Annotated in this window: 52 protein-coding genes and 1 pseudogene (1 of these 53 running past the window's edge); 16 read left to right on the top strand and 37 right to left on the bottom strand. The window is 46.6% G+C overall.

All coding sequences use genetic code 11. The annotated features are described in order from the left end of the window. Both DWY55_RS14595 and DWY55_RS14590 read left to right on the top strand, forming a co-directional pair. Positions 1-130, top strand: partial view of a glycosyltransferase family 2 protein gene (locus DWY55_RS14595; protein WP_117879075.1) — the end only. Its footprint begins 911 nt before the window's first position; only the last 130 of its 1,041 coding nucleotides appear in the window; the start codon falls outside the window, past its left edge; the stop codon is at positions 128-130. 281 nt (positions 131-411) lie between these two features. Next, complete coding sequence (locus DWY55_RS14590) at positions 412-1,314, top strand: glycosyltransferase (protein WP_229104753.1); 903 nt, start codon at positions 412-414, stop codon at positions 1,312-1,314. On the opposite strand, the gene DWY55_RS14585 is transcribed toward DWY55_RS14590, so the two are convergent. The 8 genes from DWY55_RS14585 to DWY55_RS14550 form a co-directional block, all read right to left on the bottom strand. Next, positions 1,308-2,843, bottom strand: a complete 1,536-nt coding sequence (locus DWY55_RS14585; RefSeq protein ID WP_117879094.1) for a lipopolysaccharide biosynthesis protein — start codon at positions 2,841-2,843, stop codon at positions 1,308-1,310. The genes DWY55_RS14590 and DWY55_RS14585 overlap by 7 nt on opposite strands. A 106-nt stretch (positions 2,844-2,949) precedes the next feature. Next, positions 2,950-4,491: an ATP-binding protein gene (locus DWY55_RS14580; RefSeq protein ID WP_117879095.1), complete on the bottom strand. Its 1,542-nt coding sequence runs from the start codon at positions 4,489-4,491 to the stop codon at positions 2,950-2,952. Positions 4,492-4,598: 107 nt separating this feature from the next. Beyond that, complete coding sequence (locus tag DWY55_RS14575) at positions 4,599-5,042, bottom strand: N-acetylmuramoyl-L-alanine amidase (RefSeq protein ID WP_005827473.1); 444 nt, start codon at positions 5,040-5,042, stop codon at positions 4,599-4,601. Positions 5,043-5,075: 33 nt separating this feature from the next. Next, positions 5,076-5,189: a smalltalk protein gene (locus DWY55_RS22010; protein WP_157132533.1), complete on the bottom strand. Its 114-nt coding sequence runs from the start codon at positions 5,187-5,189 to the stop codon at positions 5,076-5,078. A 95-nt stretch (positions 5,190-5,284) separates the two neighbouring features. Then, positions 5,285-5,800 carry an HU family DNA-binding protein gene (locus DWY55_RS14570; RefSeq protein ID WP_117879077.1) on the bottom strand — a complete coding sequence of 172 codons (516 nt, stop codon included), beginning with the start codon at positions 5,798-5,800 and terminating at the stop codon, positions 5,285-5,287. A 406-nt stretch (positions 5,801-6,206) separates the two neighbouring features. Next, entirely contained in the window at positions 6,207-6,455 is a 249-nt protein-coding gene (locus DWY55_RS14560; protein WP_005827481.1) for a DUF4248 domain-containing protein, read from the bottom strand. 131 nt (positions 6,456-6,586) lie between these two features. Continuing rightward, a complete protein-coding gene (locus DWY55_RS14555) occupies positions 6,587-8,401 on the bottom strand; it encodes a bifunctional DNA primase/helicase (protein WP_117879078.1) in 1,815 nt (604 codons plus the stop codon). A 219-nt stretch (positions 8,402-8,620) separates the two neighbouring features. Further along, a complete protein-coding gene (locus DWY55_RS14550; RefSeq protein ID WP_117879079.1) occupies positions 8,621-9,562 on the bottom strand; it encodes a DUF4373 domain-containing protein in 942 nt (313 codons plus the stop codon). A gap of 718 nt (positions 9,563-10,280) precedes the next feature. Here DWY55_RS14550 and DWY55_RS14540 point away from each other — a divergent pair. Beyond that, positions 10,281-11,294: an acyltransferase family protein gene (locus DWY55_RS14540; protein WP_117879080.1), complete on the top strand. Its 1,014-nt coding sequence runs from the start codon at positions 10,281-10,283 to the stop codon at positions 11,292-11,294. Here DWY55_RS14540 and DWY55_RS14535 read toward each other — a convergent pair. The 18 genes from DWY55_RS14535 to trpB form a co-directional block, all read right to left on the bottom strand. Next, positions 11,274-12,227, bottom strand: a complete 954-nt coding sequence (locus DWY55_RS14535) for a phosphoribosyltransferase (RefSeq protein WP_117879081.1) — start codon at positions 12,225-12,227, stop codon at positions 11,274-11,276. The two genes, DWY55_RS14540 and DWY55_RS14535, sit on opposite strands and share 21 nt — an antisense overlap. Beyond that, complete coding sequence (locus DWY55_RS14530) at positions 12,224-13,426, bottom strand: glycosyltransferase (RefSeq protein ID WP_117879082.1); 1,203 nt, start codon at positions 13,424-13,426, stop codon at positions 12,224-12,226. Before DWY55_RS14530 ends, DWY55_RS14535 begins: the two co-directional genes overlap by 4 nt. A 12-nt stretch (positions 13,427-13,438) precedes the next feature. After that, positions 13,439-14,560, bottom strand: coding sequence for a glycosyltransferase family 4 protein (locus DWY55_RS14525; protein WP_117879083.1), 1,122 nt, complete (start codon positions 14,558-14,560; stop codon positions 13,439-13,441). Continuing rightward, the gene (locus tag DWY55_RS14520) at positions 14,557-15,762 is read right to left on the bottom strand and encodes a glycosyltransferase family 2 protein (RefSeq protein ID WP_117879084.1); all 1,206 of its coding nucleotides are present in this window, start codon (positions 15,760-15,762) and stop codon (positions 14,557-14,559) included. The genes DWY55_RS14525 and DWY55_RS14520 overlap by 4 nt, the downstream gene beginning before the upstream one ends. A gap of 10 nt (positions 15,763-15,772) precedes the next feature. Continuing rightward, positions 15,773-16,843, bottom strand: coding sequence for an O-antigen ligase family protein (locus tag DWY55_RS14515; protein ID WP_227212641.1), 1,071 nt, complete (start codon positions 16,841-16,843; stop codon positions 15,773-15,775). Positions 16,844-17,245: 402 nt separating this feature from the next. After that, positions 17,246-19,405, bottom strand: coding sequence for a GumC family protein (locus DWY55_RS14510; protein WP_117879086.1), 2,160 nt, complete (start codon positions 19,403-19,405; stop codon positions 17,246-17,248). 10 nt (positions 19,406-19,415) lie between these two features. Then, positions 19,416-20,252, bottom strand: a complete 837-nt coding sequence (locus DWY55_RS14505; RefSeq protein WP_165853822.1) for a TolC family protein — start codon at positions 20,250-20,252, stop codon at positions 19,416-19,418. Between the two features lie 30 nt (positions 20,253-20,282). Then, positions 20,283-21,449 (bottom strand): sugar transferase, encoded by a 1,167-nt coding sequence (locus DWY55_RS22530; protein ID WP_117879096.1) that lies wholly within the window; start codon positions 21,447-21,449, stop codon positions 20,283-20,285. A gap of 18 nt (positions 21,450-21,467) precedes the next feature. Next, positions 21,468-21,827, bottom strand: coding sequence for a PleD family two-component system response regulator (locus tag DWY55_RS14495; RefSeq protein WP_005827508.1), 360 nt, complete (start codon positions 21,825-21,827; stop codon positions 21,468-21,470). A 25-nt stretch (positions 21,828-21,852) separates the two neighbouring features. Beyond that, positions 21,853-24,135, bottom strand: coding sequence for an LruC domain-containing protein (locus DWY55_RS14490; protein WP_117879088.1), 2,283 nt, complete (start codon positions 24,133-24,135; stop codon positions 21,853-21,855). Between the two features lie 180 nt (positions 24,136-24,315). Then, entirely contained in the window at positions 24,316-25,356 is a 1,041-nt protein-coding gene (gene ansA, locus DWY55_RS14485; protein WP_005827512.1) for an asparaginase, read from the bottom strand. Between the two features lie 141 nt (positions 25,357-25,497). Further along, on the bottom strand, positions 25,498-26,277 hold the full coding sequence (gene trpA / locus DWY55_RS14480; RefSeq protein WP_008664364.1) for a tryptophan synthase subunit alpha: 780 nt from the start codon (positions 26,275-26,277) through the stop codon (positions 25,498-25,500). 184 nt (positions 26,278-26,461) lie between these two features. Further along, complete coding sequence (locus DWY55_RS14475; protein ID WP_008664366.1) at positions 26,462-27,085, bottom strand: phosphoribosylanthranilate isomerase; 624 nt, start codon at positions 27,083-27,085, stop codon at positions 26,462-26,464. 96 nt (positions 27,086-27,181) lie between these two features. Further along, positions 27,182-28,009: an indole-3-glycerol phosphate synthase TrpC gene (gene trpC, locus DWY55_RS14470; RefSeq protein WP_117879089.1), complete on the bottom strand. Its 828-nt coding sequence runs from the start codon at positions 28,007-28,009 to the stop codon at positions 27,182-27,184. Positions 28,010-28,013: 4 nt separating this feature from the next. After that, on the bottom strand, positions 28,014-29,009 hold the full coding sequence (gene trpD, locus DWY55_RS14465; protein WP_005837316.1) for an anthranilate phosphoribosyltransferase: 996 nt from the start codon (positions 29,007-29,009) through the stop codon (positions 28,014-28,016). Between the two features lie 64 nt (positions 29,010-29,073). Beyond that, positions 29,074-29,721 (bottom strand): anthranilate synthase component II, encoded by a 648-nt coding sequence (locus DWY55_RS14460; protein WP_009038313.1) that lies wholly within the window; start codon positions 29,719-29,721, stop codon positions 29,074-29,076. Between the two features lie 146 nt (positions 29,722-29,867). Next, a complete protein-coding gene (locus DWY55_RS14455; protein WP_008664371.1) occupies positions 29,868-31,268 on the bottom strand; it encodes an anthranilate synthase component I family protein in 1,401 nt (466 codons plus the stop codon). Between the two features lie 59 nt (positions 31,269-31,327). Beyond that, the gene (trpB, locus tag DWY55_RS14450; protein WP_171029006.1) at positions 31,328-32,506 is read right to left on the bottom strand and encodes a tryptophan synthase subunit beta; all 1,179 of its coding nucleotides are present in this window, start codon (positions 32,504-32,506) and stop codon (positions 31,328-31,330) included. Between the two features lie 628 nt (positions 32,507-33,134). Here trpB and DWY55_RS14440 point away from each other — a divergent pair. Continuing rightward, positions 33,135-33,710, top strand: coding sequence for an HdeD family acid-resistance protein (locus tag DWY55_RS14440; RefSeq protein ID WP_005827537.1), 576 nt, complete (start codon positions 33,135-33,137; stop codon positions 33,708-33,710). 85 nt (positions 33,711-33,795) lie between these two features. Here DWY55_RS14440 and DWY55_RS14435 read toward each other — a convergent pair whose 3' ends face one another. From DWY55_RS14435 to DWY55_RS14385, 11 genes are all read right to left on the bottom strand, one after another. Next, positions 33,796-35,094, bottom strand: coding sequence for a S28 family serine protease (locus tag DWY55_RS14435; protein WP_035448683.1), 1,299 nt, complete (start codon positions 35,092-35,094; stop codon positions 33,796-33,798). A gap of 180 nt (positions 35,095-35,274) precedes the next feature. Beyond that, the gene (locus DWY55_RS14430; RefSeq protein ID WP_035448681.1) at positions 35,275-37,464 is read right to left on the bottom strand and encodes a glutamine synthetase III; all 2,190 of its coding nucleotides are present in this window, start codon (positions 37,462-37,464) and stop codon (positions 35,275-35,277) included. A 45-nt stretch (positions 37,465-37,509) separates the two neighbouring features. After that, complete coding sequence (locus tag DWY55_RS14425; protein ID WP_005827546.1) at positions 37,510-38,778, bottom strand: ammonium transporter; 1,269 nt, start codon at positions 38,776-38,778, stop codon at positions 37,510-37,512. 58 nt (positions 38,779-38,836) lie between these two features. After that, a complete protein-coding gene (locus DWY55_RS14420; RefSeq protein WP_005827548.1) occupies positions 38,837-39,193 on the bottom strand; it encodes a P-II family nitrogen regulator in 357 nt (118 codons plus the stop codon). A 78-nt stretch (positions 39,194-39,271) separates the two neighbouring features. Beyond that, on the bottom strand, positions 39,272-39,997 hold the full coding sequence (locus DWY55_RS14415) for a TorF family putative porin (RefSeq protein ID WP_008664380.1): 726 nt from the start codon (positions 39,995-39,997) through the stop codon (positions 39,272-39,274). Between the two features lie 86 nt (positions 39,998-40,083). After that, on the bottom strand, positions 40,084-41,316 hold the full coding sequence (locus DWY55_RS14410) for an LL-diaminopimelate aminotransferase (protein WP_008664381.1): 1,233 nt from the start codon (positions 41,314-41,316) through the stop codon (positions 40,084-40,086). A gap of 27 nt (positions 41,317-41,343) precedes the next feature. Continuing rightward, positions 41,344-42,192: a diaminopimelate epimerase gene (gene dapF / locus DWY55_RS14405; protein ID WP_005827555.1), complete on the bottom strand. Its 849-nt coding sequence runs from the start codon at positions 42,190-42,192 to the stop codon at positions 41,344-41,346. A gap of 340 nt (positions 42,193-42,532) precedes the next feature. Beyond that, entirely contained in the window at positions 42,533-43,297 is a 765-nt protein-coding gene (locus DWY55_RS14400) for a glycerophosphodiester phosphodiesterase family protein (RefSeq protein WP_005837303.1), read from the bottom strand. A gap of 59 nt (positions 43,298-43,356) precedes the next feature. Beyond that, the gene (locus tag DWY55_RS14395) at positions 43,357-44,058 is read right to left on the bottom strand and encodes a Lin1244/Lin1753 domain-containing protein (RefSeq protein WP_005827562.1); all 702 of its coding nucleotides are present in this window, start codon (positions 44,056-44,058) and stop codon (positions 43,357-43,359) included. A 25-nt stretch (positions 44,059-44,083) separates the two neighbouring features. Further along, complete coding sequence (locus tag DWY55_RS14390; protein WP_035448671.1) at positions 44,084-44,449, bottom strand: SH3 beta-barrel fold-containing protein; 366 nt, start codon at positions 44,447-44,449, stop codon at positions 44,084-44,086. A 180-nt stretch (positions 44,450-44,629) separates the two neighbouring features. Beyond that, the gene (locus tag DWY55_RS14385) at positions 44,630-44,989 is read right to left on the bottom strand and encodes a hypothetical protein (protein WP_117588873.1); all 360 of its coding nucleotides are present in this window, start codon (positions 44,987-44,989) and stop codon (positions 44,630-44,632) included. A 615-nt stretch (positions 44,990-45,604) separates the two neighbouring features. On the opposite strand from DWY55_RS14385, the gene DWY55_RS14380 reads away from it, so the two are divergent. The 12 genes and pseudogenes from DWY55_RS14380 to DWY55_RS14325 form a co-directional block, all read left to right on the top strand. Beyond that, the gene (locus DWY55_RS14380) at positions 45,605-46,141 is read left to right on the top strand and encodes a UpxY family transcription antiterminator (RefSeq protein ID WP_057254150.1); all 537 of its coding nucleotides are present in this window, start codon (positions 45,605-45,607) and stop codon (positions 46,139-46,141) included. A gap of 34 nt (positions 46,142-46,175) precedes the next feature. Continuing rightward, positions 46,176-46,661, top strand: coding sequence for a UpxZ family transcription anti-terminator antagonist (locus tag DWY55_RS14375; RefSeq protein ID WP_057254148.1), 486 nt, complete (start codon positions 46,176-46,178; stop codon positions 46,659-46,661). 73 nt (positions 46,662-46,734) lie between these two features. After that, positions 46,735-48,291, top strand: a complete 1,557-nt coding sequence (locus DWY55_RS14370; protein ID WP_120178116.1) for an ATP-binding protein — start codon at positions 46,735-46,737, stop codon at positions 48,289-48,291. 131 nt (positions 48,292-48,422) lie between these two features. Next, positions 48,423-49,163: pseudogene (locus DWY55_RS14365) on the top strand (IS66 family transposase); the annotation flags it as partial. Between the two features lie 129 nt (positions 49,164-49,292). Beyond that, positions 49,293-50,714: a flippase gene (locus DWY55_RS14360; RefSeq protein WP_120178115.1), complete on the top strand. Its 1,422-nt coding sequence runs from the start codon at positions 49,293-49,295 to the stop codon at positions 50,712-50,714. An 8-nt stretch (positions 50,715-50,722) separates the two neighbouring features. Further along, positions 50,723-51,850, top strand: coding sequence for a UDP-galactopyranose mutase (gene glf, locus DWY55_RS14355; RefSeq protein ID WP_117881031.1), 1,128 nt, complete (start codon positions 50,723-50,725; stop codon positions 51,848-51,850). Between the two features lie 4 nt (positions 51,851-51,854). Next, a complete protein-coding gene (locus tag DWY55_RS14350) occupies positions 51,855-53,069 on the top strand; it encodes a glycosyltransferase family 4 protein (protein WP_117881028.1) in 1,215 nt (404 codons plus the stop codon). A 21-nt stretch (positions 53,070-53,090) separates the two neighbouring features. Beyond that, a complete protein-coding gene (locus DWY55_RS14345; RefSeq protein ID WP_117881025.1) occupies positions 53,091-54,365 on the top strand; it encodes a hypothetical protein in 1,275 nt (424 codons plus the stop codon). A 20-nt stretch (positions 54,366-54,385) separates the two neighbouring features. After that, positions 54,386-55,552: a glycosyltransferase gene (locus tag DWY55_RS14340; protein WP_120178114.1), complete on the top strand. Its 1,167-nt coding sequence runs from the start codon at positions 54,386-54,388 to the stop codon at positions 55,550-55,552. A 241-nt stretch (positions 55,553-55,793) separates the two neighbouring features. Then, positions 55,794-56,156, top strand: a complete 363-nt coding sequence (locus tag DWY55_RS22200; protein ID WP_005827598.1) for a hypothetical protein — start codon at positions 55,794-55,796, stop codon at positions 56,154-56,156. Then, positions 56,150-56,485 carry an IS66 family insertion sequence element accessory protein TnpB gene (gene tnpB, locus DWY55_RS14330; RefSeq protein WP_120178117.1) on the top strand — a complete coding sequence of 112 codons (336 nt, stop codon included), beginning with the start codon at positions 56,150-56,152 and terminating at the stop codon, positions 56,483-56,485. Before DWY55_RS22200 ends, tnpB begins: the two co-directional genes overlap by 7 nt. A gap of 72 nt (positions 56,486-56,557) precedes the next feature. Further along, a partial coding sequence (locus DWY55_RS14325) for an IS66 family transposase (protein WP_165859517.1) occupies positions 56,558-57,671 on the top strand: 1,114 nt, incomplete at its 3' end.

The following is a 57,671-nucleotide window of genomic DNA, read 5'->3' as shown; positions in this document are numbered from 1 at the left end:
TTTTCTTCCACAATATAAAGCGGATGTGTTGGGCAAATTCTTGCTTTGCAGGGTGGGGGCATCGGCTTTTGACGGGTGGATGCGTTTCTTGTCAGGTATAAAATTCAAGAAAATGTTTGGAGTAAAATAGCGGAGGTCATTATGAATATCTTGTTTATATATCCCAGAATGTTCCATCCTCATCGCGGAGGTATCGAAAGAGTGAGCGATTTGCTTTGCAGAGAATTGATAAAGAGAAAACACAAGGTGTTGTTTTTGCATAACATTTGTGATGAATCCCTTGAGGATTATCCATATCCTGCTCCTATTTATTTTTTCCCTTTTTCTGTTCAAGAAGTGGAGAAGAATGCTCCTTTTTATCGCAATTTTCTGATAGAACATCATGTTGATATTGTGATAAACCAAGATATTATGGCATATCATGCACTGTGTCGCTTTTCCAAAGACATCAGTGGGGTAAAAGCAATCTCCGTGTTGCACTTGTCTCCTTTAAATATGTATGATCACTTGTTTGACCTCACGATGCGTTTAAGAAACAAATCATGGATTGAAAAGGTCAAGCGAATAGCTCGCGTAATCAAGATTCCGAAGATAAAATCCGATTATTGGCAGAATTTGAAAGTCTGTTATGACGATTGTTTCCTTTATACAGATTTATTCTGCTTGCTTTCCTCAAAGTTCATTCCTGAACTGAAAAGGATACATCCGGGTGATATGGAGCGGGTTGTCGCCATCGGTAATCCTAATACTTATACCACACAGACTTTTATAGAGACAAAGAAAAAACAGTTATTGTATGTTGGCCGGATAGAGTGGTATCAAAAACGGGTTGATCGTTTAATTGACATTTGGAGATATCTGTATCAAGATTTTCCTGATTGGGAATTGGTAATTGTGGGTGATGGACCGACACGGAAGGAGTTGGAGCAAAAGTCTTCAAAGATGGAACGTGTTGTTTTTGCAGGATACCAAAATCCTGATTCGTTCTACCGGGATGCAAGTATTTTATGTATGACAAGTGATTTTGAAGGCTGGGGAATGGTATTGACCGAAGCCATGACATTCGGAACGATTCCGGTGGCATTCAACTCGTTCGCTGCTATAACGGATATTATAGAAGACGGACAGACCGGCGTGCTGGTTCCTCCTTTCTCTTGTAAGCAGTTTGCACGGAAGCTGGGCGTATTGATGAAGGATGAGGAATTGCGCAGGGAGATGTCAAAGCATTGTATGGAGCATGTGAAACGTTTTGATATACAAAATGTGGTGGATGAATGGGAGAAAGTTTTTGACCGTTTGAAAAACAATCAATGATGCCTTTTCAGTATCCGGTGAGCGAATGCACGTATGCCCGGAGTGAAAAGATAGAGCAACGAGCAGGTTAATATCCCATAAGTGGAAATCAGAATCATTCCATAGAGAATCCAATGTGTAAAAGAGCTTTCCGGTGTAAAGTCATTGCTTGGATAGAGATGGTAGCATACTATTCCCGGCAGCAGTATAATCAGCAGATGCTTGATGTAGCCCGTCCAATAGTGGAAAACGGATATTTTGAATCCTTGCGAATAAAGAAAGTAAGGTTTCCAAATGACTATGATGAGAAATAAACTGGTTATGTTGCCCATCAAAATTCCCGGCAGTCCCCAAAAATGTCCGGCAATGATGGCAACAGTCAAGTTGATGATTACTTCCGCAATGGGAGCCCAAGTATCTTGAAATAAGCCATACCCATAGGTAAATTGGTCTATGGCACCTCGGGTGTAGCTGATGAACGAGTTGATGATAATCAGGTACAGAATGTGTTGGGGCAATACATATTCACTTCCCAACCATAATGAAATGAAAGCGCCGGTCAGTCGAATCAGGGCAAATGAAATGGTTCCGGCTATCAAGAAACGGATACCCATCAGCTCCCAGAATACTTGCTGGATACGTTTGGAATCGCCTTCGGCTATCAGATTGCCTACTCCTGCATTGGTACTCCCTAATAGGTTGCTGATAAATATACTTATCTTATCTATTATGAGGGTATAGTTTCCATAATATGCCACAGTCTTAAGAGAGACGAAGGCATATACCAGGAAGGGAGTGGTTTGGAATTGTACGAAACTGCCCAGTTTATGGACAAATAGCTGTTTGGTATACCGGGTTACTTCCGGATATTTCTTGAAAAGCAGCTTGCCTTGTTTCACTTCGCTTTTCAGCCAAGGGTATACCTGGTTGACTTTCCAGTTCAGGATAATGGAATAGACAATGCCCAGCAGAAGTTCCAGGCTAATCCACAGGTAATAGTTGCCCGTATAATAGACTAATCCCATTTGCAGACAAGTCTTTATCAGTACGGCACTTTGAAAATAGGCTGTCACTACATAGTTTTTCTGGTCCGCTCCCAAAAGGGTTTGCTTGTAATTGGCAAAATATCCTATTAGTGAAGTGGTCAGATACGAGAAAAATGCAAAATAGATGATGCCTAAATCAAAGACATTATTGGGGAATATCAGGGGTAGGAAGCATGCCAAGGCACATCCTGCACTTAGAATGATGAAACCGATACGGCGGTAGATGAAACCGAAAACGGAAATGATTTCATTGATTTTCCTTTTATCGTGTTCAAAGAGGGGTTTATACAGAACGTAGCCGATGGCTGTGCTGATACCCAATTCGGCAAGGTTCAGAAAACCCAAGAGATTGTTCAGTGTACCTATCAGCCCCATAAAGTCTGCGCCCAATGCATCCAGAAAGATTTTCCTGGAAAAAAATGATAGGGCTAAACTCAGGACATAAAAAATGAGGTTAACCCGCGCATTGAGCAATGATTTTTTAAGGCGTGACTCCTGAGGCATAAGTTTTTTGTTATTACCGGCAAAAGAACACAAAAAATAGTATGCTTCCTTTTTCTGTGTTTTGTAGGTAAGTTTTTTGATAATTAGTTGTTTCCGTAGTGTGCTTTTATTCAATCTTCCATCCGTCAATACTCCTCTTCTCCAACGAGAAGTTTACGCCGATGCGGTACAGCTTCCGGTGGTCCATTGCGAAGGGTTTGGCATATCCTTTGTCTTCTATCTGTTGCAGGGCTTCCTCGGGTGTACCATCCAGTTTAAACTCTACGATGTAGACGTAATCCTTAGTCTCTATCACCATATCCATACGGCTTTCACTGGTAGGACGCTCCACTTTGGTATAGAATCCCATCATGCGCATCACGATGAAGAAAGCATTCTGAAAATAGAGTTCGGCATCGCCCACAATCTTATAGTCCGTATCAGAAAACATGGTGGCCAGGCGGGTCATGAACTGCTCCGGATTACCCTTGCGTACATCTGCAATGAAGTTTGATACAAAATAGACGGATTCACTGTCCTTTATCGGCATGTAGTAGGGAACCAGATATTTGATGAATCCTTCGGCCACTTCCTTGTTGGGGAATCCCAGCCGATAGATGTTGAATTCTTCGTCATATTCCTTTATCGTGAGGTAGCCGCTTTGGTAAATCACGGCAATGGGATTATCCTTGAACGACTCCACGTCTGTCAGTGTCTCTGCAGTCACTCCTTCACTCGTAAGGTCGGGCAGACAGAAGTTGTTGTCTTTCAGCAGTTTCACAAGGTAGGTGGGGGTGCCGGTCTCGAACCAGTAGCTGCCGAACTCCAAGGAACGGAACGTATTCAGCAGGCTGAAGGGGTTATACAGATTGGTTCCGTTCTGACGGAAGCGGTAGCCGTCGTACCGTTCTTTCAGTCGCAGGCAGACTTCGTCGTAGGTGATACCGTAGTTTTCGGCTATCTGGTGCAGCGGTTCTTCAAAATAGGTGTGTATCTCCTTGTCGGTCATTCCGCAGAGCGTCTGGAACTGTCGGTCCATGGAGAGGTCTATCAGGTTGTTCAGGTCGCTGAACACACTGACCTTTCCGAATTTCGTCACCCCCGTCAGGAATCCGAAACGGATATACCGGTCTTGCGTCTTCATTACGGAGTAGAAGGCTTTGAGCGTGTTGCGGTATTCGTTCTGCAGTTCCTCGTTGCCTATGGACTGGAGCATGGGTTTGTCGTATTCGTCCACGAGGATGACCACGCGCTGGCCGGTCTGCTCGTAGGCGCGGCGGATGATTCCCTTGAAACGCAGTTCGGGGTTGACTTCGCTGGAGACGGCTCCGTAGATGTTTTCCCATTGGCAGAGGGTATCGTTCAATATGTCGATAAGACTGTTCTTCTCATCGTATTTACTCGTGTTCAAATCCAAATGCAGTACCGGATATTTCGTCCATTCTTTTTCGAGCCGTTCCATTTCCAGTCCCTTGAACAGTTCCTGCTGCCCGTTGAAGTAGGCTTCCAGTGTGCTGATGAGCAGACTCTTTCCGAATCTCCGCGGGCGGCTCAGGAAGTAGTAACGACCGGTATGTACTAACTGATAAATCAGGGCGGTTTTGTCCACATAGATATATCCGTCATTGATAAGGCTCTCAAAACTCTGTATTCCAATAGGGTACTTCATACGGCTGAACTTTGTTTGATGCGCATTTTGCTTAATTAGAACAAATGTATGAATAAAAAATGAGGTGGCAAAGCTTTTGTCATGCTTTGTCACCTCCCTTTTCTTGGTTACCACTTCTCTTTTTTTACTTCAAAACACGGGCATTGTTTCGTCCATTCCATCGGTTCCACCTCTCCGTTGTTGTTCAGGTCGGGGCTGAGGTCGCGATGTCCCGCCACTTTTGCTTCCGGATAGTCCATCAGCAAAGCGCGGACCAATACGCGGAGCGAGTGGCGTTGCCATTCCGTGCGTGTGTCTTTGGGATTCCCATAGTGGTCCAATCCGCCTTCATAGGCGATTCCGATAGAGTGGGCATTGTAGCCGCGGGCGTGGGCGCCGGCCCTCTCGACCGGGCGGGTAGTCAGGATTTGTCCGTCACGGCGGATGTAGAAATGATAGCCCGTGCCATCAAATCCACGTCGGCGGTGCGCGGCTTCCAGAGCTTGCCCGGTAAAGGGACGGTCCTCGCACGTGGCGCTGCAATGTATCACAATCAAATCAATTTTTCTCATTTTTCTTTACTGTTTGCCTTTGGGGGCTGTTCGCTAAAAGGGACCACCGCTGTTCATGGCGTGTGCGCTGAATGCACCCAAAAGTGCCGAAGCTACAGCGATGATTACTTTCAGAATCTTGTCCCAGGTTGATGATTTTGTACTCATGATGTTTGATGTTTAAGGATTAGGGTTAAGGGTTAAGGATTAGGGATTAAGGATTAATGATTAATGAACACAAGCTCATCCTTAATCCCTCTTTTTTATCCCAGCGGATTCTCCCCCTGGTCTCCGTCGGAACCTCCGCCATCGGGATTATTGCCGCCGGAACCTCCGCCGGTGCTATCCTTGTCGGCAGTTACAAGCTCAAAGATGAGGTTGTTTGCTCCACCTTTGGTGGTGGCGTTGCTGTCGTTCACCAGCCGCAGGGTGTTGGCTACCTTGAAGCGGATGTTGACGCGCTCGATGTTTTTCACGGTGCAGTCTTTGGCCAGTTCGGTGGCACGGCATTTAAAGGTGGTGTGGAAGATGCCGAAGCCGTCCAGACGGACACTGTTGCCGTCCGTCAGCGTCTGGCGCATCTGTCGTACGATGGCTTTGCCTACGTGCTCCACGTCTTCGGCCGACATGGCTCCCAGTGCTTCAATGTCTTTTGCGATACGGGCAAGGTCGAAGATTTTGGCATCTTGGGGCTTGCGTTTCAGGGTGTAGACCATGGGGGAGCTGCTGTCTCCGATTTTCTTGTGGCGCTGTGTGCGCACTACTAATGCTGTTGACATGATGTTTGATGTTTAATGGTTAATGTTTCATTCCGAAAGGGGAAAGGAGGTGTCTCCGCGGCGATGGCCTCTGCTCCGTTTCGTTGATACAAAGATAGGACATGGGGCAGGGAGGATGGGAGGTTGGGGGAGGTAGGAGGAGGTTGGGAGAGGATAAGGGAGGTTATTGTTTCTTTTGTTTTGGATTTGTGACAAATAGGAGGTATATTTGTATTCGCATAGATGTGCGTAAACTGAATAAAAAGACATGGAATATGTTGGAAAACAGTAATCAGGATATGTGCTGTTTTAGCTCGTTTTGATGAAGTGCGTGAAGTGGTGGTATATGCCAATCTTGAAAACGAGGCATTGCGCGAGCATATAGACAGAGTGGGGGTGAGGATTTATGTGAAAAGGGGGGAACCTTTTAAGAAGGCTCCCCGAAGACATTAATCATAAGCTGCACTTGTGCGGGCGTGTACCGTCGGCAATAAGGGTTCATGCCCGTGGCAAGCAGGCGTTGTTCCAGCCCGGGGGCGGTGCGTATCCATTCGTTCAGCCGGTTGACGGCAGTCTGCTGGGCAATGCCCGGAAGGTAGTACATGGCCAGTTCGCCTTTCCCGTAACTGCGGACGGGGAAGCGTGGCTCTGCAAAGGAATCATTCTGTTTCATCATATTCTTTAAAGTTTAGGTTGTATGTTTTCTTTAATAGGGATAACACGTGATTGCACGGATAACACGTGATTGCACAGTTTGCACATGCTTGCACCTATTCTCTTCTTTCCGTCTTGTAAAGATACGGATTTTTACTCGAATAACCTGCCTTGTTCTTCATTATTTTTCAACCAATTCTCATTGTCGAACTGCGTGTTCACCGGTCCCAGTTGCTCTCCTTGGGGGGTGTGGATGACGTCTTCCTCGCAGGGCCAGTAGCGTCCGTTCAGGTGGTTGTAGACGAACTTGGCTTCGGTGTGGGCACTGCCCAAGTGTTTGAAACGGACCTTCTCGATGTAGATGGTGGCTATCTGCTTCGTGTCGTTGCGGTCTACCACGAGGCAGAAGTCGGACATGTTGGCGAAGTTGGCAGAGCCGTTGATGTCGTTCATCTCGACACGGCGCCGGGTGCCGTCCTTTTCGTTGCGGTTCACCTTGCGGGGGTGGGCCACGAGGATGACGAGGCACTGGTTGCGGGTGGCGAAGCGTCCCAGCTTGTTCAGCGTGTCGGTGATGTAGTCCATTTCAGTCTGCCCCGGTTCCAGACGTTGTTCCAGGCGGTTCATGGGGTCGATGACGAGGATGCGCACCCCTTTGCGGCGCACCACCTGGCGGGCTTTCTCCAGGATGTGGTCGATGCCGTAGCTCCCGTCGTCGGGCAGGATGTGCGACACGTTGCGGTCCAGCCAGCCCACTGCCTGCCCGTAGACGGCTTCCGTCATGCCCGGTCCGGGGGTGAAGCGGTGGCCGGTCAGCTTCTCCGCCAGCTTGTGCAGGTGGTAGGCGATGGGCATGTTTTCGGGGCTGAAGAAGGCGATTTTCCACTCGTGGCGCAGGCAGAGGCGCAGCACCAGCTCGTCGGTGAATTCGGACTTGCCGTCGCCGGGGCGTCCGGTCATCACCAGCAGGCGGCGGGGCTCGAAGGTGCAGTGTTCGTCGAAGTTGTCCCAGCCGGTGTCGGCACCCCGCTGCAGGCCGTTCTCGTAGAGGGAGCGCAGGTCGTCGCGGCAGTCTTCGGCGGTGAAGATGCCTTCCAGGGGCACTTCTTCGGCTTGCTCGATGCAGATGCGGAGGCTTTCGGCGCCGTATTTCACCAGATGCTCGTTGGCATCCTTGCAGCCTTCGCCGAAGTGCACGATGCGGCAGCGTTCCACTCCGAGGCGGCGCGTGAGTTCCTGCCGGAGCGACTGCCCTGCCGGGTCCTCGTCTACGGCGATGTAGATGGCCTGCTTGTCTTCGAAGTGCGACTCCACGAAGCGGTCCAGCCACGTGAGGTTGCTCTGGGCGCCGGCGGGCACGGAAATGACGTCCTTGCGTCCGGCGGCGATGATGGCTGCCGCGTCGAACTCGCCTTCGGTGATGATGCACTCCGGGGTGCCGAGGATGCTGTCCACGTTGTAGGGGATGAGTTCGGCGCCCTTCACCATCATGAAGTGTTTCAAGGCGCTGCGGTACTTGGTGTTGACGAGCGTCCCGTTTTCGAAGTAGTTGAAGCAGATGCAGTTCTCCTCTTGGCTGCTTTCCGGCAGGCGCACCGTCTCTTCGGTGATGCGCAGGGTGCGCAGCAGTTCCTGCGGCAGGCAGCGCACGGTGCTCCAGTAGCGTTCCAGGTTCTCGGAGAGTTGCATCCGGGCAGGGTCGAAGGTGGGACGGCGGAAGTGCTGGGGCGGTGCGGCGGGCTTCCGGCGCATGTCGCGGCGCTGCTGCTTGAGGCGTTCTTCGGCGTCGTCGGGCACGTAGAGCTTGTAGCCGCAGTGGTGGCAGTAGCACAGGCCTTTGTCCAGGTCTACGGAGAGTGACTTGTTGCCTTTGTGTCCGCGGGTGTCGTTACATTGCGGGCAGATGATCTTGATTTTGCCGCTGATGCGGCCGCGGGTATCAATGCCGTGTTGATGGAAATTTCTCATATAGGTTTGCTTTAGTAGTTTTCTGATAATTTTTTAGACGCAGATTTTAGTTTCAGGGCAGCCTGAGGGGTTGAAATGCCACAATTAGCGGGTTGGAATGCCACACTTCACGAGGGTAAATGCCACACTTGGGACGTGCTGAGGTGTGGCATTCGGAACGTTGACATGTGGCATTCGGAACGCTGACGTGTGGCATTCCGGATGCCGGAGTGTGGCGTTTCAGCCGGGTTTCTGTTTCGGCTTTTTCGATGTCGGCGGCTGTCGCTGCGAGCTCCACGAACGGGTCGTTTCGTTCCAGAAGGCGGTATTGTCCGGTCGGGGCGGCGCTCCGTCGGGGATGGGGCAGCCCAGGTAGGTGCGCCGTCCGTTCACCAGCTGCTCGTAGCGATGGGGGTCGGGAGGAGCGGTGGCGGACTGCTGCTTTTCGAGGCCCTGCAACAGCATATGCAGTTCCTGCGAGGTGCGCTGGCCGGCTTGGGTGTAGAACGTGAAGTAGCTTCGCACTTCTTCCTGGCTGTTCATCTTCTCCTCTTTTCCGAGGAGTACGATGTGTTTCTTGAATTCTTCCAGTGCCGTATCAAAATGCTTGTTCAGCAGGACACTGTATCCGCTTCTCATGCAGACCATTTCACGGAACAGTTGATTTTTCGACAAGCCATCCACTTGCTTCCTCCAGCTCTGGTAGGGAGTGATGCCGCCGTCGCCGCCGTTCTTTTGGACGACATCGTCGTCTTTTCTCTTCATCTGTTCTTCTCTATTCTGTTCTTCTCTTACGCGCGCGAGGCTGGTTTTGTTTGTATTACCACTGTTGTTCAGTGATTTATCTTCATTTTTCGCATCCTCCGTTTTTTCTGGAGTTTTCAAATCATTTTGCAAATGATTTCCTTTTTCCGTATAGTTGAAGTTGATGGCTGATTCAAATTCTTCTTCGTGGATAGTGAAAAGTTTGTATTCCCAGATGATTTTCTCCATGTATTTTTTGGAGAACCCTTTTCTTGAAATAATATTCAGTTGACTGAAACTGAGTTTCCTGTCGGGCTGTGCACAGAGCATCTCGATGATGCGCAGATACATGCCATAGCCCCTGCATCCTTCATTGTCGATGAGTGCGGCCAGTCTTTTGTCATTAGGCAAATCGTTGGGGTGTTTGAACCAAATCATTTTCTTCGTGTATTAGTTTTCTATTTCCTGATAGTTATCTTATATTCTGAAAGGATAGAAGGGCTTCATAGTGATGTGTAAGGGAGAGACTGTTCAGCGGTCATATCTTTTAAAATATGCGGCAAAGTTACGTATAACAGAACAAGCCTGCAAATGGACTTTTGTAGGTTTAGCAGTATTTCATCGGCCTCAGAAGCTATTCTGCGTGTGTTCCCGCCTTTTTTCGGGTGCTTAGGCATACAATGGTGAAATATGTGATTTTTTTTACAGAAAGTAGCCGGTGGAGCCCTCTCTTTAGGCGGCCTTCTACTTGTTACATTCGTAAACATTTGATTCACAGTAGCTATTACTCTCCGGACTTTGTTTTGTGCATACGTGTCATCTGCCGTATGTGGGCCAGACTGCGCAGTTCGCTTTGGGAGAAAGACGATTTCCCTTCCAGTAAGCCGCCAATTGCCTCTGCAATGATTTCCAACTGATCCAATAATGGATTTCTACTGTGTGCAGTATTCTTTTCGATGCTTACTGCGTTTTGACCCTCGCTATAGAGGGTCAGGGTTACTTTTTTTACTCATTGTACGTTTTTAAGAAAAACATGGCAAAGATACGGATTTTACCCGGAAGGAGATGTATTTTTACAATTTTAAAAGTGCGTCAATGCAGGAATAAAGAAGGAAATAGTGAGACCGGTTACAGATAAATTCCGTATATTTGCAATATGGCAAATGTGGAAAAAAACTTATCTGTTGAAACTTTGCGTGGCATCGCTATTCTATTGGTAGTGGTGGGACATGTCATCGGTTCCGGGCCCGATGGCGGCATGAAGATTGATTTTCCCCACCCATTGCGTTATTTCTATGTATGGATAGATTATATTCAGATGCCTTTGTTTACCGCCATTGCCGGTTGGGTTTATGCACTGAAGCCTTTCTCCGCATCTTCCGGTTTTGGAAGTTTTGTCCGGAAAAAAGCGTTGCGCTTGCTGGTGCCGATGGCGGCGGTGGGCACGTTGTATTTTCTGGTACAGTATCTGATGCCGGGCACCAATAATAAAGGGGAACTCAGCCAGTTGTGGCGCATATATATATTTCCTTACACTATATATTGGTATCTGCCGTCGTTGTTCTTGATTTTTGTGGTGCAATGGTGGATAGACAGCCGGAAGTGGATGGACACTCTGGGCAAGTGGAGTATCTGCTGTGTGGTGGCTCTGGTGTTTAGCAGGATAAATGATGTCTGGATTCTGCATGAGGTTCCCAACCTGTTCAGTTTCAAGGGAGCCTTGGGGCAATTGCCCTATTTCTTTGTCGGCGTGGCTGCCTGCCGTTTTGCTGTGTCGCTCTACAGTTGTCCGGCTGTCAGGCGTGTCTTGCTTGCCGTGGCGCTATGGGGGATTGTCTTGATGCAGATAGTGTGGTTCTATCCCGGTAAATACGCCTCTTTGAGCATGCTGCTTTATCCCGTGACGTTGATTCCCACCTTGTTCCTGCTGCTGGCATCGAAGTGGCACAACCGTTTTTTTGTCTGGATAGGCGGCTATGCGTACAGTATTTATCTTTTTCATGGTTTCGGTACTTCCGGTGGGCGGATTATACTGAAAATGATGGGGATTGATGCGATTGTCCCCATATTGCTGTCTGCAACTTTTATTGCAACAATCGGGCCGGTATTAGTAGACAAACTGTTTAACTGTTCCAAAATGCTGCGAATGCTATTTCTTGGAAGGAGATAATGCTCTCAGTCTGTTGCGTACCCTTATCATAAAACGCCGTAGCCACGGGCATGTTTCTCCCGACTTCAGATTATAGTATAGTGATTTGGACTCATAAATCATCCGGAAAGTTTCTGTACAAAGTACCGGTTTCTTGGTCAGGCGGTTGATTTCCACAGCCTGCGGCATAGAGCTTTCTACAAACAGCATGTAGTCGGTGGATGAACCGTATTCTTTGGCTTTGAAGGAGGCGTGGCAATTCGCCCGTTGGCGTGCAGCCATATCCGGCAGGTCCAGCATGACAAGCTTATTGTATTTCACATGGTTCTTCCGGAGCCAGGCTTCCGTCTCCGGACGGTATTTCTCCAAACGTGAAGTGACCAGTGTGCCAATGGTGACTTTGGGAATGAATAGCGGAGGAGCGTTCAGCAGGAAATGACGGTACTTCTCGCCGTCATCGTTCTCTTCCGGAGTGGGGTCTGCGCAAAGCACGCCGTCAATGTCCATGCATGATTTTTGCAGGATGGAGTGGTTCATTATGTTCCACTGGAAGAAACGGGGATAGCTCAGAATCTCAAAATGATAATCTACGCCTTTGGTGTTTTCGGGTGTGCTGTAAATGGCACAGTATTTTATTTCATAGCTGTCCTTGAGGTCCTGCAGCAATATCCTGCATTTATTCATGGCGTTTCCACTGGAGATGCTGTCATCCACCACCAATACTTTGCGGATGCCGGTCATATTGAAAGTCTTGCCGCGCTCTCCTGCCTGGTAGATATGTCCGTTGCGGAAAGAATCTATGTCCGTGACCGGCAGGTTCAGATAGAGCGCCAGCAGATTGGCCGGGAACATGCCGCTGCGGGGCACGCCGACGATGAGGTCGAAATCCCGTGGCAGAATGCTGAGATGTTGTAGGATGCAATGGTTCAGGTCATCTATATTACGATAGTTCATGTAGTTCTCTCCTTCAGGAATTTATCGATTATGTCATATATTTTCTTCACGCTATGCCCCCAACTGTGGGTCTCGGCAAAGGCTATGCGCTGTTTGGCCAGTTCTTTGTCGTCAGCTTCGGTCACAGCACGGTCTATGGCCGCAAGCCATTCCTCCGGGTTGATGGCCAGGTGCGTGTGACCTGCGAATATGTTGCGCATGGTGTGGGTACTGGTTGCGACAGTGGGTTTACCCATAGCCAGATATTCGTCTATTTTCAACGGATAGTTACCGTCGGTAATCTCGTTCACCATTTGCGGATTGATGCAGACATCGTAGGCAGCTATGTAGGCCGGTAATTCGTCCACTTTTTTTTGTCCGGTGAAATAGGCATTTTTCAAACTATGGATACGGTTCCGACGGAAAATGTCATCTTCTGGTCCGGTGAACACAAAACTATAATCGGGACGCTGACTTATTATCTGATAAAGCAGTTCTCCGTCAAGGCGGGTACTGTTTATCGTACCCATATATCCGATGATAGGGCGTGGAATGTCTTGCATGTCACCGGGTGTTTCGTACTTCTTGGCCGGATTGTACAGCTCCAGGTTTACGCCGGTTTCAATGGGGTAGGTATGGGGATTGTAGGGTTGCAACTCTGCGGCAAAACGGGTGGAGTTTGCCAGAACAATGTCCGCAGAGGCTGCTAATTCCGGCTCAAGACGGGTGCCGTGTCTGCGCCAGTAGGCCTCGCCTATGATGTAGTCGCGCCGATAATAGATGCTGACAGCCGGATGGATATACTCCTTCAGATAGCGGCTGCGGTAAATGTCTGTATCAATGAGGTGAATGTAATTCTTGAAGCCGAGCGCGGTGGCCTGCTCTACAATCCATCGGGCTATGCGGGCATTGTTTTTTCTGTTGACGATATTGAAAAGCGATGCGGGCAGGAAATTGGCCGAGAGCACGGTGAAAGGACAGTCCAGTACCCACATGTTGGCGTTGATTTGCCGGAGTGGTGAAGCCTCTCCTTTGATGACGTCCATACGCCGGATGTATGACGGAGATTGTCTGTCCCCTCTCAGCCGGATGGAAATGTCCATCGGAGTGTTTATGTAGAGCACCCGGTTCTGCTTTGAAATTTCCAATGCAGTATTCTTGATGGTACTACCTATTTCGATGTCCCATGTTTGCAGGCTGGTGATGATGAAGTCTCTCATGATGTTTGCCGATTACTGGTGAATACTGTGATATATCTTTACATATTCTTCTGCTGTGTGTTTCCAGGAGAACAGTTTTACACGTTCCAGACTGTAATTTACTTGTTGCTGATAGAATGTTGCATCATTCTCCAGACGTAGCAAGGCATCTGCTATTTTTTGCGGTTCTTGAGGGTCGACTAAAATGGCACCTTTACCGGCAACTTCGGGCATTGCCGAAACGTTGCTCGTCACTACAGGAGTGCCGCAAGCCATAGCCTCCAGCATAGGAATTCCGAAACTTTCACGCAAGGAAGGATAGAGGAATGCAAATGCTGCATTATAAAGGGTTACTAAATCTTTGTTGCTGATATATCCCGGATAATACAGGTGTTCTTTTATCCCGATGATTCCTTCTTGCTGAAGAAGCTGGTCGATATATTCTTCTTTTAAATCGGCAATGAGAAGGGGGCGTTTCGTTTGGGATGCTTGCAGATATAACGCGTATGCTTTCAGGGTACGCGCCGCATTCTTTTTGGGGTCTGTATTTCCAAGAAAGAAAAGAAAGTCCGGGTGCGGTATGTATTTCTGCACAATACTCTCATCGGGTGTTTCCTGCATCGTAAAGTAAGCGCTGTAGCCGTTGTACACGGCTTTAATGACTTCTTTGGGAAGCTGCAAAGCTTCCCGTATGCGGGTACACTCGAACTGCGAAACTGTAATAATCTTTCTTGCTTTCTTCAGGATGCGGGGAACAATCAGGCGGCGGTAATGCCATCCCATTTCCTGATAGAAGGAAGGACTGCGATGCTGACGCGGTTCCAGATAAATAATGTCATGAAGCGTCAGCACCAATGGGACGGGACACCATAGCGGAGCTGTATTCGATGTACAATGCAGCAAGTCTGCTTTCAACGTCCTGACAGCCTGGGGCAATGCTATCTGCTCCCACAGTGGATAAGTAGGGCAGCGAAGCTCAATGATATGGAGATTCTCCGATTCTTCCAGGCACCGGTCCTCTCCCGGGGCAACAAATACGTAATATTCATTACCGTCTTTCCGCTTTTGCAGTTCTTTCAGTGTCTCCAGGATGACAAAGTCCATGCCATGCTTGTCATTGCGGAAAATGCGTTGGGCTTCGATGGCGATTCTCATTTTGCTGCATTTCCTTTCTTCCTTATTCTGAATATTCTTGTGATGTGGCTCATGAAAGAAGTGAATACCAATATCGGCAGGGACCAGAAAGCGCGACGGAATCTGCGGTTGATTTCCCCTTCGGGCATAGCCATTAAGAAAGTGATGAATAAAGTGGCTAAAAGGGCATACCACTTGATGGACAGTGGCCATTCCAGCAGTGTCATTACGACGGCACACACTGTGATGTACACAATGAGCAGAAAACGGGATGGAAGCAACCATTGGAACAGCTTCTCGCATAAATCCCATTTTCCTTGTAAAAATGCTATCGGAAACTGTCCTAATGCCAATAGGGAACTGCGGTATTGCGAACCCAACCAGCGCTGGCGTTCCCTGCTGTAGCCTGATGTGTCATCCGTCTTTTTGCAATAGCATATGATTTCTTCCATATATTCGGTGTATATGTTTTCCTTTAAAAGCTCCATTTCTGTGGCCTTTGCCAAGTCGCTCCCCGACAATCGTGGAGTGATTTTCTGGAACATCTCAAAGTCAAACATCATGCCGGAACCTATGAGGGCAGACGAAAAGCCGAGTATGGTATGGGCTTTGCGGAATAAGTGGTTGTTGATTTCCTCACTGGTGGCATTAAGTATGGCAATGTTCGTATTCAAGTTCTCGGTCATGCGGTGTGCCTGGATAGCATCGCATCCGGAGTAGTATGCATTGTTGAAAAGCTCCAGCGCATTGGGAACTATCTTATTGTCGGAATTGAATATGGTAATGGCATCATACTCATGGGGAGAATAACGCTCCATGACTTGCTGTATGGCGTATATCTTTGTGCAGTGTTCTTTGTCGGGAACAACGATATTGACCGGCATCTGGAGCAGTGTCACCAAATCTTCTTCGGGCAACTGCGTGGCGGCCACTGCAATGTCATATTTGTCCTTCGGATAGATTTGTGTATCGAGGAAATGATTGATGGACTCTATTACTTCTTTACCATTTCTCAATACAACGAAGAGGACCAGGAACCGGTGCTGTTTTTTGGCGAGCGGATAAGGATTCTTGTATTTTCGCAAAGAAGCCAATGCGTAAATAAACAAATACGCTACGGGGATGGCCAGTAACAAAAAAAGAACCGCGTCCGTCATTTGCAAGGCATTGTTGTTCTCATCCATCCACCACTCGGGATTGAATATGGAAAAAAAATCGTTCATATCTGTTTTTCTATTTAATTTTTTCTATTGTTTTTTTCGTTCTCAGTTTTTCTGTCAACAGCTGGTCTATATGTTCCCCATTAAGCAGGACAGATAAAAATAAAATGACCATGAAGCCCGTAGGAAATTGCATGAAGAAGGCATTCCCGTAAGCGCTTATCATCAGCCCGAAAATTCCGCAGGCAATGGCTGTGAGTACACCGCGCAGTTCTTCGTTCTTAATCCGGAACATGATAAGATAGCATCCCCTTAACAATGCGCTTATATATATGGTAAGGAAAAGTGTCAACCCTACAATGCCGGTTTCCATCCAAAGCTTTACATAAGACGAGTCATGCGGAGTCATGGTGGTGAGGCGCTCTCCGTATACTCTGGCTTCTACTCCTCCTAAGCCGAGCCCTTCGCCGAAAGGTTTGTATTTCAGATATTCAGCTAATTTTTTCCGGTTCTCCTGGCGGACAATATATGAAGGGTCATCAGTCGGCCTGAAGGCTGTACGCATGCGTCTGATTTGAGGATTGCCTTCTCCGATATAAGTATGGGCGAAGAAAAGATAAACACATAAACCGAATATGGCTGTGGCTCCCATTAGTTTGGCATTTTTACTTAGGAAGGTGAATAGAATGATGCCTCCTATCGGGACGAATAAAGCTCCACGTGTTCCGGAAATGAATAGAGCATAGATGGCACAGACTGTAACGGCAATGAAATATATCTTTATGGAGCGCTTTTTCATAAAGATTGCCGAAATTCCGAATAAAATAGCGGCAAAACCCATATTGGAACCAAAATTTCCGGCATCAGTGAAAAAAGAAAAATAGCGTGTAATGCCAGGCAGAAAGTGTGTTTTGTACATCTCTGTCTCAATCAGCATGTTCATTTCTATGTCATCAAAGCCGAAGTATTTCTGGTAGGCGGCTTTGGCAACAGCTGTTAAGGTAAATGCAGAGAGAAAAAATAGGATAATACGTAACCGTTTATAGGAAGTTATCGTCAGGACACCGATTAATGAAACGATGAAGGTGCTGTATATAATTCCGCGGGAGTAGATCCAGGCTTCTGTGACAGCTGTTGGATTCATTACTTCCGCTGCGGTATATAACGCCCATATACCACCTCCTAATGTAAGAATATTTTTTGTGTATTTCCATGAAACTTTTCCTTGATGGTAAGAATATACTAAAAATACTACAAACAATATGATAGTTGAAGTGTCATACCAGACACTTAATCCGGTTCCTAACGTATATCTATACCAAAGTATAAAGAAGTAATTGAATGTAAACAAAAAGCATAAGCCGATGAATGGGTTCTTAAATGCTTGTATCAGTATTATTAGAAAAAAAGGGGAAAAGCAAATGTATGCAATGATATCCCACGTACTGAATAGTACGCTATAGATAATTGCGCTTAATCCGATGATGAACACTAATAATGTGACCGCCAAGGGAGATATGCTATGTCCTTTGATATCCGTTTGCATTTATTTGACAGCTGCTGATTTTGACGTTAAACCTAATTGTGCCAATCGGCTGAAGAAGCTATGGACAGGAGTATGAGGCGGCAATTCTCCAGTGAAACTCTCAACCACTTCACGATCTGCATTGTTGAGATACATGAATAGGGGAGTGCCTTCCAGTTCTTCCTTCAACGGCTTCAACTGCGTGTCATCGTCCTTGCCCCATAAGCGGGCGGCATTGGCTATCAGCAGATTGAAATCTGCTTTCTTCAATACCGGCATAGGCAATGTTGCGGTACTGATAGCGGGATATTCCACCAAGATGATGTCCGGTATCTCTTCTGCTTCGTTCAATACCCAGAAATCGGACAGTTCTTGCGCTTGTACATACGCTTTGGTTTGTGTGTCAAAATCGTGGTCGTATTGTACAAGGCGTACCTTCATGTCTTCAGTTTCCCAGTAATCAATGAAGTACTTGGCAAGGAATGATTTTCCTTCACGCTTCTCCATACTGAGCAGGTTGATGACGGTGGGACGGTCCGGACGCAGATAGTTGTTCATTTGCCGGCAACTATAGGCAGCGGCAAGCCGGTTGCAAGCCTTGAGGAATCCACGGAATTTCAAGTTGCTTACGCCGTTGAATGCTGCAATGACAGAGAGTCCGGTCAGACGTTTGCTGCGGTCCGGGTCACGGAGAGTGCGGTCTAACAATTCAATCAGCAGGAAGTAGCCGCTTATGAATACCAAACTGCCGAAAAATGCGGCAAGGATGTAGATAAGCCTTTTTCTGCCGTTGTCTGTCAATGGATACTCGGGCGATGCTATAACTTGCAGGTTGGCGGTCGTCATCTTGATGTTCTGCAGACGGAGATGGGCTTCTGCAAGGCCATGTAATTGCTGGCGGTAATTATCTTCAGCAATACCTACGGCACGCTCTTTTCGTTTTATTTGAGTACCTACGGGTGAAAAATCCCGATATTGGTTGACGATGTCATGCTGGCGGTCAATCAAAACTTTCACTTCGGCTTTGGCCTTAGCCTCATTGACACATGCCGTCAGCCATTCTGTCACCATATCTTGAATGCCTACACCTTCTTTGGAGAAACCATATTCATTCAAATTGTCGGAGAGATGACTGATTTTCTCTTCTGCCTTTTGCAGAGCATCTTTTTCTCTTTGAAGTTTACTGCTGTTCTGCTGGCTCTGTTCTGTGGTGAATACTTCTTGTTCAAGAATACTTTGGTTTAGGGTGCTGACTTTATCCAACTCTTGCAGCAAGCCAGTGTTGGTACGTATAATCTTGGCACGTATATCCATCTTATTCTCTAACATCTGACGGAGCGCAATGGCACTTGCATAGTTTCGTTGAGCCTCTTCCATGCGGTCGTCGGTTGCATATTTGGTTATAGACAAAGACTTGGATTGTTCAGTGTAATTGATAACTTGCTTTTGGACACTGTAATCTGTTAAGTCATCTTCTTCGTCGGTAAGCTTGCTCTTGGCTATGCGTACTTGTTCCTCAAAATAGGCAATGGCACTGTTCGTTGCACTGAACCGGAGAAGCTCATAGGCTTTTAACAGTTCGTCTTCCAATATTTTGAGTGTGTTTTGTGTGATGCCGGGATCGGAAGAAGTATATATCAATTCTATTAAGTCGCTGGTTCCCAGTCGTTTGATAATAATAGTATTCAATGCATCGTAGCTATAAAAAGGATAGGGACGGTTGAAAATTGAATAAACGAAATTACTGCTGTTCTCTTTCCGGTAATTCATCAGGTTATTTGTAGTTTTATCCAAAGAGGAACGGTCTACCAAAGCCAGCACTTCTTTAGGAAGGAGTTGGACAAGTTGTCTGTAGTGTTTGGCTTGAATGTACATGTTGTCTTTCCACTCATCACCGTATACGAGGTTGGTTGCAAGCAGACGTACCGAAACCTTTGCCAAAGTGTTTTTGGACTTACCTATATTGATGATATTGTCGAAGGTACTATTGATATTGATAAGCTGGCTTCCGTCCAGATTGGTACTGTTGGTTACACCTGCATATAGGCTGCTGTTTACCGTATAACTGTATGGTAAAAACTGTGTGAAATATATGACTAATGCTGTAACAAGGAGGCTTCCCCACAATAACCAATAACGGATGCGGTAAAAGAAGCTTGCCAAAAATTGTACTATATTCATAACTGGTATTTTACTTGTCTGTTATAACTTTAACATTAGTCAGCATCTCTAACAATACGATAGAATTGTGCAGGGCTACACGGCTCTGTTCATAGTTGGTCACAGCACTGGTACGGCGTGCACGTTCCAAAGAAAGCGATATGATATCAATGGCTCCTTGTATGAAATTATTTTCAGAAATTTTCATCTGTGCGTTATACAATGCAGCTGTTTCCGCTTTGGCCTTTATCGTAGCCAATTGTTCGGTAACTGCATTGTAGGCCTCCAGGACCTTCAGCTTTCGCTCCTCCATAACTCCTTCTTGCGTATATTGCAGTTGCTCTATCTGGTAGCGGTAGTCTTTCAGTTTCAGCGGACGGTTAAACAAATCCCCTAAACTTACCCCAACGCTGGCCCCGACATTGAAGTTGTGCTGGGCACTTGACATCGTTGTCTGGTATACAGAGGTGAACTCGTCACTGGAATTGCCTATAATATTGTAGCGTCCGTAAGAATAGTTACCGTTCAGTCTGAAGTAGTTCCACCAACTCCTTTTTTCCAGGCGATATTGGTTCCTCACTTGCTCCACTTGGGACTGGGCTCTTTTTACTGACGCATTCTCTGTCACTGCATCAAGAAAGACAGATAGAGGAGGAAGCTCTAATTTTTCAATTTCTATAGATGCCTTCGGACTGATTAAACCCAATGTGTTGACTTCTATTTTTTTATCCTCCATCTTGAGTTGCTCCAATATCTTGATGCGCTCCTCCCGTGTTAACTCCTGCTGCGCAGCCACAGACAAAGGTACCCCCAACAATCCTAAAAGGATTACACTGTAAATGATGGACTTGATATATCTTTTTATCATCTCTAAAACCATATAATTCCTATTATCTTTTTATACATTCTCTTTTTGCACAAACGCCGTCAGCGTCTTGCACAGTATCTTCATGTCCAGCCAGAATGAGAATTCTTGGGCGTACTTAATGTCCAGTTGCTTGCGCTCTTCGGCCGACATCTTCCCGGCACCGCCTCGTTTCTCCACTTGCCACAGTCCCGTCAGTCCGGCGGGGGCCATGAAGCGCTCGATATATGCGTCGCTGGTCAGCAGCTCGGCCTCGTAGAGGGGGAGCGGGCGGTTGCCCACGATGCTCATGTCTCCTTTGAGGACGTTGAACAGCTGCGGCAGTTCGTCAATGCTGTACTTGCGGATGAAACGGCCTACGCGGGTGACGCGGGGATCGTTCTCTATCTTGACGAACGTATTCTGTTTTTCTTGGGCCTTCTTTTTGAGGAAGTCTTCTTCGGAGATGACGAAATCGTCCGAAATCAGCAGGGTAGCCTCCTCTTCGGAAGTGCCGGTCAGGTCGTCGAAGCGGATATCGGGCTGCTCGTCCGTCAGTTCTTCTTCCATCTTGTATTGGTTGAGTGCATTCAGCTCCTTCAGGCGCTTGTCTGCATTGGTGTACATGGAGCGGAACTTCAGGAAGTTGAATATCTGGTAGTTGCTGCCCACACGCTGGGACTTGTAAATCACTCTTCCCTTGCTTTCCACGCGGATGGCTATGGCTGTCGCGATGAGTATGGGAGACAGCACAATCAGTACGGCAACGGCAAAAAGGATGTCGAATATGCGCTTCCACATAGGCAGGTGGAAGGTGTTGAATATCTTACGGTGTGACTGGCTGAATTCCTGCAACTTATGCTCCTTGCGCAGTTGGAGGAATTTTGTCATTTGCTGGAGGCTCTCTTCGCTGGCCATGGGGGAAAGGGTGTTGTTGACACCTGCCTGCAGATAGAGCTTGCGGTGTTCCTTCTGCAGTCCTTCGGTGATGAGGATGATGTAGACACGGGGGAAGCGCTTGTGCAGGAAAGTGATGTTCTGGCTGTCCTTTTGAGGGGTGCTTTCTTCGTAAAGAATGGATGTGTTGTACCGTTCGCGGATACCGTCGATGACTTTCGCCGCTTTGTTGCAGGATGAAACAGCCATGAACATGCCTCCCGCAATTTTGCTCAAGTGGTCAATGATGGCGCGGTTGCTACCTATGTAGATATAATATAACATATCCATTGATTTTGTCGTTTAGAGAAATTTCTTGATACGGGCCTTCAGCTCCATAGGATTGAAAGGTTTCAGTATGAAATCCTCGGCTCCGGCTTCGAGCAGGTTGATGCGCTCGGTGGTACTTTCTTCACTGGAAAGCATCACAACCGGAATGTCCTTGAAAAGTGAATTGCTTTTCAGATATGCCAGGAATTCACTGCCGGTCATCTTGGGCATGCGTATGTCCGAAATGATGAGAGCGGGTTCGTTCCCCTCATTCAGCCATTCTATGGCCCTGACGGGATCTTCGAAATAAACCAGCTCATTCTCTTTCCCTAAATAGACCGAGAGTACCTTGCCTATGGCAGGTTTGTCATCTACAAATAATATTTGTTTCATTGTTTATGATAATTGTTTGCTATATTTATCTATATACATTTTCTTCTACCGGGTGTTCGTACCATTCCGTATACTGGGTTCTGTCTTGGGCCCAATAGATGAATTCCGGATATGCGCTTGCCTCGGGGATATCAGTACGTGACACATTGATTGTTTCTTTGGGATAGCGGAAGCCATACGGCACGCAGATTGCCCACGTGTTGTTGCCTGCCAAGTCAAGATTCTCTTGCTGTATGGTTCCGGCGGCAGTGGCGCCATATCCCCAAAATTCGTAAAGATGGACTTCCATGCGTTGTTCCATGCTTTTATATTGATAACAGATGAAGAAGTCCAGATTGTCTTTTGAGAATGGGGGCTCTGTCCGGGTTTGGTCTGCCAGTTCAATAATGACTTCATAAGTGTACTTTTTGGCGGTTACTCCAATGCCGGTATTTACCATCTCACCCGGTTCAACTCCGAATACATTGTGCACCTCGCCTGCGATGGGGATTACGACACTCGGATCGGAATCTTCCATGTAAGTAACGTTGTTATACCTGAATTTGTTGTACGAGCTGTTGAATGACTCCTGGAAACGCGAATCGTCGCCTCCGGTCTTGACTTCCCGGATATCGGATTTATTGATTCCGGTAATCCGGAGCCCTACGCCCAACGGCTTGCTTGCTCCTGCTGCAGCAAGGGTCACGTCGAGCTGTATGCGCTTGATGTGGTTCGTCTTTTTCTCGCGGTGATAGTAGGTCTCCACGTCCAAGACCACGTCGTTGAAGTCATAGTCGCCTACCAACGGGAAGTTGTCTTCGAATACGTACGTATAGGAGACCGGGTCTGTAGGGGTTTCTGAGCCGGACTCGTCCGGAGTATTGCCTTCGCCCGTACAGTCTCCGGCAGGAATGGTGATGGGGGATTCTCCCCATTTGGATATGGTTCCTTCGGTGTTCTTGATGGCATCAAGGAATTTGGCTTCCCACCAGATATCCTCGGTGATATCATCGTCAATTTCTTTCACTTCATAATGAATGTTTCCCTGACTGGAGAAATTTCCTATATCTTCAATTTTATTGATTTTTACCAGTGCATATTCATTGTTTGGACCCATAAATTGTGCTTGTGACAATTCTGCTTCATCAAGTACGGTTATCATGGAGTTGTCACCCATCGTGATTTGGGTGTTGTAATTGTTGCTATGGTCCCCGAAATCCTCTATCTCTGCAGAAGAGGTGTCTCCCATGTTCAGTGTGCCTACAAATTCTTCCGCATATAGATAGCATCCGTTGTCTATAGTGATGTTGCTGTCGGTTTTCCCGATATAGGCTTTACCCTGGTTGATGAATTTGCATCCGCTGTCGAAATTCATTTCATCGACACGCACGGTACCGCAATTATAGAATGCTCCTCCCTGGCTGACATGGAAATCGTCTATTTCCATAGTGCCGGCATTGTAGTTGTAGCTGCCTCCGGATGCATTGGTCAATTCGATGTCGTTCCCTTTGATGGTTCCACCCGCGTAGACGATAAACCGGCTGGATTGCACTAAAGTGAAGGTGTGCTCGTCCGGTATCACGATTTCCCCTCCGTCAATCACATAGAATTCGAAGCCTCGTTCAACGGTCATGTTGTTTCCATTGGGTTCCCAGCTGCCTTCAATGATGATGATGGCCGGATTGTCACTTCCCATGCCGTCCTTGCTGATTTTATTCCTATATATATTGTCTTTGGAGATTTTGTAGGCTTTTCCGTTTTGAAAATCGGTATTCGGCCTTATTTCTTCGGCACTTGATAGCATTGCGGTGATTTCTGCCTCAGACTTTTCCGGTGAATAGGTCTCGATGCTGACACTGCGTGTCCATGCGGCACGTGTAGTTGTGGGGGAACTGCCGAAAGCGGCATGGAGCTGACCGTTTTGGATGGATACGTATTTTACTATGTTGCGGCTGTGTGCATCGGTGCGGCACACAAAAGCGCTCGTCAGCACAGAAGGGCAGTCCATGACGGTAGTAAATACTGTTGTATTATTGGCGGTGCCTTCTGCCAGCAGTTTGGCGGATGACCGGCTGATTAAGGGGTTCTTGTCGTAAATACGTATGGTGTAGTCGATGCCGGTATCTTCGGATACAGAAACATTGACCCGGACCTGCTGAGTCATTTTCCAATCCATAGCCGGGTCTATGTTCTTGACCGGAAACCTATCCTGATAGGCTGCTTTCACTTTCTCGGGGTTAAAAACATCGTCTTTACAACCCTGCAGCAGTATACTCATTGCAAGAATAACAAGCGGCAGAAAGCGTTTGTATTGGATATTCTCTCCCATATTTTACATTTGTTTTGCTTGATTGTAAGCAAAAGTACGTTTATTTAAACTAATAAGCTTTATTAATGGGGGATAAAAGCGTGTTGGTTAACGCTTTTTAACGATTTTGTATGGATAGATAATGCAAGTTTGTCTTGAAAATTATCAATATTACTAAATGCCCTCTGTATTGCCGCTTTACTAAATCTTGGTGATTTCTCCTGCCAGGTCGGAATTCATGCGGTGGCGGATTTCGGCTTGGTCCAGTCCATGCCCCAGGAGGAACATGAGTTTGGTGACGGCACATTCGGGGGTACTGTCATAGCCGCTGATGACACCTGCCTGGAGAAGTTGCAGACCGGTTTCGTAACGTCCCATCTCGACGGCGCCACTTTGGCATTGGGTGATGTTGACGATGACAATGCCACGTTCGCTGGCTTCTTTCAGCTGGCGGATGAACCATTCTTTCTGGGGGGCATTGCCGGAACCGAAGGTCTTGAGGACAACAGCTTTCAGGCCGGGAACATGAAGCACGGAGTTGATGATGCTTTCCTGGATGCCGGGAAAGAGGGTGAGCACTACGACATTGGTGTCGAAAAGGTAGTGCGGCTTCATGGGGCGTGACGGGTCGGGACGGTGGATGAGGTGCTCGTTATAACGGATATGGATGCCTGCCTTTGCCAGTGCGGGATAGTTGAAGGAGCGGAAAGCATTGAAATTCTCGGCATTGATTTTGGTGGTACGGTTGCCCCGCATCAGCTCGTTCTCGAAGAAGATGCACACTTCGGGGACGATAGGAGTACCGTCCGGATGCTTGGCGGCGGCTATTTCAATGGCGGTGATGAGGTTCTCTTTCCCGTCGGTGCGCAGGGTGCCGATGGGAAGCTGGGAACCGGTGAGGATGACCGGCTTGGAAAGGTTCTCGAGCATGAAACTGAGGGCGGAGGCTGTATAGGCCATCGTATCGGTACCGTGCAGGATGACGAAGCCGTCGAAATTGTCGTAGTTGTAGTTGATGATTTTTACAATCTTTGCCCAGAGGGAAGGCTCCATGTCGGAAGAGTCGATCGGTGGGTCGAACTGATAGGAAGAAATGCGGTAGTTGAAGCGCTTCAGTTCGGGAACATGCTGTAGCAGTTGGTCGAAGTTGAAGTTCTCAAGCGCACCGGTCTCGGGATTTTCTATCATTCCGATAGTTCCGCCAGTGTAAATCAATAGTACGGAAGGGCAATCGACTTTCATGATATTCGTATTAGAGCTTTTTTCGGGCACAAAGATAGTGAAATATGAGATGGGGAGAAAATAAAAGAGACAAGTCTTTGCAGATTTTGTCTCTTTTATTTTTTCATTGCGAAAAATATATTGTATGAAATTTGAATAAGCTCACTGTTTCAAATCTTCCTTCAACTGCCTGATAGCCTTTTCCGCATCTCCTTCCTTCTCGTTGAGCAGCGTGACGAAGCGGCTGCCGATGATGGCACCGGATGAGTGGGCGCAAGCGGCATCGAATGTCTGCTTGTTGCTGATGCCGAAGCCTACCATGCGTGGATTGCGCAGGTTCATATCCTCTATCTTCTTGAAGTAGGCTTGCTTCCGGGTGTCGAAGTCTTTCTGGGCACCGGTGGTAGCGGCACTGGACACCAGATAGATGAAGCCGTCGGTGTGGGCGTCTATTTCGCGGACGCGGGCTTCGCTGGTTTCGGGGGTGATGAGCATGATGACACGGATGTCATACTTCGAGGCGATGGCTTTGTAACTCTCTTCGTAATCGCGGAAAGGGAGGTCGGGAATGATGACGCCATCGATGCCGCATTCCACGCACTTCTGGCAGAAGGCTTCGAAGCCGAACTGCATGATGGGATTGAGGTACCCCATAAGGATGAGGGGGATGCGGACATCGCGACGGATGTCGCGCAATTGTTCGAAAAGCAGGCGGAGGGACATGCCGTTGTGCAGGGCGCGGGTGGCGGCGTTCTGAATGACAATGCCGTCGGCCATGGGGTCACTGAACGGAATTCCGATTTCAATCATGCTGACTCCGTTTCTTTCGAGGGCACGGATAACGTCGGCAGTACCGTCGAGGTTGGGACAGCCTGCACAAAAGTAAATGGACAGCAGATTCTTGGGGCTGTCCTGGAAAAGTTGGTTAATGCGGTTCAACATACTATTTCTATTTACAATTTTACAATTTACAATTTACTATTTGGCTGCGCACTATATGCTGCATGTTACGATTTACAATTTTACAATTTTACAATTTACGATTTACTATTTACTATTTACCATGTACAATGTACAATTTGCCATGTGGCGTATATTGCGCAGCCAAATAGTAAATAGTAAATCGTCAAATCGTACCTCCCTTGAGTTCTTTCAGGAAGTTTGTGATGCGTTCCACATCCTTTATTCCCGGTACCGTCTCGAAACGGCTGTTGATATCGATACCTGCGAAATAGGGGTGGCGGAACTCCCGGAGGGCTTTTACGCTGTAGGGGTTGATGCCACCGCTGAGCAGGAACGGGGTGGGACCGTTGTAGCGGTGCAGGAGGTTCCAGTCGAACTGGTTGCCGGAACCGCCGTACTGCGGGGTCTTGGTGTCGAAGAGGTAGTAGTCGCACAGACCGTTGTAGGCAGAGACGGAAAGCAGGTCCTTGGGCAGCAAGATGGAGAAAGCCTTGATGAGGTGCAGGCCTGCATTGTGCAGGGAACGGCAGTACTCGGGAGCCTCATTGCCATGCAGCTGGATGTAGTCCAGGCTGAAACGGTCGGTATACATCAGGATGTTTTCCTTACTTTCGTTGACAAAGACGCCGACACGCTTGGCGCAGGCTGGCAGATACCCGGGCATTTGGCACAGACAACGGGGAGATTTGGGGTAGAAGATAAAACCAATCATATCTACACCTTGCAGTTCTACATTGCGGATGTTTTCTGCTTCGGTCATTCCGCATACTTTGATGAGAGGAGACATTTTATTTACGATTTACAATTTACTATTTACAATTTGGCTGCGCGATGTAACGCTGTATGAGAGACTTTTGTATTTACAATTATCAACTTTCAACTTTTAATTATCAATTAAGAGACTGTCTTGGATGAACTCTTTCAGGGTTTCGCCCGGATTGGCTGTTTTCATGAAGGTTTCGCCGATGAGGAAACCGCGGAAGCCGGCGGCACGCAGGCGGCAGATGGTTTCGGGGTCGGAGATGCCGCTTTCGGAAACAAGGAGCGGGGATGCCGGTCCGTGGGTGGCTTCGCGCAGTTGCCGGGCTATCCGGAAGGAGTTTTCTACATCGGTGACGAAGGAGCCGAGGTTGCGGTTGTTGACACCCACCATGTCGACCTCCTTATTTATATAGGAGAGTTCCGAAGGGCTGTGGATTTCGAGCAATACCTCCAGCCCGAGTTCGTGGGCTTGGGCGGTGAGGGTGCTACACTGCTCCGGACTGAGGCAGGCGGCAATGAGCAATACGGCGTCGGCACCTACGATGCAGGCTTGCAGAAGCTGGTACTCGTCGATGATGAAGTCCTTGCGCAGAATGGGGATGCGGACGAGCGGACGGGCCGTGCGGATGTCGCGCAGCGTACCGCCGAAGAACTTCTCATCCGTCAGGATGGAGAGGGCGGCGGCGCCGGCGGCTTCGTAGGCGGCAGGTATTTCCTCTGCCCGGGCAGCCTCGTTTATCCAGCCTTTGGAGGGTGAACGGCGTTTGAACTCGGAGATGATTCCTGTAGAAGAAGCGGCAAGGGCCTGCTTCATGCTGCGGTGGTGGGCCGCATTCTCCCGGATGATGATTCCGGCCTGCTCCTGCAACTGTTCCGGAGAGACGGTTTGCTTTTGCAGTTCAATCTCTGTTTGCTTATGGGCGATGATTTCGGACAGTATATCTTTCATTGCTTCATTTATTAATCTCGATAAATTTTTTCAGTGTCGCCAGCGCCCGTCCGCTATCCAGCGATTCGCGTGCGATGGCGATGCACTCTTCAATCTCTTTCTGCGGCTCCATCACCTGGATGGCAAAGGCGGCGTTGACAATGACGCATTGCGTTTGTGCAGGTGTGGCATGCCCCGTAAGGATATTGTCGAAGATGCGGGCGGCATCTTCCTTGCATGCGCCGCCGAAGAGTTCTTCGGGACGGGCATCCTTGAAGCCGAGAGCCTGCGGACGGTAGATGCGCTCGTAGTTGCGGGTCATCACCTTGAACTCGTCCGTCAGGGAGATTTCGTCGTAGCTGTCGAGGCTGTTGACCACGGCAAAGTCAATGCCGAGCTTATAGAATACGTTGGTGTATAGGCGCATCTGCGAGAGGTCTGCCACACCGAGCAGCTGGTATGCCGGACAGCATGGATTCACCAACGGGCCGAGCAGATTGAACAAGGTGCGCACTCCCAGCGTCTTGCGTACGGGACCGACAAACTTCATCGCCGGATTGAAAAGCTGGGCATGAAGGTAGGCGATGTTGCACTCCTCCATGCTGCGTTTCAGTGTGTCGGGGTTGTTGGTGAAGCGTACGCCGTGCTGCTCGATGACATTGCTGGCTCCGCTTACGGAAGTGGCTCCGTAGTTGCCGTGCTTGGCAACCTTGTAGCCGGCTCCCGCCACTACGAAGCAAGCGCAGGTGGAGATGTTGAAGGTGTTCTTTCCGTCGCCGCCCGTACCTACAATGTCGATGGGGCGATAGGGAGCGAAGTCGATGGGAAGGCGTGTCTCCATCAGTGCTTCGCGGAAACCGATAAGCTCGTCCACAGTGATGCTCCGCATCTGGAAGGCAGTGAGCAAGGCTGCTATCTGCGCCTCAGGATACATTTCCTTGGTGATGTTGAGGAGGATTTGTTTGGTTTCCTCCGACGTAAGCTCTTCGTGGTTGAAGAGACGGGTGAGTATTGCTTTCATCTTTTTATTTACGATTTGACGATTTACGATTTGACGATTGAATTTACTCTTTTTCTGAAGTGCCTCATTTGAAAAGCCAGTTTTTTACGATTGTTTTTCCGTCGGGTGTCAGTACCGATTCAGGATGGAACTGGATGCCGTGTATGTCATACTCCCGATGTTTCAGCGCCATGATTTGTCCTTCGGGGCTGATGGCGGTAATGGCCAGCGCTTCGGGAAAGTCCTTCGTATCCACTACCCAGGAGTGGTATCGTCCGACGGGAATCCTATTGGGTAAACCGCAGAAGATATAGTCTTCTTCGAGAGAAATACCTTCATAATCCTTTCCCCCCAATCCTTCATCACTAATCCCTAATCCTTCCTCCCTCGTCCCTAATCCCTCACTCCTAATCCTTATCTCCGTCTGTACCCCATGGAATACCTCTTCCAGATTGACCAGCTTTCCGCCAAACACTTGTCCGATGGCTTGTTCGCCCAGACAGACACCGAGTATGGGTTTCCGTCCGGCATAGGTGCGGATGACATCCAGCAGCAGTCCGGCTTCCTCGGGGACACCGGGGCCGGGTGAGAGGATGATTTTATCGTATGGCTCCAGTTCTTCGAGCCGGAATTTATCGTTGCGCAGCACATCCGTTTCTGCGCCAAGCTCTTTCACCAGATGGGCAAGGTTGTAGGTGAAGGAGTCGTAATTGTCTATGATAACTGTTTTCATCTTTTGTATTTACAATCTATTTTATTTACTATTTGACGATTTACGATGTACGATTGAAGTTACTTTATTTACGATGTACGATTTGGCTGCGCAATGTACGCCGCATGGCAAATCGTACATCGTAAATCGTCAAATCGTACATAAACTCACATTTTTTCTGCCATCTCAATCGCCTTTTTCAGTGCGCCGAGCTTGTTGTTCACCTCTTGCAGTTCGTACTCGTCGTTGCTCTTGGCCACGATGCCGCCGCCTGCCTGGAACCAGAGGACACCGTTGCGGCTGACAAAAGTACGAATCGTAATCGCCTGGTTCAGCGAGCCGTTCAGTCCGATGAAACCGATGCAGCCTCCGTAGGCTCCACGGTTGTGCGGTTCCAGCTGGCTGATGAGTTGCATGGCGCGTACCTTGGGGGCGCCGCTCAGGGTACCGGCAGGGAAGGTGTCGATGAAGGCCTTGACGGGGTCGGCCTCTTCGCGGAGCGTTCCGCTGACACGGCTGACGAGGTGGATGACATGGCTGTAATACTGCATCTCCTTATAGAAGTCCACCTTTACATCGTGGCAGTTGCGGGAGAGGTCGTTGCGGGCAAGGTCCACAAGCATCACGTGTTCGGCGTTCTCTTTGGGGTCGTCGTGCAGGTACCGGGCATTGAGGGCGTCCTGCTCTGCATCGCCGGTGCGCTTCGTGGTTCCGGCAATGGGGTCGATATAGGCATGGCGGCCTTCGATGCGGCAATGGGTTTCGGGAGACGAGCCGAAAATGCGGAAGCCCCCGAAGTCGAAATAGAACAGATAGGGAGAAGGGTTGATGCTGCGCAGGGCACGGTAGAGCTTGAAGTCATCGCCCGTGAAACGCTGCTCGAACCGGCGGGAGAGGACTATCTGGAAAACGTCGCCGCGCAGACAGTGGGCGATGCCCCGGCGGATATTCGCCTTGTGCTCCTCGTCCGTAAGCGGGGAGGTGGTGGGGCCGACGGCGCGGAAATCGTAGGCGGTGTAGTTACGGTTATGGATGGCCTTCTGTACCTGGTCCAGTCCGCTGGTCTCGCCGGGCGCCAGCATCTCGAGGAGCAGCATCTCATTCTTGAAGTCGTTGAAGACGATGAGGTACTTATATAATATGTACAGCATGTCCGGCGCATCGTTGGTAGCTTCGCGGCTGTCCTTCACGGGGATATTCTCGAAGTAGCGGACAGCATTGAAGGAGGTGTATCCGTAGAGTCCGCAGTAATTGCTGTATTCGCCCTCCACGCGGAAGCGGGCGCGGAAATCGTTCAAGGCATTCTCCACCCGGTATGCATCGGTTATGGGATGCTCTTCGCGGCTGTCGTCCGGCAGGCGGAAGATAGCCGTGCCGTGGTCTATGCTGACACTAGCCAGCGGACACAGAGCGATGAACGAACGGTTGTTCTCACTGCCGTGATAGTCGGAACTCTCCATAAGTGCGCTCTGCGGAAAGATGTCACGCACCTTCAGATACGTGCTCACCGGCGTATGCAAGTCACCGAGCATGGTGCGGCTGACTGTTTTATAATCATATTGTTTCATTGTATCTTGTATTTTATTTCATTGCATCTCGTATTTTCAAATAGCTCATCACTTATCACTTATAACTCATCACTCAAATACGTCTCTATATCCTTATCCCCCCGTCCCGACACCGTCAGCACCACCACGTCCGTCGGCTTGAACCTCATCTTCTCCAGCGCACCCAGTGCGTGGGCGCTTTCCAATGCGGGGATGATGCCCTCGAGCCGGGTCAGCTCGTAGGCGGCGCGGATGGCTTCGTCGTCGTTCACGGCGAGGACGATGGCACGTTTCTGCTTGGCAAGGTTGGCGTGCATGGGGCCGATGCCCGGATAGTCCAGTCCGGCAGAGATGGAATAGGGCTCTTCTATCTGTCCGTCCTCGTTCTGGATGACGTAGGTGCGCGAGCCGTGGATGATGCCCATCTTGCCGAGGGCGATGGTGGCGGCTGTCATTCCCGTTTCAATGCCTTTTCCTCCGGCTTCGGCGAGGACGATTTGCACGTGCGGGTCGTTGACGTAGTGATAGATGGTGCCGGCTGCATTGCTTCCTCCGCCTACGCAGGCGATGAGGTAGTCGGGGCATTCGCGTCCTTCATGCTCAAGAAGTTGTTTCCTGATTTCTTCGCTGATGACGGACTGCAGGCGTGCCACCATGTCGGGGTACGGATGCGGGCCGACGGTGGAACCTATCACGTAGTAGGTGTCCGAGGGATGACAGCACCAGTCGCGGATGGCTTCGTTGGTGGCGTCCTTCAACGTCATATTGCCACTGGTGACGGGAACGACGGTGGCGCCGAGCATCTTCATCTTCTCCACATTGACGCGCTGGCGCTCTACGTCGGTCTTACCCATGTAGACGATGCATTCCATGTTCATCAAGGCGCAGACGGTGGCTGTGGCCACACCGTGCTGTCCGGCTCCGGTTTCGGCGATGATGCGGCGCTTGCCCATGCGGCGTGCCAGCAACACCTGCCCGATGCTGTTGTTGATTTTGTGGGCACCGGTGTGGTTCAGGTCTTCACGCTTGAGGTAAATCCGGCAACCGTACTTCTCGGACAAGCGGTGTGCCAAGTAGAGTGGGGAAGGGCGTCCCACGTAGTCGCGCAGCAACTGGTCGTATTCACGCTTGAAGTCCTCACTTTGCAGCACCTTGAGGTAGGTGTTCTGCAACTCTTCTACACATTTGTGGAGGATTTCGGGAACGTATGCCCCGCCGAACTCTCCGTAATAACCTTCTTTGTCAACTAAGAAATTCATCATGTTATTTACTATTTGACGATTTACTATTTACTATTTCAGAAATCAAAACGCATTATTGTTTAAACGAAAAAAGCCCCGTCGCTTGGTGCGACAGGGCTCTTTTTGTTTTTTACTATATATTACATATATACATACGAGCGCTGCTCCCTTACGACTGTCGGAGTTGTAACGGGTGCCACCACCAATATGTATTTACTAACATTGTTTTCATTGACTTTTTTTGTTTTATCGGGGGCAAAGACAGTGCAAACCGAATGTATAATAAAATGAACTTGTTCATTTTTTATGCTGAGGTGCAGCCTGTCTTCGTTTTCGCGACAAATATAAGCACTTTGTTTTAACTGCCAAAATAAATATGACTTTTTTTCTGGATAAGAACATTTTTCTTGAAATATTGTTCTTATAAGTGTAGTAAAAACGAATATTCATTCAAAAAAAGAAAGGAACAGACTATGAATCGAAAACATTTAGTTGCCATAGGCGTGGTTATTGCTGTACTATTGTTATTATACTGGCTCTTTGTGGCCGAAGATATGAATGCCTGGCTGAATGTAAACTGATTTTTCGGGATTTTCGTGTGGAGTTATTCGGATAAAGATGTATCTTCGCAAAAAAACATAGACTCATGAAAGGATTAAGTTATTCATTTTTGCGTGCTATATGTGCGCTGGTTATCGGTTTGGTGCTGGTGATGTTTCCCGACCAGGCGGGTGATTACTTTGTGATTACGATAGGTGTCATTTTTCTGGTGCCTTCGCTTATCAGCATCATAGGCTACTTTGCACAGAGCACGGAGATGCGCAGCCGTTTCCCTATTGAGGGGGTGGGCAGCCTGCTGTTTGGCTTGTGGCTGATTATCATGCCCGGTTTCTTTGCCGATTTGCTGACATTTGTATTGGGATTTATCCTGGTGATGGGAGGAGTGCAACAGATTGCCTCGCTTTCCGCTGCCCGTCGCTGGATGCCGGTACCGGGAGGTTTTTATGTGGTTCCGGTATTAATTCTGCTTGCCGGCTTGGTTGCGCTGTTCAATCCTACGGGAGTACGCTCCACGGCATTTATTATTATCGGTATCAGCAGTCTGGTCTATGCGGCTTCGGAACTGCTGAACTGGTTCAAGTTTACGCGTCGCCGCCCGAAGACACCGGATGCTTCAGTAAAGGCAGTGGACGATATTGAGGATGCACAAATTATAGAATAAAAAAACAGACCATCTGTTGAGGTTGAACAGATGGTCTGTCAGGAGTAAACGGATGGTCTGTTCATGGCACACGGACCATCCGTTTTTATTGTTTCAACCATTCATTTATCAGCTCCATCACTTGCTTCTTTTCCTCTTCGGGCAGTGTGCCGATGCGTGCCCGATGGCTTCCGCCGGGCTCTACGAATACATGGATGTTCTTCTTCCCTTTCAGCCAGGTCACTCCGGCAGCCGTCCACGGGTCGTTCTGTCCGTAGATGAATATCATTTTCGGGTCATTCTCTTTTAGGAACTTCGTGATTTTCTTGCTTAGGGTCTTGTCGAAGGGCATGTCTTTCAGCTCTTCGGGAAGCATCAGACGATGCAGGTAATCCTTGCTCGATTGGATGGAAAGATACTTCTTGAAAGGCTTCGTATCGTAGCCGTAATAGCCCAGTTCGCGGGCGGCCTGCACGAAGAATGAGGCTGTGGGACTGTCGGCAATGAAGTAGTCGGGATTACTGATGTCGAGCAGATGGGCAAATATCTCATCGTCCGAGGCCGTGGTGGCAGGGATGCTGCTGACGGGAGTTCCCCACTGCCAAAGGGCAAAAGAATACTCCAGCACGCAATAGTCGTATATCTCTTCAACGGACGCACGGAACTTGAGTCCTTTTTCATTGCAATATTTCTCAAAGCGGGGGAGCAGTGCGGCTTTCCGTTTCAACACTTCCAACTGGAAGTCCTCAATCCGTTTGCGGTCCTCCGGAGTAGACACTTTCCTGAGGAAAGGCTCGTGGCGTCCGTCTTCCGCCCCGTAGCAGAGCGGAGCTACATAAGGCACGGAAATATCCACGTCGTCCGGATAGAACGTGCGGTAGAGCAGGGTAGTCTGTCCGCCCTTGCTGATGCCGGTCGCAATCCATTTGCCGGGATAGATGCTTTTAAAGGCGTTGCGGACGGCGTGCAGGTCGTCGGCAGAATTCTCGGCGGTGAGGTATTGCCAGTCTTTGGGCTCAGGGGTGGATTCCAGGAAATAACGGTATTCCACAAAAATCATGTTGGCATCGAGCAGCTCGGAAAGTTCCTCGCGATACTTGGGATTGAGGGCATAGGCGGCTCCATAGCCTTCGGTTACAATCACCGTGGGACGGTCGAAGCCGACGTGGGAGACAATCACGCGCTGGCGGAAACTGCCCTTTTCGGGACGACGGTGGTCCAACGGCTGGGTAAAATAGGTTACATACTTCTCGGAGAACCGGGTGGACTCCAACGGACGGGTTTCCGTAATAGCGGAAATCCGACCCAGTTTTTGCTGCAGATCGGTTTGTGCCGGGGCAGCAGCCGCAACGAACAGCAAGGCAAACAGCAGGAACGCTGCATAGCAGTTACGTAAATTCTTCATGATGACAGGATTGTTTTATCTGACGGGCAAAGATAGGTTATTTCCCGCTTACCGCCAACAGTTGGCATGGACGAAAAAAGAGAGAGAACTGCCTCGCGGCACCTCTCCCCCCTGCAAACTTAAAACAACCAACAAAAGAATGAGATAGGGATTAAGGATTCATCCTTCATCCTTCATTTTTCATCTTATAAACAGTAACTCGCGATATTTGGGCAACGTCCACATCTGATTGTCGACGATGAGTTCCAGCTTGTCGATGTGGTAACGGATTTCCTCCATCATCGGTACGATGTTGTCGTGGTAGGCGATGGCTTTTTCACGTTCACTCTCAATTCTGTTGGCCACTTTGCGCGCCTCGATCATGGCATCCACATGCTCCTTGATGAAGGCGGTACGGTCGGCAATCTCTTCGATGAGTTCCAGATTCTTGGCAGACAGTTTTGCAGCCTTCTCTGCGGAGAACAGGTCTTTCATCTTGTAGACGTTGTCAATCAAATCCGACTGATACTGTGTAGCTACGGGGATAATGTGGTTCATGGCCAAATCTCCGAGCACGCGGGCTTCAATCTGTATTTTCTTGGTGTACATTTCCCATTTCACCTCGTTACGGGCTTCCAGTTCCTTTTTCGTCATGACACCGATGGACTCGAACATCCGGATGCTCTCCGGTTTCAGGTAGTTGTCGAAAATGACGGGAACACTTGTCTCGCAGTCCAGACCGCGGCGGGCTGCTTCGGCTTTCCATTCATCGCTGTAACCGTTGCCGTCAAAGTGGATAGGTTTGCAGACTTTGATGTACCGGCGGATGACTTCGAGGATGGCGGAGATTTTCGGCTCACCCTTTTCAATCAGTTCGTCCACATCTTTCTTGAATTCCGTTAACTGCTCGGCAAGGGCGGAGTTCAGCGCAATCATGGCACTGGCGCAGTTGGCCTCGGAACCCACGGCGCGGAACTCGAAGCGGTTGCCGGTGAAGGCGAACGGGCTGGTGCGGTTGCGGTCGGTATTGTCTATCATCAGTTCCGGAATCTGCGGGATGTCCAGCTTCATGCCTTGCTTGCCGCTGAGGCTGACGAGATCGTCCTTGGTGCTCTCTTCGATGTGTTCCAGCACCTGGCTCAACTGCTTGCCCAGGAAGGAAGAGATGATGGCCGGAGGCGCTTCGTTGGCACCCAGCCGGTGGGCGTTCGTCGCACTGGAGATGGAGGCTTTCAGCAATCCGTTGTGACGGTATACGGCCATCAGCGTATTCACTACGAAGGTGATGAAACGCAGGTTCTCTTCGGGCAGTTTGCCGGGTGCGTGGAGCAGGATACCGGTGTCCGTACCCAGCGACCAGTTATTATGCTTGCCGCTACCGTTGACACCCTTGAAGGGCTTTTCGTGCAGCAGTACGCGGAAACCGTGGTTACGTGCCACTTTACGCATCAAGGCCATGATGAGCATGTTGTGGTCTACCGCCAGGTTGCATTCCTCGAAGACGGGAGCCAGCTCGAACTGGTTGGGAGCCACTTCGTTGTGACGGGTCTTGACGGGGATGCCGAGTTTCAGCGCTTCGATTTCCAGTTCCTTCATGAAAGCGGCCACACGGCTGGGGATGGCCCCGAAGTAATGGTCTTCCAGCTGCTGGTTCTTGGCGCTGTCATGGCCCATCAGCGTGCGTCCGGTCATCAGCAGGTCGGGGCGTGCGGCGTACAACCCTTCGTCAACCAGAAAATATTCCTGCTCCCAGCCCAGATAGGCAACCACTTTCTTTACTTCCGGATTGAAATAGTGGCATACGTCGACGGCAGCCTTGTCTACGGCACGCAGGGCTTTCAGCAACGGTGCCTTGTAGTCCAGAGACTCACCGGTATAGGCGATGAAAATAGTCGGGATGCAGAGCGTGTCGTCTACGATGAATGCCGGGGAGGAGGGGTCCCATGCCGAGTAGCCACGTGCCTCGAACGTATTGCGGATACCGCCGTTCGGGAAACTGGAAGCGTCCGGTTCCTGCTGCACGAGCAGTTTGCCGGTGAATTCCTCCATCACGCCGCCTTTGCCGTCGTGTTCCACAAAAGCATCGTGCTTTTCGGCAGTACCTTCGGTCAGCGGATGAAACCAGTGCGTATAGTGGGTCGCCCCCATTTCAACCGCCCATTTCTTCATACCTGCGGCAACCTCGTCGGCTATGCTGCGGTCCAGCGGAGCTCCGTTGTCAATCACATCCGTCAGTTTGGCATACACCTTGCTCGGCAGATAGCGGAACATCTTCTCCTTGTTGAATACATACTTGGCAAAATACTCTGACGGACGTTCCGCCGGGACTGCCACTGCAACGGGTTTCTTCTTGAACGCCGTTTCTACTACTCTGAATCTCAATTTTGACATAATACCTTAGAGTTGTAATTGTTGGTTTAATAAAATATGAAATCATTATGCACCGTAGGCAGACTCGCCGTGTTCGTAAATGTCGAGTCCTTCTTCCTCCACACGTTTGGAAACGCGGAGGCCGTGGATTTTGTCGAGTCCTTTGAAGATGATGAATCCCATGCCTGCTGCCCATGCGCCTACTACGAGTGCACCGAATACCTGCGCTCCGAGAAAGCTCCAGCCTGCACCGTAAAACAGTCCCTCACTGGTGGAAAACAGTCCGGTGAGGATGGTTCCCGTGAAACCGCAGACGCCGTGTACGGAACTGGCCCCTACGGGGTCGTCAATTTTCAGTGTCCGGTCGATGAATTCCACCGAATAAATCATCAGGATGCCGCAGATGGTGCCGATGATTACCGACCCGAAGGGAGAAACCATGTCACAACCGGCCGTGATGCCTACCAATCCGGCCAGAATGCCATTCAGTGTCAGAGACAAGGAGGGTTTGCCATATTTCATCCAGCTTACCGCCAATGCAAAGAAACCGCCTGCGCAGGCTGCCAGATTGGTGGTGAGGAATACATGCGAGATGGCCCTTGCATCGTCCGTAGTGGCTGCTGCCAACTGTGAACCGGGGTTGAAGCCGAACCATCCGAACCAAAGGATGAATACACCCAGTGCCGCAATCGTGAGGTTATGTCCCGGAATGGCTCTTGACTTGCCGTCTTTGCCGTATTTCCCGATGCGCGGGCCGAGGATGGCCGCACCTACCAGGGCAATCCAGCCGCCTACGGAGTGGACGATGGTGGAACCTGCGAAGTCATGGAAAGTTGTTCCGAATGTTTCCATCATGAAGGAACCTGCCTCACCGTTCATCAGCCAGCCGCCGCCCCAAGTCCAGTGACCGGAAACGGGATAAATCAGCACACTGATGAAGATGGTGTAAACCAGGTACATGGAGAATTTGGTACGTTCTGCCATAGCGCCGGACACGATGGTGGCAGCCGTTGCGCAGAATACAGTCTGGAATACCAGGAAACCTTCCGTGGGAAGCCCGCCTCCGTCGTAGAACGAGAGGTCGAAGAAATGGGGCATTCCTATGAATCCGCCTGCACCGAACATCAGTCCGAAACCGATGAACCAGTAGAGCAGGCTGCCAAACATGAAGTCAACGAAGTTCTTCATCAGGATATTGGCCGTATTTTTTACTCTGGTGAAACCGGCTTCGACCAGTGCAAAGCCCGGTTGCATGAAGAATACCAGCATGGCTGCAAGCAGCATCCATACAGTGTTCAGTCCGTTGGTCAGTTCACTTAAAATAAGTTTATCCATAATTTCTTGTTGCTTTTAGTTGTATTGTATTTTCTTAGTTGTGGTTTGTAGCTGCCCGTTATCTTTCTTGTTCGGCATTGTAGAGTGCGATGTCGCCTCTCTCTGCAGTACGTATGCGTATGGCATCCTCAATGGGGATGACGAAGATACGTCCGTCGCCGATTTCACCGGTTTGTGCAGATTTGATGATGGCTTGTACGGTCTTTTCCGCATTCTTGTCGCGCACCACGATGGAGATAAGGATGCGCTCGATGGAACTGGTGTCGTACATGACACCACGGTAGATACGGGCTTGTCTGGATTTCCCGATGCCCCGTACATCATAATAGGAGAACCATTCGATGTCCGCTTCGAGCAGCGCGTCCTTCACGTCCTCGAACTTGGTCTTTCGGATAATAGCTTCAATCTTTTTCATACCTTAAATAATTTACGATTAGACAATTTACGATTTACTATTTGCCTTTCGGCGTGTATAAATCATAGTTCTTTGCTTTTAGAAGCTTAGTCCGACTACGAAATAGGCACCTTCAGACCTTGGATTCCAGGTTGCTTTGGCAAACAACGGGAGGGAGAAGGAATCGGTGATTTTGATGTCTTTTGATACTCCCAGGCTGACGTCGCATACGGCAAATCCGTTGGCTCCATAGAAGTCCGTGGCCCAAGGGGTAGCGCCTATCTCGGCCGTCCAGTCCAGACCGCCCAGTGTGAAGGGGGCTGCCACGGAGATGTAGGATGAATAAGCACGGTCACCGTCTTTGTCAATACCGTCGTCGCCTGCAAAGTTGGTGTACCAGTTTATGGCTACGGGGCCGAAATCATAGCCGATTTGCGCTTCGAACAGATGTGAGTTGGCAGCATTGTGTGCACCGTACTGGAAGTATTTGGCTGTCACCCCATCTCCGGTCACATTGTACCAGTAGTCCGTCACCGATACGCTGAAGCCTCCGGTTGAATATCCCAGTATGAGGTCGAACTCTTTCGTGTCCGAACTCTCGATGCCTACGGAGCCCCAAGCTCCCAGAGAGAAACCTTTGTAGGCGATGGATGCGCTCGGCTGGAGGCTTACCCCTCCCAAATCCTGGCCACGCCACACGTAACCGCTTACGAGGTCGACGCCTGCCGACGCTTCCACTTTATCCTGAGCCTTTGCCGTGAAAGGCATTGCCATTGATAACAGCGCCATTGCCATTATTCCCCATTTTACACTTTTTGTTTTCATACCTTTTTACCTTTAAGTTTAGAAAAATTCCGGATGATCAGTCCGACTCGATTATAGCAAGTACCTCGCTAATTCAATTGTTTTTTTTATTTCAGCCACTTCCGGATGCGCTTCATGGCTTCCACGCAGTCTTCGTGCTTGCCGAAGGCCGTTAGCCGGATATATCCTTCACCGCTGGGGCCGAAACCTACACCCGGTGTGCCCACTACATTGGCTTCGTACAGCATTTGTTCGAAGAACCGCCAGGAGCTTGTTCCGTCGGGTGTTTTCAGCCAGATGTAAGGAGCGTTCACACCGCCGTAGACTTTCAGCCCGGCCGTTTCAAGGCCCTGCTTCATGGTCCGGGCATTGTCCATATAATAATCTATCGTTTCCTTTATCTGCCGCTGTCCCTCCGGTGTGTAGATGGCTTCTGCCGCCCGCTGGGTGATGTAGCTGGTACCGTTGAACTTGGTAGATTGGCGGCGGTTCCAGAGCTTGTTCAGTGGGATGCGTTCGCCTTCCAGCGTGGCGGCAGTGAGTTCTTTCGGCACAACGGTGTAGCCACAGCGTACTCCCGTGAATCCGGCAGTCTTCGAGAAGCTGCGGAACTCGATGGCGCATTTCTTCGCTCCCTTTATCTCATAGATGGAGTGGGGTACGTCATCTTCGCGGATGAAGGCTTCGTAGGCGGCATCGAACAGAATCAGCGTGTCGTTGGCGAGCGCATAGTCCACCCATTTCTTCAGCTCGGGCTTGGTCAGGGTGGTGCCCGTGGGGTTGTTGGGGTAGCAGAGGTAGACGATGTCGATGCGCTTGTCCGGAATCTCCGGGATGAAGTCGTTCTCGGCGGTACAAGGCATGTAGGTGACGTTGCTCCACTGGCCGTTTTCCTCCAGTACTCCGGCACGTCCGCACATCACGTTGCTGTCTATATAGACCGGATAAATAGGGTCGGTCACTCCCACGCTGTTGTCGTGGCGGAGAATGTCGCCGATGTTTCCTGTGTCGCTCTTTGCTCCGTCGTTCACGAAGATTTCCGTAGGACCGAAGTGGATGCCTCGCGGAAGGTAATCGTGCTTAAGGATGGCTTCTATCAGGAAGTCGTATCCCTGCTCGGGACCATATCCACGGAATGTCCGTGCGTCAGCCATCTCCTCCACTGCCTTGTGCATCGCTTCGATGCAGACCGGTGGCAGTGGCCGGGTAACGTCTCCGATACCCAGACGGATGACCTCTTGCTTGGGATGTGTTATCCTGAAAGTATTTACCTTCTTGGCTATGTCTGAAAACAGATAACTACCCGGTAGCTTTAAAAAATGTTCGTTTACTAATGCCATAATCTTTTCTTGGTTGATAGTTGGTGATTAGTCAATTAATTCAATTTTGCCGTCGAATACTTTGGTGGCTTCTCCCGTCATCAGTACATGCCTGGTGGCGATGTCCCATCGGATGGTGAGTGAGCCTCCGTCCATGATGATGATGGATTCCCTTCCTGCGCGTCCGGTGAGGAAGGCTGCCACGGCGGTGGCACAAGCTCCGGTTCCGCAGGCTTGGGTGATGCCCGAGCCTCGTTCCCAGACACGCATCCTTATTTTTCCTTCTCCCAATATCTGGGCAAATTCTACATTGATGCGTCCGGGGAAGAGAGGGTGATTCTCCAGTTTGGGACCGATGACTGTAAGGTCGATGGCTTCAATATCATTGACAAAGATTACCAGATGCGGGTTTCCCATGGATACGGTGGTCCCTACATATCGTTCTCCGTCCACTTCGATGGGCTGTTCTTTCATCGGTTTGGCTCCTTTGCCGTCGTAGTCTGCCGGTTCGTCGGCAGGTATGCCCATGTCTACGGTTACAGAGTTGACCTTTCCGTCTGCCAAGTGCAGGTTTAGCATCCTTATACCTGACAGTGTATCGAGTGCGATTTCTGTTTTGGAGGTCAGTCCGTAGTCAAAAAGATATTTTCCGATGCAGCGGCTTGCATTGCCGCACATCCGGGCCTCCGAGCCGTCGGCATTGAATATCCGCATGCTGAAATCGGCCTTGTCCGAAGAACCGATAAGTACCAGACCGTCACTTCCAATTCCCGTATGCGGTGCACTCCATGCCCTCGCAAGTTCTTCCGGATGGCTGATAGGATATTGGGTCGTATCTACATAAATGTAGTCGTTTCCGGCACCGTGCATCTTGGTGAATTTTATAGCTCTTGTCATTTTGTCCTTTATCGGTTGGTTAATATATCCTTTTGTTTTATTTCGATGCAAATATACGACGTTTTGTTTTATAATTAACTGTAAAGCATATCTATTTTCTATTATTTTTTAGCGAAACTTTCATTCAATGAGAATATCTACTGTCAGGCTTTCAATTTAAAAGCATATGGCTTTGTTTTTATATAAATTGTAATCCATGTGAAAGTTTAGTTTGACTCAAAATAAGAAAAAAGATTTTTTATAAGACTAATTGCTATCTTTTTGAAAACAAGAAACCGCTCCATTGCGGACATAATGAAGCGGTTTGTTTGGTTTTTGTTTCTAAATGTATAAGGAGCGGCTATTTTTTCTTTAAAATTTCTTCCAGCACTACCGGCTCATTGGTTGTGATGAAATCTACTCCTTGGCTGATGAGCCATTCCATGTCTTTGGCTTCGTTTACGGTCCAGGCGTTTACTTTCATGCCGAGGTCGTGGCATTCCTTTATCCATTCAGGATGTTTTTGGAAGACACTGAAGTGATAGTCGGGACCGGCACAACCCCATGCTTTCAACTCCTTGGGGGTAAGGTCACCGGTCAGGTAGTAGACGGGGGTGCCTTTGGGTGCCAGACGGATAAACTCCTTGGTGGCATGTTGGGAGAAGGTGATATATTCCGTACGGTCCTCCAGCCCTTTGTCCTTTATCATTTTTACGATGCCCTCTACGGCTCGTGTTTCCTGTTCGGGGGTCTTGTGGGCTTTCAGTTCGAGGATAAGGCGGGTTTTCAGGCTTTTTGCCTTGTCCAGATACTGTTGCAGGGTAGGGAGTTGTTCGCCGTTGTCCAGTTGTACGGCGGTGCATACCTTGGCTGTGGCATCTTGCATAGTCACGCCTTTAAAGGTGGCGTCATGATTGACAACCAGCTGATTGTCTGTGGTGAGCCAAACGTCGAACTCGGAGCCGTAGCAGTGGATAGAATCAGCCTTTACAAGTGCGGCAAGGGAGTTCTGAGCCGAACCGTCTGTAGTCCAGAAACCACGGTGGGCAATGACTTCCTGGGCCTGGATAGTGCCGCATGCAGCAAAGAGCAGGGCAGAAGCAAAAAATAGTTTTTTCAGATTCATAATGATTAGGGTGTTTTGTTTTGAACACAAAGATAAGTATTATATTTCTTTTATTAAATCTAACCCCTGAGTAATTTCAGTATGTACTTTCCGGGCATCACGATGCGGGCTTTCAGCTGGGGTGAGCTGTTCAACTCATATAGGATTTTCCAGATTTTCCCTCCCAGTTTTCCAAAATCTGTCAGTCTTAGGATGGCATTCAAATCGTGGATGTCGGTTACTTTCTGCCTTGCCAGTTCTTCCATTAGGCCTTGGTAATTATGCGTCTGTCTGTTGAGCGTGTACTCCGGTGGAGTCAGAAGAATCTCCTCCTTCCTTCTTCCCGTCTCCCCTTGGGGAGATAGAGAGGGGTTTTCTTTATTCTCTTTATTTAGTTTATTTGCTAAAGCGCTGCTTGTCTTGGCATCCCTGATTCTCTGCTGGTTAACCAGTCCACCGCGACGTCCGGCCTCTTTTTTAGCTTCTTGTTGGGCGTCCCATGGCTCCATGCGGCGGCTTAGTCCGGGGGATGAGAAGCTTGTCTCGTTCACCTCGAACAGCGCATAGTCATAGATGATTCGCTTCAGTGTGGCGGTTGTCACCCTTGCTTTTTGTGCCAGTATGGGAATCACTTTCAGGCTGGCTTTATATTCATTCTGCAATCTGAGGAATTCGAGCACTGTCCAGTAAATGCCATATCCTTTCATACCTTCTTCTTGTATCATAATCATTAATTTTAGGTTGCTGCCGGCATTGGCATCATGTAGTAAATAAGCCTCCATAGCTTTTGATATTGGTGTTTTTTTGTTAGTTTACTATCGGTCTCCATTCCATAAAGTTCTCAATCAGAAAAGTCCGCCAGCCTTGTTGTTCCGCGTCCCAATAGGCTACGTGAGCTTTAATGCTTGTCATGTCATGTTTCTTTTTGAAGTCGCTTTCGTAGGAAACAAGGGTTCCTTTTCCCATGTAGAAGCTGCCGTCCTGCTTTCGGTAGGCTATCAATGCATATCCGTATTGCATGTATTCCAGTAGGGAATTTATGCGCTGTGCCATCCATTGTACAGACTCCATGCTCAATGTCGTGTTTTCCATAATCCGTTTTTCCCATAGCTTTTTTGCTTTTTCTGTTTTGGATACAAATTGCTCCTCAAATTCAGTTTTCTCTTTTCCCATTTTTTATGTTTTTAGGGTTAGTAAATGTATGATAATCAGTAATGAAAAAAGGCTACTCCTTTCAGTACGGATGGCTACGCCCTTGCCTTGTTGAGGCTACACCATCCGACGAGAAAGGTGTAGCCCTTCTGTCCGGTTGCTGACGGCGGCAAAATTACCGCCTTTCCAGGTACTGAACTATCAGTGATTTATCCTTACATCATATCCGTATGGGTCAATCAGTGTGGTGTCTTCCCGTTTTATGATGGCCCATACCTTCTCCAATTCGGTGATTATGGTGCTGTAAGTCAAAGGCTTTTGCTCTCCTCTGGCTCTCTTTGTGAAGTTTTCGGATGCTACGAGCAACTTGGCTATATCCGTTATTTTTCTAATTTTTGTGCCTTCAAAATAGCCTGATTTAAAGGCTCTTAAGTAACCTACATAAACATGGGTCTGGTCTCCGTAGTAAACCCGTTCTGACAATAGCTTTTCATCCACTATGGAACTGTGTTCTTTTACTTTTGTTACTTTTAGTTTCTGTGTATCAGATTGATACGACATGCTTCTCTGTTCGTTACTGTTGAGATGCTTCTTTTTTTGAGTTCTTTCATTTGTGTAATTCTTCGTTCGTTTAACTGTTTTTTATTCTGGTTAAAAAATGCGAAAGTATAAAAAGTGAGGGAGAAATAAGGGAATTTTGGTGGGAAATGTGAAGGGTGAGTTGTAAATGGTTGATATATAAGATGATATGCTGTTTAAAAAACGTACGTTTAATGAACGCAAAGATAGAGACGTTTTTTGTAATGGCAAAATGTTTGATAGAAAAATGTTCCTAATAATAAATAATGATAAGTATATTACATTGAATTTCAGTAGTATATGCAATATATGTAATCAGTTAAAATCTTCTTATTTTTAGCTCTTTGAGTATGTCTTGTATAAGTTCGAAATAGGTGTTTTTTAAACGTACGATTAAAAAACGCTTTTTTGTTTCTAATACGTTCGTTTATAGTCTCTTACCAAAAGGTAATGAACAACCACAGAGAATCTGTTGACAAGAAGGGCATAGTGCTTGTCAAACTTCCCATAAAATGCTCGCAAGTGATTGAACTACAGTTATGTAATAGTAGTTCAAAGCCCCCAAGGAATACCTTTTTCTAAGTAAAATTAACAAGAATAGAAATGGATAAAGAGACCGAAGTTTGGTTTGCCATGCGTGCTACATACCGCAGGGAGCTTGAAGCTATGCATCTTCTCGAAAAGGCAAATCTTGGCTGTTTCATTCCCATGCAATATAAGATAAGTATCCGTAGGGGCAGGAAAGTCCGTGCTTTGGTTCCCGTCATCCGTAACCTGGTTTTTGTCCACGCACGTCCTTCCGAAGTGCAGCGATTTAAGTCTCAAATTACTTATTTGCAATATATTACTGATACCCGTAGCGGTCAGAAAATAGTCATTCCTGACCATGATATGCAGCGTTTCATAGCCGTTGCTGGTACCTACAATGACCATCTTCTCTATTTTCAACCCGAAGAACTGAATCTCTCCAAAGGTACGAAAGTCCGTATCACCGGTGGCGACTTCGAGGGTCAAGAAGGTGTTTTTCTAAAAGTAAAAGGTGCCCGTGATCGTCGTGTAGTGATTGCTATACAAGGTATCATTGCCGTTGCCATGGCGACCATCCATCCGGATCTCATCGAAGTGATCCGCTAGTCTTTAATTGTTAATTTATAATTTTTAATTAATCATGTCTCTTTTAGAAGAAGCACTCCTCCTTCAGCGTGCTGCGCACGATCTGATGTATTTGGGTATGGACGGGAGTCCTATCTATAGTGATGACTTGTCCCGTCGTAACAGCGAAGTCTATCGCTTGACCACAACTTTGTATAATTCCAGTATCTGGGGCACTACGGTGGAGGAGCAGGCAAATGTCTGTCTTGCTCTCTTGAAAGGGTATAGTGCCTCGTTCATTGACCATGGTGAAAAGCTACAACATGTGCAGGAGGTATTGAAGCGCTGTTGGGATATTCTGGATATTCTTCCTGCTTCATTACTAAAGCTTCGTCTGCTTACTGCTTGCTATGGTGAGGTGTTTGATGAGGCTTTGGTGGATGAAGCTCGTTCCATCATTGCTTCTTGGAGTGTTGCATCACTGACTGCCGAGCAGCAGGAAGCAGTTGATGAGTTTCAGAATGTGGTGGATAATCCTTATCCATGGGAGGAAATGGAATAAAAATGTATAAATAGGATTTCTCTTTGAAGAAAAAACGTATATTTGCATATAGCTTCTAAAAAAGAGAAATAAGATGGAACAGATGCGTAAACTGCCGATTGGTATACAGACTTTTGAAAAGCTGCGTGAAGAAAATTATCTTTATGTAGACAAAACAGCAATGGTCTATAAGATAGCATCCAATTCCACTCCCTATTTTTTGAGCCGTCCTCGCCGTTTCGGTAAGAGTTTGCTTATATCTACCTTCGAAGCTTACTTTCAAGGACGTAAAGATTTGTTTCACGGACTTGCCATCGAAAAACTGGAAACCCGGTGGGAGGAATATCCTGTATTGCATCTGGACTTGAATGCCCGTAAATATGAAACAGCCGGAGATTTGGTAGCCATGCTTAATCAATATCTGGAAAAGTGGGAATTGAAATATGGTGCGGAAAAGCAGGAGCGTAGTCCCGAAGAGCGCTTTGCCTATGTGATAGAGCAGGCGTATGCCCAGACGGGTAAGCAAGTGGTAGTGTTGATTGATGAATATGATAAGCCTTTGCTTCAAGCTCTTTCGGATGAAAAGCTAACGGAAGAATATCGTCGGATATTGAAAGCCTTTTATGGGGTACTGAAAAGTGCCGACCGTTATCTCCGCTTTGTTTTTTTGACGGGTGTGACGAAGTTTGCGCAGATTAGCGTGTTCAGTGATTTAAATCAGTTGCAGGACATCAGTACATGGCCCGACTATTCTTCTTTATGTGGTATTACTAAGGAAGAACTGCTCACAACGTTTACTCCGGAGATAGAACGTTTGGGTGTTTCCAATGGAATGGACTTTGATACAACTTTGGAGCAGATGACCAAGCTGTATGACGGTTATCATTTTTACCCCCATTGTGAAGGGGTTTTTAATCCTTTCAGTGTGTTGAATGCATGCAAGTCGAAGATTTTGGATAATTTCTGGTTTCAGACCGGTACTCCTACCTATTTGGTAAATTTATTGAAAGAGAGTGATTATGATTTGCGCCTTCTGATTGAGGGAGTTGAAGTGACGGCTTCCGCCTTTTTTGAGTATCGTGCGGAAGTAAAGAATCCGCTTCCCATGATTTATCAGAGTGGTTATCTGACCATCAAAGACTACGATAGGGATGTTTTATTGTACACTTTGGGTTTTCCCAATGATGAGGTACGCTATGGTTTCTTGAATTTCTTGGTTCCTTATTATACAGGAGTGACTGATGATGAAACCGGTTTCCACATAGCCAAGTTTATGCGTGAACTCCGTTCCGGTGATGTGGATGCATTCATGGAACGCCTGCAAGTATTCTTTGCAGGCATTCCCTACGAACTGAGCAACAATACCGAACGCCACTATCAGGCCATCTTTTATGTCGTCTTCACTTTGCTGGGTCAATTCGTACAGGCGGAAGTGCGCAGTGCGCGTGGTCGTGCCGATGCCGTGGTGCAGACAAAAGATGCCGTTTACGTCTTTGAGTTCAAGCTGAACGGCAGTGCCGAAGATGCCTTGAAGCAAATTGATGAGAGAGGTTATCTGATTCCTTATGTGCTGGATGGCAGGCGGCTGGTGAAAGTGGGGGTGAACTTCAGCAAGGAGACACGGAATGTGGAGAGGTATATTGTGGAATAACTCTTTAGCACTCATGCCTCGGCAAACTTCCTTTCCTATGAACGATAGGAATCCAAACTAATAATACTTAAAACTCAAGTCCTTTTTTGATATTCTTTATGTAAGCAGTCAAAAAATGGCTATTGATTGCTTTCCTTGCGGAAAAATGTTTTGAGATGGTTCATTATGCAGAACCGGGTAAAAAGCCCGGGTGGGGTTATTTCCCTTCTGAAAGCCATCCGGAGGTAGTAACCAATTTTGAAGGCACTAGAGCCACTCCTGAATTTCTGCAGGCTATTGCCTATGAAGTTTATGTGAAGAATGTGACTTTCGGTCTTCTTCGTCAATAGCTGACAGATATGGGCATGACCGTTTCTAAAAACACATTGTGCAACTGGCTTAAGAAAGGCAAGAAATACCTGGATGAATTGGTCTGTGTATTGAAGTCCATAGCTTTGGAAAAAGACTCGATTGTGAATTGCGATGAGACCTGGTGTAAAGTGCGTAAATATGATCACTATAAGAAGTGCTACATTTGGGTGCTGGTCAACAAGGCTCAGAAAACAGCCATTTTCTTCTATGAGAATGGCTCGCGCGGTCGTGATGTACTTACAGACTTTTTGGGTGATGCAGAATTGAAGAGTATTATGTCCGACGGATACAATGCTTATGTATTTATCGGCAATGAGTTGAAATCAGCCCGGTTTAAATATGGTAGTGATGCCGGTGCTGGGATGGCTGCAACTTATCACAGTATGATAGGAACGGTAAAGCTTCATGGCAGTTCTGTCTGGAACTTCATCGGAACTTTTTTCAAAAAAATCTTTAACGGATGCCGGGATTATGTTAACATGGTTCCTGACAAAATCACTTTGGCTACAAGCCAATGTTAATTTCAAAACTAATTAATTAACAAAACTCGATTTAGGGCACAGAAAAGTGCCCTTTCAAAAGGGGATGCCCTAAATTGAGTGCTTACAGCCGCTTGTTTAATCCAGAAATAAACAACAAGCAAGAAATAAATGAGAACATTAGGTTCTAACGCAATATATAATATACTTTACAAGAGTTTGAACGCATTGTTCCCTTTGGTCACTATGGCATATGTATCACGTGTGCTATTGCCAGTTGGGGTAGGCAAGGTCGCATCGGCACAAAATATAGTGTCATATTTTGTGATAATTGCCTCTTTGGGACTTCCCACATATGGAGTGAAAAAGATAGCAGAATGCTTTGATGAAAGGGAGAAGCGAAGCAAAACATTCTCAGAACTTGCAGTAATAAATGCGATCAGTACATTGATATGTATATGTGTATACTTGGGCATAGTTTTAGGAATTGACTATTTTGAAGACAAATTACTCATATCATTTATTGTTGGCATTCAATTATTTGCAAATATTTTCAATATTGACTGGTTCTATCAAGGTATAGAAGAATATCGTTATATAATGTTTCGCAGTTTTATTGTTAAGCTGCTTGCTTTAGCGTCAGTTTTTATATTTGTTCATAATGCAAACGATTTTCCTATATATGCTTTAATTGTTACCCTGAGTCTTGTTTCTAACTACATTTTTAATGTTGTTAATTTACATAAATATGTAGATTTCCAATATAATGGCCTTGATGTCAGCCGCCATTTAAAACCTGTATTTGTACTTTTAGCTACAACGATTGCTATTGAGATATACACGCTCGCAGATACTACAATGTTGAGTCTTTTTAAGGGTGATGAAATTGTTGGCTACTATACAAATTCTGCAAAGACCGTTGGAATAGCACGAGTCATGATAGCTGCAGCAAGTGCGGTTTTCTTACCTCGACTAAACTACTACTTAAGTCATGGAAGAGAGCTGGAATTTGAGTCGCTGGCTTTCAAGGGGCTGTCGATGCTACTTACTTTATCTTTGCCTGTAGCCGTAGGGCTTATGCTACTAGCAGAAGATTGTACTCTCATAATGTTTGGTAAGGAGTTTGAAGCAACAATATTATCTATGCAAATACTCACTGTTTCAGTTGTAACTATTGCTATTAGTAACTTCACAGGATATCAGATATTAGTCTCATTAGGAAAAGAAACAATAGTTTTATATTCTACAATTATCGGAGCAATAATCAATGTGGTGCTAAATGTTTTGTTAATTATACCATATGGACATTATGGAGCGGCTATTGCATCTGTTGTTACAGAGTTTGTTATTGCAGCATATCAATTGTATTATGTTAACAAGTACATACCACTTTCTCTTAAATCAATTGTCAAGCAGACGTTTCTTCCGCTGGTAGCTATGGTTTCTGTAGTATATGTGACTAAGTTATTGTTTGATAATATCTATATACAAACTGTAATTGCTGTTCTATTAGGTAGTATTACATACTTATTTTTATGTATTGCTTCAGGAAACGAAACTATTACTTTGCTCAAAAATAAGTGCAAAAAATAATATATATTATGCCACATTACGATTACCTCATAGTGGGTTCTGGTCTTTACGGAACTACATTCGCATACAAAGCTAAACAAGCAGGGAAGAAAGTGCTTGTGATTGAAAAACGTCCTCATCTCGGTGGCAATGTATATTGTGAGTCCATTGAGGGCATAAACGTGCATAAGTATGGTGCGCATATCTTCCACACCAACAACAAGGAGGTGTGGGACTTCGTGAATTCTATCGTTGAGTTTAACCGCTACACTAACTGTCCTGTAGCTAACTACAAGGGTGAGTTGTACAACTTACCTTTCAATATGAATACTTTCAACCGTATGTGGCCTGAGGTACATACACCTATACAGGCAAAGAAAAAGATTGATGATCAGAGGTCAGAGGCCGTAGCTGCTCTTGGTGGTCGCGAACCTCAAAATCTTGCTGAGCAGGCTTTGTGCCTTGTAGGCAAGGATATTTTCTACAAACTCATCAAGGAATACACGGAGAAACAGTGGGGACGTAGCTGTAAGGATCTTCCCACATTTATCATCAAGCGTCTGCCTGTTCGTATGATTTTTGACAACAACTACTTCAATGATTGTTATCAAGGTATTCCTATCGGTGGCTACAATAAACTCATCGAAGGATTGCTTGAGGGTGTGGAATGCAAGACTGGGGTCAATTTCTTCAATTCAGAGTACAAGGATTGGAAGAACTATGCTAGCAAGCTTGTTTATACTGGTGCTTTAGATGAGTACTTCGACTATAAGTTAGGTAAGCTTGATTGGCGTACCGTCAACTTCAAGACTCGTGTAGAAAATACACCTAACTACCAAGGTAATGCCGTTGTGAACTATACCAGTCACGATGAACTTTATACTCGCGTCATTGAACACAAGCACTTTGAGATGTTTGGTCAGGAAGTTTATGATTGTCCAAAGACTGTTGTTAGCGAAGAGTATTCAACCGAATACGAGGAAGGTATGGAACCATACTATCCTGTAAACGATGACCGCAACAATGCCCTTGCTAAAGAGTATCGCAAGTTAGCTGAAAAAGAAGAAGGCGTTATCTTTGGCGGTCGCCTTGGCCAGTATAGATATTTTGATATGGCTCCTGTGATTGAGCAAGTGTTGAATATTGAAAATATTTGAGTATATGAAAAAAGTGTTGATATGGGATTTGAACTATGTATTAAAAAACTCTGGAGGTCCTGCTGGATATTTATACAATATTAGAGAATACCTTTTGAAGCATCCAACTAAAGATGCAGAAATACATTTTTTGAAGGATGATTTAGGCATTCCTAATGTTGATAGGTCTGTAAATACTAACCATAAGGACTTGATGAAGAAAATACATAAGTTGGATATTCTCTCACTTATGGGGTATTTTCGCACCTTCAGATGCTTAATGTATTGGAATAAGAAACTAAGTGCAAAATCTATATCTGGTATAAATCTGAATGATTTTGACGCTATTCATTTTCATAATTCTGGAGATTTGTATAGAGCTTCTGAACTTCTTAGGTCTTATGAAGGTAAGATTATACTGACTACGCATTCTCCGCAACCAAAGGCGTGTGAGGATGTAGAGAATATTGTTTATAAGTGGTCTGTTTTGCGAAGATTAATAAAAAAACAAATTTTGAAGAAAGAATTACAAGGATGGGAAAAAGCGGATTATATAATGTTTCCTGTGCAAGGTGCACTCGAACCATATTATGTAGAAAAAGAGATAAAAGATTATAAGGATTGCAATACCGATAAATTCATTTATTGCGAGAGTTCGATACTTGACAAACCAATCTCAAAACCGCTAGATAGAGAAGAATTAGGTATAGATTCCTCTAAATATCTAATATGCTATTTGGGGCGTCATAATGAAATTAAGGGTTACGACCAACTGAAACTCTTTGCAGAGCATATCTTGTCAAAAGATAGTAGATTTGAGTTTGTTATAGCAGGAAACGAGGAACCATTAACCAGACTTGATCATCCAAACTGGAAAGAGTTAGGTTGGATTAACTATGGTAATCGTTTGGTATCTTCATCGGATATTTTTATTTTGCCCAATAAGGAAACGTATTTTGATCTTGTTACTTTAGAAGTCATGAGAGAGGGGATTCCTATTCTTATGTCTAGAACTGGTGGTAACAAATTCTTCGAAAGGTACGGAGAGGAGTATGGTATTTTCTTGTATAACTATGGAGACATAAAAGACCAAGAAGCACAATTCAACAAAATGATTTATGAGTTGGAAAATGGAATATTGAAAGTCAAAGCTAAGAAACTTCGAAACTTGTTCATAGAACATTTTACAATGGAGCATTATATAAGCAGATATATAGAAACCGTAAAGAATATTTGCTAATAATAGTAGCTGTTTTTAATTATGTTATTATTTTTTACATTAATAACAATAATAATAGACCTCTTTTATCTATTTGTATCACTAAAGGCAGTATTAAAAAATAGATATAGTATACTACACCTATGTAGTATACTGTTTTTTATTATTCAAGTATTGCCGCTGGTAGTAGATATGTTCAATGATGTAAATTCATTAGGTACCCATACTAAATATTTATATAATGCACTGACTGATGAAAACACTGCATATCTTTATAATTTGTTTGCTATTTTTGTAATGGTAGGATTGACGTCAACAGCACAAAAGTTTGCACATAAAAGAGTAAATATTATGTTTCAAAGGACAAAAGCTATAAATAGCTTTTACCGTTTATGTATTGTGTTGTTGATGTTCGCTCCAGTAGCTGCAGTTATTCTGGCGCCAACGCCCGAAATCTACACGAATTTTTCGTATTTTTACACTCATTCGTATAATCCACTGGCTGTAGAATATTTGTATCATAGATTGGTAATGCCGTATATTATCTATCTGTCTTTTCTATCGATACTGGTATATTATTATTTAATTAAAGGGAGCACAAGTAAAAATATTATAATGCTTCTTTCTAGTGTCATATGTATTTGGATAGATGGAAAAAGAGGTCTGCTGGCCTTTCTAATTGTAGGTATATTACTAGTAGATTTTATAAAAAATCAGACTCAATCTAATTGGAAGCTGGTAAAAAAAGGCGCGTTACTTTCTTGTGTGTTTATAGCCTACTTTGCTGTATATTCTATGTTCACAACTAAAAATACTGATGATAGTTTTTATGAAACATACGATGCATATTTTAGCCGTGAGTCTGAGGTGAAATTATCTATTTATAGCCGTCTTAATGGAGCGGATATGCTGCCTTACGATGGTGCTACTCTTTTATATGATATAACTTGTTACATTCCAAGATTTTTATGGGAAGATAAGCCATATGGTTTTTTTAATTATCTAACGGCCTATGCCTACAACGGACACGCAGAGACATTTATGGAGGGTTCCAACTTCCAAGTTAATATCTGGTCAGAATATATAGCAAATTTTGGACTACTAGGCTGTATACTCTCGCTATTGTTTATTATTGGAATTGTACGAGTGTCAGAGCGGTCTAATGTGGCAATGCTAAATATATCAGGAAGTGTTTTCGTGTTGATATATTTATTCTTTGGATTTGAATTAATAGTAATGGTTTTGTTTTATGCTTGGTTGTATTTCTTTGTTTTCAAAAGAAAATCAAGCCTACATCGAACTAGAACAACTTATTGAATATTCTTAAATAGCTTGTAATGGACGTAATATATATACAAGATCAGGAAATTGACCATTACAATGGCCAATTCTATCATTCCAAATCGGAGCACTTCTTCTCACGTTTTCTTGCGGGCTTAAATGAGAATGATACTTTGACAGTATATACAGGCATCATCAATCGTAACTGTGCTCAGGAGGTGGCTAAATACAAGGATGTAACTAACCCTCGTATCACTTACAAGCAGGTACCGGAGTTTCGTAATCCGAAGAACCTTCTTGCTATCAATCGCTTGATGAAACGGGTTCTCAAGGATGCAGATTTCTGCTATTTGCGTAGTGGCATTGCTGCCTCATTTGCCAGCACTATTTGTCTCAAGAAGCATATACCCTATATGGCAGTAGTGAATGAGGACATATTCCGTAATACGATTGCCCATTCTCGTCTATTGGTTCGTTTGTCAGCCTATCCTCTTTCTTATTACACCCATCGCATGGTTCGAGAAGCTAACTATGCTTGCTATGTTACACAGGATTATCTGCAGAGTAACTACCCATGCAAAGGCAAGAGCCTTGGTTGTTCGGATATTGAGTTCCTTGATATTAATGAGTTGTCATTGACAAAACGTTTGAATAAGATTCAGAAGCAAGCGGGAACGATTGTACTGGGAACTGTAGGATCAGTAGATACAGAGTTGAAAGGACAGGATACTATCATCAAGGCTTTGGCAAAACTAAAAGCCGAAGGTTTCACCAACTACATATTTCAAATGGTTGGAACAGGTAAACCTAATCGTCTACGCAATCTAGCTGCCGAGTTGGGGATTGCTAATCAGATTGAATTTCTAGGCGAGTTTAAGCATGATGATGTTCAAAAATGGTTCGAAACTATTGATATTTATGTACATCCCAGTCGTTCAGAAGGTCTCCCTCGTACCATCTTAGAAGCTATGACCAAGGCTGTTCCTTGTATTTGCTCTTCTGTTGGTGGTATACCAGAACTCATAGATGGTGATTCGCTTTTTACTTACGATGGTACAGAGATTGATACTTTAGTAAATATAATCAAAGGCTTTAGCAAAGATAAGATGGAGTTTGAGGCAAAGATTAACTTTGAGCGTTCAAAGAATTACGAACCGAAATTACTTGAGCAAAAGCGAACTGTTTTCTTTGCACAGGCTATCAATGAATTTCGTAAGAAATAAAAGATAAAATCGACATTATGAATTTATATTATTCTCGAATTTATCGTAAACTTGGATTCGCTAATAACGACAATATGGGGATCGCATACTGCAAGACTATCTAACTTTGATGGTATATTGACCAATAAAAGAAATCACGAGCTTTTGAGATTCTGTAAGCAGTCAAAAAATGGGTAAGCAGTCAAAAAATGGCTATTGATTGCAACCTCTATCTTCGCTGCGAACAAAAATTTTAGAATTTATGTATAGCAGTGAAGATCTTGAAAGGTTTTACTTTCAATACCAGACCGAGGCTTTGCCTCATGGAGAATCTCTCCAATCGTTTTGCGTTAAGAACAAAGTTCCTTATAACATCTTTCAGAAATGGTACAAGGATACCCGTAAAAAAGTAGTTGAAGTCCAGGTTGATGGTGCTCCTGCAATTGGTCATGAGGAAAAATCCAGGGCTAGTGATCAACCTCAACCGGTATCACCAAGCAGAGATGATCACCCGGTTCGTATTTGGGTTGGGATTCGTATCAGCAATGGCTTGCATTTGTCCCAAAAGAATTTAAGCTACCAGGATTTGGTTCGTATGGTAGAGCAGTTGGAGGGGTTATGTTGAGTGTTACCGGTCTGAATCATTTTTATTATGTCCGTGACTTTACCGATATGCGTTGTAAGCACAGCCGTGTGCTGTCTGTCATTCGTGAACGGCTTCACCGTGAGCCCAATGATGGAGACGTCTTTATAGTCATGTCTCGAAATCGCAGGATAGTCCGTATGTTTTCATTTGATAATCGTTCATATAGTCTGTTCGAAAAGAAGTTTGTAGCAGGCTATCAGTTCATGAAAGTAGAGCGGAACGGGGCAGATACTGTTTATCGGATTGACTGGAAGGACGTGGTTTTGATTCTTGAGAATCCTATAGTTAAAATATTAAAAATCAGATAATTAATCTATTTGTCCACTTGCGTTTTTGCGATTATTTTATTACCTTTAATGCTGTAAATCAAAGGTTTAAGTATGATCGATCTGCAAGATATAATTACAACAAAACGAGAGTTGTTGAGTAGGGCAACCTGCTCACTCAGCCCTATAAATTATAGTGCAGGTATGGCAGAGGATCAGAAAGAGCGGTACATACAATACCTTGCCGAACAGAATCAGGATCTTCGGTTGACAAGTGATGCCATGAAGCTTGTTTTGGAGGATTTTATGGCTCAGATGAAGGATCTGAAGGATCAGGTGTCCTCTATGGAATCGAAACATGCTGACCTTGAGAATCGGTTGTCAGAAGAGCATAAACTTCGCAAATCGGCTGAACGTAAGATTAAGTCACTTCAGGAAAGACTTGATTATGCCCATCAGGAACGTTTTGGTGATCGACGTCAAAAGATCAAATCTAAAGCTAAGACGGGTGATTCAGACCGGAACAAGGAGAAGGATGATTATGATGGAACCGATGATACGCTTCGCACGGATTCGGTTGGTCATGTCCAATCACCGGAGGTTAAAGAGCCTTCCGGGAAAGGTCGTGATTTGTCCAATCGTCCTGACGGTTATAAAACGACGGGAGTATCCGGAGAAGTAATAGAGCATCCTTCTGACTTGACAAAGGTTCCCGGTCGCATCATTGAAAGGAGAATGGTACGGGTGTTCAGTTTCCGTACTTTCCTTACGGAAGAATGTTTTGAGATGGTTCATTATGCAGAGCCTGGTAAAAAGCCCAGGTGGGGTTATTTCCCTTCTGAAGGCCATCCGGAGGTGGTGACCAGATTCGAGGGTACTAAAGCTACTCCTGAATTTCTGCAGGCTATCGCCTATGAAGTTTATGTGAAGAATGTGACTTTCGGTCTTCTTCACCAATGGCTGACAGATATGGGCATGACCGTTTCTAAAAACACATTGCGCAACTGGCTTAAGAAAGGCAAGAAATACCTGGATGAATTGGTCTGTGTATTGAAGTCCATAGCTTTGGAAAAAGACTCGATAGTGAACTGCGATGAGACCTGGTGTAAGGTGCGTAAATATGATCACTATAAGAAGTGCTATATTTGGGTTCTGGTCAACAAGGCTCGGAAAACAGCCATTTTCTTCTATGAGAATGGCTCGCGCGGTCGTGAGGTACTTACAGACT

It is taken from the genome of Bacteroides sp. AF25-38AC, assembly GCF_003602995.1.
In the GTDB taxonomy this organism is placed as follows: domain Bacteria; phylum Bacteroidota; class Bacteroidia; order Bacteroidales; family Bacteroidaceae; genus Bacteroides; species Bacteroides uniformis.
This window is presented reverse-complemented; position numbering and strand designations above follow the sequence as displayed.

Coding starts and splice junctions, on each gene's coding strand:
- dapF (WP_005827555.1), bottom strand. CDS start 42,192: ATGACAAGAGCTATAAAATTCACCAAGATGCACGGTGCCGGAAACGAC.
- DWY55_RS14420 (WP_005827548.1), bottom strand. CDS start 39,193: ATGAAAAAGATTGAAGCTATTATCCGAAAGACCAAGTTCGAGGACGTG.
- DWY55_RS14440 (WP_005827537.1), top strand. CDS start 33,135: ATGAAAGGATTAAGTTATTCATTTTTGCGTGCTATATGTGCGCTGGTT.
- glf (WP_117881031.1), top strand. CDS start 50,723: ATGCCACATTACGATTACCTCATAGTGGGTTCTGGTCTTTACGGAACT.
- DWY55_RS14475 (WP_008664366.1), bottom strand. CDS start 27,085: ATGTCTCCTCTCATCAAAGTATGCGGAATGACCGAAGCAGAAAACATC.
- DWY55_RS14575 (WP_005827473.1), bottom strand. CDS start 5,042: ATGAGAAAAATTGATTTGATTGTGATACATTGCAGCGCCACGTGCGAG.
- DWY55_RS14400 (WP_005837303.1), bottom strand. CDS start 43,297: ATGAATCTGAAAAAACTATTTTTTGCTTCTGCCCTGCTCTTTGCTGCA.
- DWY55_RS14580 (WP_117879095.1), bottom strand. CDS start 4,491: ATGAAGTACCCTATTGGAATACAGAGTTTTGAGAGCCTTATCAATGAC.
- DWY55_RS14435 (WP_035448683.1), bottom strand. CDS start 35,094: ATGAAGAATTTACGTAACTGCTATGCAGCGTTCCTGCTGTTTGCCTTG.
- DWY55_RS22530 (WP_117879096.1), bottom strand. CDS start 21,449: ATGTTATATTATATCTACATAGGTAGCAACCGCGCCATCATTGACCAC.
- DWY55_RS14495 (WP_005827508.1), bottom strand. CDS start 21,827: ATGAAACAAATATTATTTGTAGATGACAAACCTGCCATAGGCAAGGTA.
- DWY55_RS14350 (WP_117881028.1), top strand. CDS start 51,855: ATGAAAAAAGTGTTGATATGGGATTTGAACTATGTATTAAAAAACTCT.
- DWY55_RS14530 (WP_117879082.1), bottom strand. CDS start 13,426: ATGAGAGACTTCATCATCACCAGCCTGCAAACATGGGACATCGAAATA.
- DWY55_RS14385 (WP_117588873.1), bottom strand. CDS start 44,989: ATGTCGTATCAATCTGATACACAGAAACTAAAAGTAACAAAAGTAAAA.
- trpB (WP_171029006.1), bottom strand. CDS start 32,506: ATGAATTTCTTAGTTGACAAAGAAGGTTATTACGGAGAGTTCGGCGGG.
- DWY55_RS14510 (WP_117879086.1), bottom strand. CDS start 19,405: ATGAATATAGTACAATTTTTGGCAAGCTTCTTTTACCGCATCCGTTAT.
- DWY55_RS14535 (WP_117879081.1), bottom strand. CDS start 12,227: ATGAACTATCGTAATATAGATGACCTGAACCATTGCATCCTACAACAT.
- DWY55_RS14360 (WP_120178115.1), top strand. CDS start 49,293: ATGAGAACATTAGGTTCTAACGCAATATATAATATACTTTACAAGAGT.
- DWY55_RS14570 (WP_117879077.1), bottom strand. CDS start 5,800: ATGTCAACAGCATTAGTAGTGCGCACACAGCGCCACAAGAAAATCGGA.
- DWY55_RS14410 (WP_008664381.1), bottom strand. CDS start 41,316: ATGGCATTAGTAAACGAACATTTTTTAAAGCTACCGGGTAGTTATCTG.
- DWY55_RS22010 (WP_157132533.1), bottom strand. CDS start 5,189: ATGAGTACAAAATCATCAACCTGGGACAAGATTCTGAAAGTAATCATC.
- DWY55_RS14455 (WP_008664371.1), bottom strand. CDS start 31,268: ATGAAACAATATGATTATAAAACAGTCAGCCGCACCATGCTCGGTGAC.
- DWY55_RS14525 (WP_117879083.1), bottom strand. CDS start 14,560: ATGAGAATCGCCATCGAAGCCCAACGCATTTTCCGCAATGACAAGCAT.
- trpA (WP_008664364.1), bottom strand. CDS start 26,277: ATGTTGAACCGCATTAACCAACTTTTCCAGGACAGCCCCAAGAATCTG.
- tnpB (WP_120178117.1), top strand. CDS start 56,150: ATGTTGAGTGTTACCGGTCTGAATCATTTTTATTATGTCCGTGACTTT.
- DWY55_RS14515 (WP_227212641.1), bottom strand. CDS start 16,843: ATGAATCCAACAGCTGTCACAGAAGCCTGGATCTACTCCCGCGGAATT.
- DWY55_RS14520 (WP_117879084.1), bottom strand. CDS start 15,762: ATGAACGATTTTTTTTCCATATTCAATCCCGAGTGGTGGATGGATGAG.
- DWY55_RS14550 (WP_117879079.1), bottom strand. CDS start 9,562: ATGATTTGGTTCAAACACCCCAACGATTTGCCTAATGACAAAAGACTG.
- DWY55_RS14555 (WP_117879078.1), bottom strand. CDS start 8,401: ATGAGAAATTTCCATCAACACGGCATTGATACCCGCGGCCGCATCAGC.
- DWY55_RS14345 (WP_117881025.1), top strand. CDS start 53,091: ATGTTATTATTTTTTACATTAATAACAATAATAATAGACCTCTTTTAT.
- DWY55_RS14415 (WP_008664380.1), bottom strand. CDS start 39,997: ATGAAAACAAAAAGTGTAAAATGGGGAATAATGGCAATGGCGCTGTTA.
- DWY55_RS14460 (WP_009038313.1), bottom strand. CDS start 29,721: ATGAAAACAGTTATCATAGACAATTACGACTCCTTCACCTACAACCTT.
- ansA (WP_005827512.1), bottom strand. CDS start 25,356: ATGAAAGTCGATTGCCCTTCCGTACTATTGATTTACACTGGCGGAACT.
- trpC (WP_117879089.1), bottom strand. CDS start 28,009: ATGAAAGATATACTGTCCGAAATCATCGCCCATAAGCAAACAGAGATT.
- DWY55_RS14540 (WP_117879080.1), top strand. CDS start 10,281: ATGGCAAATGTGGAAAAAAACTTATCTGTTGAAACTTTGCGTGGCATC.
- DWY55_RS14505 (WP_165853822.1), bottom strand. CDS start 20,252: ATGATAAAAAGATATATCAAGTCCATCATTTACAGTGTAATCCTTTTA.
- DWY55_RS14430 (WP_035448681.1), bottom strand. CDS start 37,464: ATGTCAAAATTGAGATTCAGAGTAGTAGAAACGGCGTTCAAGAAGAAA.
- DWY55_RS14375 (WP_057254148.1), top strand. CDS start 46,176: ATGTCTCTTTTAGAAGAAGCACTCCTCCTTCAGCGTGCTGCGCACGAT.
- DWY55_RS14490 (WP_117879088.1), bottom strand. CDS start 24,135: ATGGGAGAGAATATCCAATACAAACGCTTTCTGCCGCTTGTTATTCTT.
- DWY55_RS14340 (WP_120178114.1), top strand. CDS start 54,386: ATGGACGTAATATATATACAAGATCAGGAAATTGACCATTACAATGGC.
- DWY55_RS14370 (WP_120178116.1), top strand. CDS start 46,735: ATGGAACAGATGCGTAAACTGCCGATTGGTATACAGACTTTTGAAAAG.
- DWY55_RS14390 (WP_035448671.1), bottom strand. CDS start 44,449: ATGGGAAAAGAGAAAACTGAATTTGAGGAGCAATTTGTATCCAAAACA.
- DWY55_RS14425 (WP_005827546.1), bottom strand. CDS start 38,778: ATGGATAAACTTATTTTAAGTGAACTGACCAACGGACTGAACACTGTA.
- DWY55_RS14585 (WP_117879094.1), bottom strand. CDS start 2,843: ATGCCTCAGGAGTCACGCCTTAAAAAATCATTGCTCAATGCGCGGGTT.
- trpD (WP_005837316.1), bottom strand. CDS start 29,009: ATGAAAGCAATACTCACCCGTCTCTTCAACCACGAAGAGCTTACGTCG.
- DWY55_RS22200 (WP_005827598.1), top strand. CDS start 55,794: ATGTATAGCAGTGAAGATCTTGAAAGGTTTTACTTTCAATACCAGACC.
- DWY55_RS14590 (WP_229104753.1), top strand. CDS start 412: ATGGCATATCATGCACTGTGTCGCTTTTCCAAAGACATCAGTGGGGTA.
- DWY55_RS14395 (WP_005827562.1), bottom strand. CDS start 44,058: ATGGAGGCTTATTTACTACATGATGCCAATGCCGGCAGCAACCTAAAA.
- DWY55_RS14560 (WP_005827481.1), bottom strand. CDS start 6,455: ATGATGAAACAGAATGATTCCTTTGCAGAGCCACGCTTCCCCGTCCGC.